Annotated in this window: 57 protein-coding genes (1 of these 57 running past the window's edge); 18 read left to right on the top strand and 39 right to left on the bottom strand. The window is 64.5% G+C overall.

Annotated elements, in window-relative coordinates:
• Positions 1 to 1,402, bottom strand: partial view of a DNA primase gene (gene dnaG, locus ASILVAE211_RS06425; protein ID WP_227320470.1) — the 5' portion only. The gene continues 458 nt to the left of window position 1, outside the view; only the first 1,402 of its 1,860 coding nucleotides appear in the window; the start codon lies at positions 1,400 to 1,402; its stop codon lies off the left edge, out of view.
• Between the two features lie 9 nt (positions 1,403 to 1,411).
• Positions 1,412 to 1,870: a GatB/YqeY domain-containing protein gene (locus ASILVAE211_RS06420; RefSeq protein ID WP_227320469.1), complete on the bottom strand. Its 459-nt coding sequence runs from the start codon at positions 1,868 to 1,870 to the stop codon at positions 1,412 to 1,414.
• Positions 1,871 to 1,981: 111 nt separating this feature from the next.
• Here ASILVAE211_RS06420 and carA point away from each other — a divergent pair, with 111 nt between their 5' ends.
• From carA to ASILVAE211_RS06400, 4 genes are all read left to right on the top strand, one after another.
• On the top strand, positions 1,982 to 3,409 hold the full coding sequence (gene carA, locus ASILVAE211_RS06415) for a glutamine-hydrolyzing carbamoyl-phosphate synthase small subunit (protein WP_227320468.1): 1,428 nt from the start codon (positions 1,982 to 1,984) through the stop codon (positions 3,407 to 3,409).
• A 4-nt stretch (positions 3,410 to 3,413) separates the two neighbouring features.
• The gene (gene carB / locus ASILVAE211_RS06410; RefSeq protein ID WP_227320467.1) at positions 3,414 to 6,656 is read left to right on the top strand and encodes a carbamoyl-phosphate synthase large subunit; all 3,243 of its coding nucleotides are present in this window, start codon (positions 3,414 to 3,416) and stop codon (positions 6,654 to 6,656) included.
• 125 nt (positions 6,657 to 6,781) lie between these two features.
• Entirely contained in the window at positions 6,782 to 7,255 is a 474-nt protein-coding gene (greA, locus tag ASILVAE211_RS06405) for a transcription elongation factor GreA (protein WP_227320466.1), read from the top strand.
• Between the two features lie 12 nt (positions 7,256 to 7,267).
• Positions 7,268 to 8,470 (top strand): threonine ammonia-lyase, encoded by a 1,203-nt coding sequence (locus ASILVAE211_RS06400; RefSeq protein ID WP_227320465.1) that lies wholly within the window; start codon positions 7,268 to 7,270, stop codon positions 8,468 to 8,470.
• A 36-nt stretch (positions 8,471 to 8,506) separates the two neighbouring features.
• On the opposite strand, the gene ASILVAE211_RS06395 is transcribed toward ASILVAE211_RS06400, so the two are convergent.
• Positions 8,507 to 9,214 carry a M24 family metallopeptidase gene (locus ASILVAE211_RS06395; RefSeq protein WP_227320464.1) on the bottom strand — a complete coding sequence of 236 codons (708 nt, stop codon included), beginning with the start codon at positions 9,212 to 9,214 and terminating at the stop codon, positions 8,507 to 8,509.
• Between the two features lie 10 nt (positions 9,215 to 9,224).
• On the bottom strand, positions 9,225 to 10,217 hold the full coding sequence (locus ASILVAE211_RS06390; protein WP_227320463.1) for an ABC transporter substrate-binding protein: 993 nt from the start codon (positions 10,215 to 10,217) through the stop codon (positions 9,225 to 9,227).
• 255 nt (positions 10,218 to 10,472) lie between these two features.
• On the opposite strand from ASILVAE211_RS06390, the gene ASILVAE211_RS06385 reads away from it, so the two are divergent.
• The 4 genes from ASILVAE211_RS06385 (at position 10,473) to ASILVAE211_RS06370 (ending at position 15,247) form a co-directional block, all read left to right on the top strand.
• On the top strand, positions 10,473 to 11,561 hold the full coding sequence (locus ASILVAE211_RS06385) for a LacI family DNA-binding transcriptional regulator (protein WP_227320462.1): 1,089 nt from the start codon (positions 10,473 to 10,475) through the stop codon (positions 11,559 to 11,561).
• Between the two features lie 98 nt (positions 11,562 to 11,659).
• Positions 11,660 to 13,345: a YbaL family putative K(+) efflux transporter gene (ybaL, locus tag ASILVAE211_RS06380; protein WP_227320461.1), complete on the top strand. Its 1,686-nt coding sequence runs from the start codon at positions 11,660 to 11,662 to the stop codon at positions 13,343 to 13,345.
• Positions 13,346 to 13,378: 33 nt separating this feature from the next.
• Positions 13,379 to 14,569 (top strand): benzoate/H(+) symporter BenE family transporter, encoded by a 1,191-nt coding sequence (locus ASILVAE211_RS06375; RefSeq protein ID WP_227320460.1) that lies wholly within the window; start codon positions 13,379 to 13,381, stop codon positions 14,567 to 14,569.
• Between the two features lie 66 nt (positions 14,570 to 14,635).
• Complete coding sequence (locus tag ASILVAE211_RS06370; protein WP_227320459.1) at positions 14,636 to 15,247, top strand: PadR family transcriptional regulator; 612 nt, start codon at positions 14,636 to 14,638, stop codon at positions 15,245 to 15,247.
• A 36-nt stretch (positions 15,248 to 15,283) separates the two neighbouring features.
• Here the strand turns inward: ASILVAE211_RS06370 and ASILVAE211_RS06365 are convergent, their stop codons facing one another.
• Together ASILVAE211_RS06365 and ASILVAE211_RS06360 are read right to left on the bottom strand one after the other, a co-directional pair.
• The gene (locus ASILVAE211_RS06365) at positions 15,284 to 16,081 is read right to left on the bottom strand and encodes an exodeoxyribonuclease III (RefSeq protein WP_227320458.1); all 798 of its coding nucleotides are present in this window, start codon (positions 16,079 to 16,081) and stop codon (positions 15,284 to 15,286) included.
• Positions 16,082 to 16,105: 24 nt separating this feature from the next.
• Entirely contained in the window at positions 16,106 to 16,450 is a 345-nt protein-coding gene (locus ASILVAE211_RS06360; RefSeq protein ID WP_227320457.1) for a HesB/IscA family protein, read from the bottom strand.
• Between the two features lie 51 nt (positions 16,451 to 16,501).
• On the opposite strand from ASILVAE211_RS06360, the gene ASILVAE211_RS06355 reads away from it, so the two are divergent.
• The 6 genes from ASILVAE211_RS06355 (at position 16,502) to ASILVAE211_RS06330 (ending at position 22,804) form a co-directional block, all read left to right on the top strand.
• Positions 16,502 to 17,650: a deoxyguanosinetriphosphate triphosphohydrolase gene (locus tag ASILVAE211_RS06355; RefSeq protein ID WP_227320456.1), complete on the top strand. Its 1,149-nt coding sequence runs from the start codon at positions 16,502 to 16,504 to the stop codon at positions 17,648 to 17,650.
• An 8-nt stretch (positions 17,651 to 17,658) separates the two neighbouring features.
• A complete protein-coding gene (gene argS, locus ASILVAE211_RS06350; RefSeq protein WP_227320455.1) occupies positions 17,659 to 19,446 on the top strand; it encodes an arginine--tRNA ligase in 1,788 nt (595 codons plus the stop codon).
• Positions 19,446 to 20,264, top strand: a complete 819-nt coding sequence (locus ASILVAE211_RS06345; RefSeq protein ID WP_227320454.1) for an SPOR domain-containing protein — start codon at positions 19,446 to 19,448, stop codon at positions 20,262 to 20,264. The genes argS and ASILVAE211_RS06345 overlap by 1 nt, the downstream gene beginning before the upstream one ends.
• An 8-nt stretch (positions 20,265 to 20,272) precedes the next feature.
• A complete protein-coding gene (gene nagZ / locus ASILVAE211_RS06340; RefSeq protein ID WP_227320453.1) occupies positions 20,273 to 21,271 on the top strand; it encodes a beta-N-acetylhexosaminidase in 999 nt (332 codons plus the stop codon).
• Entirely contained in the window at positions 21,271 to 21,972 is a 702-nt protein-coding gene (locus ASILVAE211_RS06335) for a site-2 protease family protein (RefSeq protein WP_227320452.1), read from the top strand. Before nagZ ends, ASILVAE211_RS06335 begins: the two co-directional genes overlap by 1 nt.
• 64 nt (positions 21,973 to 22,036) lie before the next feature.
• Positions 22,037 to 22,804 (top strand): segregation and condensation protein A, encoded by a 768-nt coding sequence (locus tag ASILVAE211_RS06330; protein WP_227320757.1) that lies wholly within the window; start codon positions 22,037 to 22,039, stop codon positions 22,802 to 22,804.
• On the opposite strand, the gene ASILVAE211_RS06325 is transcribed toward ASILVAE211_RS06330, so the two are convergent.
• From ASILVAE211_RS06325 to ASILVAE211_RS06310, 4 genes are read right to left on the bottom strand one after another with little or no spacing between them, the layout of a single operon-like run.
• Positions 22,731 to 23,162 carry a hypothetical protein gene (locus ASILVAE211_RS06325; protein WP_227320451.1) on the bottom strand — a complete coding sequence of 144 codons (432 nt, stop codon included), beginning with the start codon at positions 23,160 to 23,162 and terminating at the stop codon, positions 22,731 to 22,733. The two genes, ASILVAE211_RS06330 and ASILVAE211_RS06325, sit on opposite strands and share 74 nt — an antisense overlap.
• A 48-nt stretch (positions 23,163 to 23,210) precedes the next feature.
• The gene (locus ASILVAE211_RS06320) at positions 23,211 to 23,603 is read right to left on the bottom strand and encodes a hypothetical protein (RefSeq protein ID WP_227320450.1); all 393 of its coding nucleotides are present in this window, start codon (positions 23,601 to 23,603) and stop codon (positions 23,211 to 23,213) included.
• 10 nt (positions 23,604 to 23,613) lie between these two features.
• A complete protein-coding gene (locus tag ASILVAE211_RS06315; RefSeq protein WP_227320449.1) occupies positions 23,614 to 25,689 on the bottom strand; it encodes a hypothetical protein in 2,076 nt (691 codons plus the stop codon).
• Positions 25,689 to 27,578: a phage tail protein gene (locus ASILVAE211_RS06310; RefSeq protein WP_319799539.1), complete on the bottom strand. Its 1,890-nt coding sequence runs from the start codon at positions 27,576 to 27,578 to the stop codon at positions 25,689 to 25,691. Before ASILVAE211_RS06310 ends, ASILVAE211_RS06315 begins: the two co-directional genes overlap by 1 nt.
• A 103-nt stretch (positions 27,579 to 27,681) precedes the next feature.
• Here ASILVAE211_RS06310 and ASILVAE211_RS06305 point away from each other — a divergent pair, with 103 nt between their 5' ends.
• Complete coding sequence (locus ASILVAE211_RS06305; RefSeq protein WP_227320448.1) at positions 27,682 to 28,476, top strand: phosphodiesterase; 795 nt, start codon at positions 27,682 to 27,684, stop codon at positions 28,474 to 28,476.
• On the opposite strand, the gene ASILVAE211_RS06300 is transcribed toward ASILVAE211_RS06305, so the two are convergent.
• From ASILVAE211_RS06300 to ASILVAE211_RS06240, 13 genes are all read right to left on the bottom strand, one after another.
• Positions 28,477 to 29,520: a hypothetical protein gene (locus tag ASILVAE211_RS06300; RefSeq protein WP_227320447.1), complete on the bottom strand. Its 1,044-nt coding sequence runs from the start codon at positions 29,518 to 29,520 to the stop codon at positions 28,477 to 28,479. It lies immediately after the preceding gene.
• 24 nt (positions 29,521 to 29,544) lie between these two features.
• Entirely contained in the window at positions 29,545 to 32,100 is a 2,556-nt protein-coding gene (locus ASILVAE211_RS06295) for a right-handed parallel beta-helix repeat-containing protein (protein ID WP_227320446.1), read from the bottom strand.
• Positions 32,101 to 32,103: 3 nt separating this feature from the next.
• Entirely contained in the window at positions 32,104 to 32,586 is a 483-nt protein-coding gene (locus tag ASILVAE211_RS06290; RefSeq protein ID WP_227320445.1) for a phage fiber-tail adaptor protein, read from the bottom strand.
• 1 nt (position 32,587) lies between these two features.
• Positions 32,588 to 33,829, bottom strand: a complete 1,242-nt coding sequence (locus ASILVAE211_RS06285) for a glycine-rich domain-containing protein (protein WP_227320444.1) — start codon at positions 33,827 to 33,829, stop codon at positions 32,588 to 32,590.
• Positions 33,830 to 33,838: 9 nt separating this feature from the next.
• On the bottom strand, positions 33,839 to 34,513 hold the full coding sequence (locus ASILVAE211_RS06280; protein WP_227320443.1) for a hypothetical protein: 675 nt from the start codon (positions 34,511 to 34,513) through the stop codon (positions 33,839 to 33,841).
• Between the two features lie 11 nt (positions 34,514 to 34,524).
• Positions 34,525 to 35,649, bottom strand: a complete 1,125-nt coding sequence (locus ASILVAE211_RS06275) for a baseplate J/gp47 family protein (protein ID WP_227320442.1) — start codon at positions 35,647 to 35,649, stop codon at positions 34,525 to 34,527.
• Between the two features lie 11 nt (positions 35,650 to 35,660).
• Positions 35,661 to 36,026 carry a hypothetical protein gene (locus ASILVAE211_RS06270; protein ID WP_227320441.1) on the bottom strand — a complete coding sequence of 122 codons (366 nt, stop codon included), beginning with the start codon at positions 36,024 to 36,026 and terminating at the stop codon, positions 35,661 to 35,663.
• Between the two features lie 3 nt (positions 36,027 to 36,029).
• Positions 36,030 to 36,602 carry a phage baseplate assembly protein V gene (locus ASILVAE211_RS06265; protein ID WP_227320440.1) on the bottom strand — a complete coding sequence of 191 codons (573 nt, stop codon included), beginning with the start codon at positions 36,600 to 36,602 and terminating at the stop codon, positions 36,030 to 36,032.
• Positions 36,599 to 37,708, bottom strand: coding sequence for a hypothetical protein (locus ASILVAE211_RS06260; RefSeq protein ID WP_227320439.1), 1,110 nt, complete (start codon positions 37,706 to 37,708; stop codon positions 36,599 to 36,601). Before ASILVAE211_RS06260 ends, ASILVAE211_RS06265 begins: the two co-directional genes overlap by 4 nt.
• Positions 37,695 to 37,880, bottom strand: a complete 186-nt coding sequence (locus ASILVAE211_RS06255) for a hypothetical protein (RefSeq protein ID WP_227320438.1) — start codon at positions 37,878 to 37,880, stop codon at positions 37,695 to 37,697. The genes ASILVAE211_RS06260 and ASILVAE211_RS06255 overlap by 14 nt, the downstream gene beginning before the upstream one ends.
• 6 nt (positions 37,881 to 37,886) lie before the next feature.
• Entirely contained in the window at positions 37,887 to 38,291 is a 405-nt protein-coding gene (locus ASILVAE211_RS06250; RefSeq protein ID WP_227320437.1) for a hypothetical protein, read from the bottom strand.
• Positions 38,292 to 38,378: 87 nt separating this feature from the next.
• On the bottom strand, positions 38,379 to 38,627 hold the full coding sequence (locus ASILVAE211_RS06245) for a hypothetical protein (protein ID WP_227320436.1): 249 nt from the start codon (positions 38,625 to 38,627) through the stop codon (positions 38,379 to 38,381).
• A 19-nt stretch (positions 38,628 to 38,646) separates the two neighbouring features.
• Positions 38,647 to 38,931, bottom strand: coding sequence for a hypothetical protein (locus tag ASILVAE211_RS06240; protein ID WP_227320435.1), 285 nt, complete (start codon positions 38,929 to 38,931; stop codon positions 38,647 to 38,649).
• Between the two features lie 217 nt (positions 38,932 to 39,148).
• Here ASILVAE211_RS06240 and ASILVAE211_RS06235 point away from each other — a divergent pair, with 217 nt between their 5' ends.
• The gene (locus ASILVAE211_RS06235) at positions 39,149 to 39,685 is read left to right on the top strand and encodes a hypothetical protein (protein ID WP_227320434.1); all 537 of its coding nucleotides are present in this window, start codon (positions 39,149 to 39,151) and stop codon (positions 39,683 to 39,685) included.
• Positions 39,686 to 39,836: 151 nt separating this feature from the next.
• Here the strand turns inward: ASILVAE211_RS06235 and ASILVAE211_RS06230 are convergent, their stop codons facing one another.
• From ASILVAE211_RS06230 to ASILVAE211_RS06160, 15 genes are all read right to left on the bottom strand, one after another.
• Positions 39,837 to 40,139 carry a hypothetical protein gene (locus ASILVAE211_RS06230; RefSeq protein WP_227320433.1) on the bottom strand — a complete coding sequence of 101 codons (303 nt, stop codon included), beginning with the start codon at positions 40,137 to 40,139 and terminating at the stop codon, positions 39,837 to 39,839.
• Positions 40,140 to 40,306: 167 nt separating this feature from the next.
• The gene (locus ASILVAE211_RS06225; RefSeq protein ID WP_227320432.1) at positions 40,307 to 40,606 is read right to left on the bottom strand and encodes a hypothetical protein; all 300 of its coding nucleotides are present in this window, start codon (positions 40,604 to 40,606) and stop codon (positions 40,307 to 40,309) included.
• 8 nt (positions 40,607 to 40,614) lie between these two features.
• Positions 40,615 to 41,046, bottom strand: a complete 432-nt coding sequence (locus tag ASILVAE211_RS06220) for a hypothetical protein (RefSeq protein WP_227320431.1) — start codon at positions 41,044 to 41,046, stop codon at positions 40,615 to 40,617.
• Between the two features lie 15 nt (positions 41,047 to 41,061).
• Positions 41,062 to 42,621, bottom strand: coding sequence for a phage tail protein (locus ASILVAE211_RS06215; RefSeq protein WP_227320430.1), 1,560 nt, complete (start codon positions 42,619 to 42,621; stop codon positions 41,062 to 41,064).
• Positions 42,622 to 42,636: 15 nt separating this feature from the next.
• Complete coding sequence (locus tag ASILVAE211_RS06210; RefSeq protein ID WP_227320429.1) at positions 42,637 to 43,473, bottom strand: hypothetical protein; 837 nt, start codon at positions 43,471 to 43,473, stop codon at positions 42,637 to 42,639.
• Position 43,474: 1 nt separating this feature from the next.
• On the bottom strand, positions 43,475 to 44,128 hold the full coding sequence (locus ASILVAE211_RS06205) for a hypothetical protein (RefSeq protein ID WP_227320428.1): 654 nt from the start codon (positions 44,126 to 44,128) through the stop codon (positions 43,475 to 43,477).
• Complete coding sequence (locus ASILVAE211_RS06200; protein WP_227320427.1) at positions 44,128 to 44,505, bottom strand: hypothetical protein; 378 nt, start codon at positions 44,503 to 44,505, stop codon at positions 44,128 to 44,130. Before ASILVAE211_RS06200 ends, ASILVAE211_RS06205 begins: the two co-directional genes overlap by 1 nt.
• Before the next feature lie 12 nt (positions 44,506 to 44,517).
• Positions 44,518 to 44,826 (bottom strand): hypothetical protein, encoded by a 309-nt coding sequence (locus ASILVAE211_RS06195; RefSeq protein ID WP_227320426.1) that lies wholly within the window; start codon positions 44,824 to 44,826, stop codon positions 44,518 to 44,520.
• Positions 44,827 to 44,831: 5 nt separating this feature from the next.
• Entirely contained in the window at positions 44,832 to 46,154 is a 1,323-nt protein-coding gene (locus ASILVAE211_RS06190) for a DUF4043 domain-containing protein (protein WP_227320425.1), read from the bottom strand.
• A 35-nt stretch (positions 46,155 to 46,189) separates the two neighbouring features.
• Positions 46,190 to 46,603: a phage scaffolding protein gene (locus ASILVAE211_RS06185; protein WP_227320424.1), complete on the bottom strand. Its 414-nt coding sequence runs from the start codon at positions 46,601 to 46,603 to the stop codon at positions 46,190 to 46,192.
• Positions 46,590 to 47,204, bottom strand: a complete 615-nt coding sequence (locus ASILVAE211_RS06180; protein WP_227320423.1) for a phage portal protein — start codon at positions 47,202 to 47,204, stop codon at positions 46,590 to 46,592. Before ASILVAE211_RS06180 ends, ASILVAE211_RS06185 begins: the two co-directional genes overlap by 14 nt.
• Before the next feature lie 29 nt (positions 47,205 to 47,233).
• Positions 47,234 to 47,998: a hypothetical protein gene (locus tag ASILVAE211_RS06175; protein WP_227320422.1), complete on the bottom strand. Its 765-nt coding sequence runs from the start codon at positions 47,996 to 47,998 to the stop codon at positions 47,234 to 47,236.
• A 20-nt stretch (positions 47,999 to 48,018) separates the two neighbouring features.
• Complete coding sequence (gene terL, locus ASILVAE211_RS06170; protein ID WP_227320421.1) at positions 48,019 to 49,374, bottom strand: phage terminase large subunit; 1,356 nt, start codon at positions 49,372 to 49,374, stop codon at positions 48,019 to 48,021.
• A gap of 167 nt (positions 49,375 to 49,541) precedes the next feature.
• Complete coding sequence (locus ASILVAE211_RS06165; protein ID WP_227320420.1) at positions 49,542 to 50,792, bottom strand: sulfotransferase family protein; 1,251 nt, start codon at positions 50,790 to 50,792, stop codon at positions 49,542 to 49,544.
• A gap of 118 nt (positions 50,793 to 50,910) precedes the next feature.
• Positions 50,911 to 51,405, bottom strand: coding sequence for a DUF6362 family protein (locus tag ASILVAE211_RS06160; protein WP_227320419.1), 495 nt, complete (start codon positions 51,403 to 51,405; stop codon positions 50,911 to 50,913).
• Between the two features lie 186 nt (positions 51,406 to 51,591).
• On the opposite strand from ASILVAE211_RS06160, the gene ASILVAE211_RS06155 reads away from it, so the two are divergent.
• Positions 51,592 to 52,032 (top strand): helix-turn-helix domain-containing protein, encoded by a 441-nt coding sequence (locus ASILVAE211_RS06155; RefSeq protein WP_227320418.1) that lies wholly within the window; start codon positions 51,592 to 51,594, stop codon positions 52,030 to 52,032.
• A 16-nt stretch (positions 52,033 to 52,048) separates the two neighbouring features.
• Here the strand turns inward: ASILVAE211_RS06155 and ASILVAE211_RS06150 are convergent, their stop codons facing one another.
• A complete protein-coding gene (locus ASILVAE211_RS06150) occupies positions 52,049 to 54,115 on the bottom strand; it encodes a hypothetical protein (RefSeq protein ID WP_227320417.1) in 2,067 nt (688 codons plus the stop codon).
• Positions 54,116 to 54,492: 377 nt separating this feature from the next.
• Between ASILVAE211_RS06150 and pstS the strand changes: the two genes are divergently transcribed.
• Positions 54,493 to 55,593 (top strand): phosphate ABC transporter substrate-binding protein PstS, encoded by a 1,101-nt coding sequence (pstS, locus tag ASILVAE211_RS06145; protein ID WP_227320416.1) that lies wholly within the window; start codon positions 54,493 to 54,495, stop codon positions 55,591 to 55,593.
• Positions 55,594 to 55,603 lie beyond the last annotated feature (10 nt).

The following is a 55,603-nucleotide window of genomic DNA, read 5'->3' as shown; positions in this document are numbered from 1 at the left end:
CATCGGTCTGGATCAGCGGCCGGGGCGGAATCGGAACGGGCGGCGGTGCATTTTTCCAGTCGCCGCGACGGCCGCCCGGCGTGAAGGGGCGATTGGCACGCGCCTGCGGGGCCGGGCGATTGCCCTGGCGGACGGCATACCATTCGTTTTTCCAGCGGTCCCGCAGCACGCCCCAATAGGTGCTTGAGATGGCCTTCTGCGTAATGGCGTTGGCGGCCGCATCCAGTTCGGTCTGAAACCGCGCCCAATCATCCGGCGACTTGGGCTGGATCTCGTCCTTCAGCAGATCGTAAATGGCGACCGTCAGATCGTCCTGACCCAAGGCATCGGCCATGCCCTGGCGGCCGCGCTTGGTGACGATACTGTCCGGGTCTTCGCCCTGGGGCAGGATGGCGATCCCGATCCCGTGCTCGGGCGTCAGCAGCGGCAGCGCGAGGTCGATCGCCTTCCGTCCGGCGCGCCGGCCGGCGGCGTCGCCGTCGAAGCAGAAGACCGGCCGGTCGTGATATTGCCAGATCGCTTCTACCTGCTCGGGCGTGATGGCGGTGCCGAGCGGGGCCACGGCCGGGAAACCCGCCTGTGACAATGCGATGACATCCATATAGCCTTCCACGACCAGCAGGCTCTGCCGCTCGCCCTGCCGCCTGGTATTGGCGAGATCGGCACGGGCGAGGTCCAGCCCATACAGCGTGCGACGCTTGGAAAAGACCGCCGTTTCCGGCCCGTTGAGGTATTTGGGCTGACCGTCGCCCATGATGCGCCCGCCGAAGCTGATAGGCCGGCCGCGCGCGTCGCGGATGGGGAACATCACGCGGTTGAAGAAGAAATCGACCATACGGCCGTCTTCCGTCTGCTTCATCAGCCCGGCCTCGACCAGCCGGTTCATCTCGATGCCGGCGCGAGCGAAGTCACTGGCCAGCGCGCCACGGCCGGGGCCGGAAAAACCCAGGCCGAAGCGGCGGACGGTCTCGGCGCTCAGGCCGCGCCGGTCCAGATAGTCCCGCGCCTCGCGGCCATTGGGGCCGGCCAGTTGATCCTCAAAAAAACGGCCGGCCGCTGCCAGAATATCATTCAAATCGGCGCGCTGCTTTTCTGCCGCTGCTGCCTCCGGGCTCGCCTTCGGCACTTCCATGCCGGCTTCGGAGGCAAGCTGCTCGATCGCCTCCATGAAGCCCGCGTTCTGGGTCTGCATGACGAAGCTGATGGCATCGCCATGCACGCCACAGCCGAAGCAGTGATAATGGTCGTTATAGACGTAGAAGGACGGCGACTTCTCGTTATGGAAAGGGCAGCAGCCCTTCCAGTCCCGGCTGGAGCGGGTGAGCTTCACCCGCCGCCCGATGAGCGGCGCGAGCGGCGTCCGCGCCCTGAGCTCATCGAGGAAGGAGGGGGGAAGCGCCATGCCCTGTGGTTAACCCGCGAGGGCCGTTTTCACAATCGCGCCGATGCGCGCCATGTCCAGCGCGGCGCCGTGCTTGGTCTTCAGAACGGCCATGACTTTACCCATGTCCTTGACACCGGTAGCACCCGTCTCTGCCACGGCGTCCGCCACGGCCGCCTGCATTTCCTCTTCGTTTAGGGCGCGGGGCAGGAAGCTTTCGATGACCACGATCTCGGACTGTTCCTTGGCGGCCAGTTCCGGACGGTTGCCTTTTTCATACAGCTCGATGGCTTCCCGGCGCGGCTTGATCATGCCGCGCAGCATGGTCAGAACCTCGTCATCGGAAATACGCTCGACACCTTTGGGCCGTGCGGCAATATCGGCATCCTTGAGCTTGGCCATGATCAGGCGCACGGCGGAAAGCCTTTCGCTGTCGCCGGCCTTCATGGCGGTCTTCATGGAAGCTGTGATGTCGTCGCGAATGCTCATGCTCTGCTCTCCAGTCAAGCCCAGCCAAGTGACGCCACATGCGCTGGGAAGATTTTTCCCATGCGGTGTTTCAGCGTTGAACTGGGAAATAATTTCCCGTATCTGGACGTCATGCCCCTAGCAGTCAATGATATCGTACAGCGCCTCGGCGGTCCCGATGCTGCCGCGCGGCTGACCAATGTAAGCCCGGAAGCCCTGCGAAAGTGGAAGCAATCCGGGGTAATCCCGTCGAAACATTGGCGCACCATTATTGCCGCCACGGGCCTGACGCTCAATGACATGCCCGGTGCCGCTGCGCCCGACAGCGCTATCGAACCAGCCGTGAAGGACGATCCGATCATGCCGGATGCCAACCATTCTGCAACAGCGTCTGTGGTGCCCGAAGGGGCGACCGCCGTTCTTGTGCTGGCCGATGGCAGCCTGTGGTGGGGGCGCGGCTTCGGCGCTCATACGCTGGGCAACGGCGCCCGCGTCGGTGAAGTCTGCTTCAATACCGCGCTGACCGGCTATCAGGAGACCATGACCGATCCGTCCTTCGCCGGGCAGATCGTCACCTTTACCTTTCCCCATATCGGCAATGTCGGCGCCAATGCGCAGGATGACGAAGCCGCGACGCCTTTCGCGCTCGGCCTGGTGACGGCGCAGGACATCACCGCGCCCAGCAATTGGCGTGCGACCCGCAGCTTCACCGCCTGGCTGGAAGCGATGGACCTGCCGGGCATCGGCGGCATCGATACGCGGGCGCTGACCATGCGCATTCGCGACGGCGGCGCGCCGACCGGCGTGCTCTGCTATCCGGCTGACGGACAATTCGACATCGCCGCTTTGCAGGCCCAGGCCTCCGTCTGGCCCGGCCTTGAAGGCATGGACCTCGCGAAGGACGTCTCCTGCACCCAGACCTACGAATGGGACGAGACGGTCTGGGCCTGGGGCGAGGCGCAAGGCCGCCAGACAGCGCCGCGCCATCATGTCGTCGCCGTCGATTACGGCGCCAAGCGCAATATCCTGCGTTCCCTCGCCTCGGCCGGCTGCCGCGTGACGGTGGTGCCGGCGACCGCGACGGCGGAGGAGATCCTGCGCCATCAGCCGGACGGCCTCTTTCTCTCCAACGGTCCGGGTGACCCGGCGGCGACGGCGACCTATGCCGTGCCGGCGATCCAGGGCGTGATGGCGGCCGATATTCCGGTCTTCGGCATCTGCCTCGGTCACCAATTGCTGGCGACCGCCCTGGGGGCCAAGACCTATAAGCTCGATCGCGGCCATCGCGGCGCCAATCAGCCCGTGAAAGACCTCGAAACCGGCAAGGTTGAAATCACCAGCCAGAACCACGGTTTCGCGGTTGACGAGGCCTCTCTGCCGGCCGGCGTCGCGGTTAGCCATATCAGCCTCTTCGACGGCAGCAACGAAGGCATCCGCGCGCCGGGCAAGAAGGCCTTTTCCGTGCAGTATCATCCCGAGGCGAGCCCCGGGCCGAGCGACAGCCACCACTTGTTCCATCGCTTTGTCGCGATGATGGACGCCGAGAAGGCGAAGGGTTGAGTCCATGCCGAAACGTACAGACATCCGTTCGATCCTGATCATCGGCGCCGGCCCCATCGTCATCGGTCAGGCCTGCGAATTCGACTATTCCGGCGCCCAGGCCTGTAAGGCGCTGCGCGAGGAAGGCTATCGCGTCATCCTCATCAATTCGAACCCGGCGACGATCATGACCGATCCGTCGCTGGCGGACGCCACCTATATCGAACCCATTACGCCCGAAATGGTCGAGCGGATCATCATCCGTGAAAAGCCGGACGCACTGCTGCCGACCATGGGCGGGCAGACGGCGCTGAATACGGCGCTGACGCTGGACCGCGCTGGCATCCTGGCCAAGCACGGTGTCGAACTGATCGGCGCCAAGGCCGATGTCATCGACCGCGCCGAGGATCGTTTGAAGTTCCGCGACGCGATGACCGAAATCGGCATCGAAAGCCCGAAAAGCGCTATCGCGCATACGATGGACGAAGCCCGCGAGGCGCTGGCCCTGGTGGGCCTGCCCGCGGTCATCCGCCCCAGCTTCACGCTGGGCGGCACCGGCGGCGGCATTGCCTATAACAAGGCGGAGTTCGAACGCATCGTCAGCGGCGGTCTGGATGCCAGCCCGACGACCGAAGTGCTGATCGAAGAAAGCGTCCTCGGCTGGAAGGAATATGAGATGGAAGTCGTGCGCGACAGCGCCGACAACTGCATCATCATCTGCTCCATCGAGAACGTGGACCCGATGGGCGTCCATACCGGCGATAGCGTGACGGTGGCCCCGGCGCTGACGCTGACCGATAAAGAATACCAGCGCATGCGCGATGCTTCCATCGCCTGCCTGCGCAAGATCGGGGTCGATACCGGCGGGTCGAACGTGCAGTTCGGCCTCAACCCGGCCGACGGCCGCATGGTCGTGATCGAAATGAATCCCCGCGTCTCGCGCTCCTCGGCGCTGGCCTCCAAGGCGACCGGTTTCCCCATTGCCAAGATCGCGGCCAAGCTTGCGGTCGGCTATACGCTGGACGAGCTGAAGAACGACATCACCCGCACCACGCCCGCCAGTTTCGAGCCGACGATCGACTATGTCGTCGTCAAGATTCCGCGCTTCACCTTCGAGAAATTCCCCGGCACGCCGGCGCTGCTCTCCACCAGCATGAAGTCGGTGGGCGAGGCGATGGCCATCGGCCGGTCCTTCGCGGAAGCGCTGCAAAAGGGTCTGCGCAGCATGGAGACCGGCTTCTCCGGTCTCGATCCGATCGAAGCGCCGGGCGACGGCACGGCGGAAGCCTTCCGTGCCGCTTTGTCCCAGCCCACGCCCGACCGCCTGATCATGGCGGCGCAGGCGATCCGTGCCGGGCTGAGCCTGGAAGAGATTCACGACTGCTGCAAGTTCGACCCGTGGATACTGGCCGAGCTGAAGCGCATCGTCGATGCGGAAGCCGAAGTGCAGGCGCATGGCCTGCCGCAGACCACGCTGGGCCTGCGGCGCGTCAAGGCGCTGGGCTTTTCCGACCGGCAGCTGGCCAAGCTCACCGGCCAGACGGAAGCGGCGATCGGCGTGGCGCGCGAAAAGCTCGGCGTGCGTCCGGTCTATAAGCGCATCGATACCTGCGCGGCCGAATTCACCTCCGCCACACCTTATATGTACTCGACCTATGAGACGGGCTTCGGCGAGCCGGTTTGCGAAAGCGATCCGACAGGCCGCAAGAAGGTCATCATCCTCGGTGGCGGTCCCAACCGCATCGGCCAGGGCATCGAATTCGACTATTGTTGCGTCCACGCGGCCTATGCGCTGAAGGATGCCGGGTTCGAGACCATCATGGTCAACTGCAATCCGGAAACCGTCAGCACCGATTACGACACCTCCGACCGGCTCTATTTTGAGCCGCTGACGGCGGAAGACGTGATTTCGCTCATCCGTCGCGAACAGCAGAACGGCGAAGTGCTTGGCTGCATCGTGCAATATGGCGGGCAGACACCGCTGAAACTGTCCCAGGCGCTGTCGGCCGCCGGCATTCCGGTGCTCGGCACCAGCGCGGATGCCATCGACATCGCGGAAGATCGCGAGCGCTTCCAGGAACTGCTGCACAAATTGGGTTTGCGCCAGCCGGAAAACGGCATTGCGCGGTCCACGGATGAGGCCGAGGCGATTACCGAGCGCATCGGCTATCCGGTCGTCATCCGCCCGAGCTATGTGCTGGGCGGCCGCGCGATGGAAATCGTGCATGACCGCACGCAGCTTGCCCGCTACATGCGGGAAGCGGTGCGCGTCTCGGGCGATAATCCCGTCCTCATCGACCGCTATCTGAATGACGCCATCGAAGTCGATGTCGACTGCATCGCCGACGGCGAACAGGTCTTTGTCGCCGGCGTGATGGAGCATATCGAGGAAGCCGGCATCCATTCCGGGGACAGCGCCTGCTCGCTGCCGCCCTATTCGCTGTCGCCCGCGATTGTGGAAGAGCTGAAGGCCGAGACCGTCGCCATGGCCCGCGCGCTCAACGTCATCGGCCTGATGAACGTGCAGTATGCGATCAAGGACGAGACGATCTACGTGCTGGAGGTCAATCCCCGTGCGGCCCGCACCGTGCCCTTCGTCGCCAAGGCAACGGGCGTGCCGATCGCCAAGATCGGGGCGCAGGTCATGGCCGGCGCCAAGCTATCCAGCTTCAGCCTGGACGGGCATGCCGAGCGGCCGCATGTGGCCGTGAAGGAATCGGTCTTCCCCTTCGCGCGCTTTCCAGAGGTCGATACCATCCTGGGGCCGGAGATGAAGTCGACCGGCGAGGTTATGGGCCTCGACACCAATTTCGCCCGCGCCTTCGCCAAGGCGCAGCTGGGGGCGGGCGTGCGCCTGCCGATGGAAGGCGCGGTCTTCCTCTCGGTCAAAGACGGCGACAAGGCGGCACTGGTGCCGCTGGCCCGTCGCCTGACCGAGATGGGTTTCCAGATCGTCGCGACCAAGGGTTCGGCCGCGCGCATCCGCGAGGCCGGGATCGAGGTGAAGGCGGTTGCCAAGGTGATGGAAGGCCGCCCGCATTGTGTGGACGCCATTCAGTCGGGCGAGATTCAGATGGTGATCAACACCGCCTCCACGCCGCAGTCGGTCCGGGACAGTTTTGATATCCGGCGCAGTGCCCTCACGCTCGGCATTCCGCATTTCACCACCATTGCGGGGGCGCGGGCCGCCGTTCACGCGGTAGCGGCTATGAAAACTGGGCCGCTTGAAGTTGCGCCGCTACAGTCGTACTTTCGATCCCCGTTTTAACCGCCAGCCCTAGCTTCGCTGGCAACTCCCGGATCCTTCGGGAGGCTGGGGCCGGGTCACGCCGTGATCCGGCCTCATTGCTTTGTTAACCAGTCCTAGTTGACTGATGACTGCGAGGACGTTGCGTGCAGAAATTTCCGATGACCGGGCCCGGCCTGGTCCGCCTGGAGACCGAGTTACGGCAGCTGCGCAGCGAAGAGCGGCCTGCCGTTATTCGCGCCATCGCGGAAGCGCGTAGCCATGGCGATCTCAGCGAGAATGCCGAATATCATGCGGCGCGCGAGCGCCAGTCCTTCATTGAAGGGCGTATTCAGGAGCTTGAGGAGATCATCTCGGCGGCCGAGGTGATCGATCCGGCGACACTCTCTGGCGAGAATGTGAAGTTCGGCGCCCATGTCCAGCTGGTGGACGAGGAAACCGAGAAGGAAGCGACCTATCAGATCGTCGGCGTGCATGAGGCCGACATCAAGCAGGGCCTGCTTTCGGTGTCGTCTCCGCTCGCCAAGTCCCTTATCGGCAAGAAAAAAGGCGATACCGTCTCGGTGCCCGCGCCGGGTGGAGACCGATCCTACGAGATTATTACGGTCCGCTTCGGCTAAGCGGAGGGTAGCATGACCCTCCCCAATTTCGCGGATATCGAGGCCGCGTCCGGCCGTATTGCCGGCCGTGTGCTGCGCACGCCCGCCGTGCGGAGTGACGGGCTGAGTCGGGCGACCGGCGCGGATATCGTCCTCAAGCTCGAAAACCTTCAGGCGACCGGCGCCTTCAAGGAACGGGGTGCCGCCAACCGGCTGGCGCTGCTGACCCCTGAGGAAGCGGCGCGCGGTGTCATCGCCATGTCCGCCGGCAATCACGCCCAGGCGGTCGCACGCCATGCGCATCTGCTGGGCGTTTCGGCTACCATCGTGATGCCGAAATTCACGCCGAGCACCAAAGTGACGCGTACGGCGTCCTGGGGGGCGCGCGTGGTGCTGCATGGCGAAAGCCTGGCGGAAGCCGCCGCGCATGCGCATCATCTGGCGGAGACGGAGGGGTTGGTCTTCATCCATCCCTATGACGATGCGGGCATTATCGCTGGCCAAGGCACCATGGCCTTGGAATTGTTGCAGGATTTTCCGGACCTCGATGTCCTGGTAATTCCGATCGGTGGTGGCGGCCTTCTCGCGGGCTGTGCGACCGCCGCGCGGGCGATGAAGCCCGGCATCGAAATCCTGGGTGTCGAGGTCGAAGCCTATAGTGCCATGGTGCAGCGCATGGCGGGCCAGCCGGTTTCGGTCGGCGGCCAGACCATTGCCGAGGGCATCGCCGTCCGCGATGTCGGCGAAATGCCGCTCGAAATCCTGAAGACGCTCGGGATCGAAATCCTCATCGTCTCGGAAGCCTCGGTCGAGCGCGGCGTGGGCATGCTGGCCGAAGGTGCCAAGATGGTGACGGAAGGTGCGGGGGCGGCAGCTTTGGCGGCCGTGCTGCAATATCCGGATCGGTTTGCCGGCAAGCGGGTCGGCTTGCCGGTCTCTGGCGGCAATATCGACGCCCGCATTCTGGCCAATACCCTACAGCGCAATCTTCTGCGCGACGGGCGGATGCTGCGCCTGGTCCTGGAAATGCCGGACCGGCCCGGCATGCTGGGCGATATCGCGACGCGCATCGGCGACGAGGGCGGGAATATTCTGGAAGTCGCTCATCATCGTTTGTTCAGCTCGCCCACCGTGCAGGCGGCGCAGCTGGAAGTGATGATCGAAGCGCGTGACGCGGCGCATGGCTCGTTCATCGAGTCGAAACTGCGCGAAGCCTATATCGTCCGCAGGCTGTAAAAAAGAGATGGGCGCCGCGAGGCGCCCATCTCTTATCTATAACAGAACTAATTTTCCGTCTTCGAAGCGATAGACTTCCTCGTATTTGAAGGCGAGGGGGCTGCCTTTCTTCGCGATATGCGGCTCGAAGGTGAACATCGGCACGCTGTCCAGCCGCACGGTGCAATTGGCATCCATATAGGCGCGGCCATGCAGGTCATCGCCGATATTGTGGCCGAAATTGCCGAGGAAATCCAAGTTCGTGAAGCCGAGTTCGGCGAGCCGCGCGGCCATGGCGCCGTGCAGCTGTTGGAAGGTCATGTCCGGCCGCGCGACCGCCAGCAGATGGGCATGGAGCGCCGCTTCCGCCGCCATGCCTTCCGCCTGCGCCGCGCCCGCGACCTCGGGCGGCACGATTGCGCCGTCCTTGAGAAAGAAGCTGCGGGCGCAATCCCCCCAGATGCCGTCGATTTCCGGCGCGACATCGATCGTCACCATGTCGTCCGGGGCGATCGGAATCGTCGCCGGCTGATAGACATCGCCTTCTTCGGACACATGCAGGCGCGGTCCGGCGAGGATGACGGCCGGTATCCCGTACCACCAATAGCCGGTGGCACCATGCGCATCCATGATGCGCCGGCAATCCTCCATCAGGCTCGCCTCGGTCGCGCCGGGGCGGATGCAGGATGCGATTTCGTCCAGGCTATCGCGCGCCAGCGCCTGCGCCGTCTGGTAGCGGGCGAGGTCCGTGCCGGTGAGTGCCAAGCCAGCCACCTTACGGCAGATAATCGTTAGTGTAATAGAACGAAGGTGCCTTGACCTCGGAAATCTGCCCGATATCTTTCAGGGCCTGGGCCAGAACAGTCCATTGCTGGTCGTTCTGCTTGAAATACCCATCCGGTCCCATCATCAGCGCGGCCGTATAGGTCCAGCCGATGACATTGTAATTCTCGCTGCCGGCGGCGGGATAGGCTTTGGTGAAGATCTTCGCGGCCTCCGTCGGGTGGGCGATGCTCCAGTCGATCGCTTCGGCGGTCGCGGCCAGCCAGGTCTTGGTTGTCTGAGCATTTGCCTTCAGCCAATCCGGAGAACCGGTGAAGACCCAAACCGGAATATTGGGCACGCCGATCGCATCATTGCAGGCCATGACCGGTTTTTCATGGGCGCCGTCTTCCACTTCCGCGAGACCATAGGCGGCTGCATTCGTCGCGATATCGATCTTTTTGGACAGCAGCATCGGCATGTCATCATCGGTCGCGATGATTTCCTTGACGTCGCTTTCCTGCAGCCCGGCCTTTTTGAGCACGAAGCCCATCATGGCTTTGGTCCAGGAATCCGTGAAGACGCCGATGGATTTGCCCTTGAGCTTGGTGACGTCGATGGTATCGCCGGGGCGGGCGATCAGGCACCAGCTATTCGTTTGGGTGAAATTGGCGATGGCGGTGACAGGAATGCCCTGATTGGCGGCGAAGACCAGATCGGTCGTCGCTTCGAATCCGATATCGGCGCGGTTGGTTGCTAACATGCGGGCGGTTGTCTGAGCATCAGGCGGAAACAAGACAGATACATCTAGACCATGCTTCGCGTAGATGCCTTGCTCTTGCCCGACAACAATAGGTACCATGTCGAAATCAGCCACAGGCCAGTCATAGACGAATTTGAGCGGCGTCAGGCTGGCGGCCTGGGCAAGCGATGCATGTGCCCCCAGCGAGACAGCTAAACCGATCGCGAGGCTGGCGAAGGACTTGAGCGCAACGGCGGACCGCATGGGAGGGCCTTTCGACGAGATATCATGATGAGGGGCGGCGACGATAATACCAAGGCTAGCGTATTGTCGAAGATGTGAAACGGTTCATGTCGAAAGTTCAAGTAAAAAAGCCATTTGGGACGAAAAACATATGGGCGGGGGGTGTGGCGCGGCTTAACTACTGAATACAGTCGGTGCAGAGTGTAATTTGTTTTGCGCGATGCTGGCTGGCCCTCGGCTTCGCCATCTGCCTTATATTGCAAAGGGGAATGAAGAATGAAACGCAGGCTGCCTACCGCCGTTTCAATTCCTGACCCGGCGCACCGGGACGATCCAGCGCGCCGGCCGACGATCCGGGATGTCGCGCGCATGGCTGGCGTCGCCGTCAGTACCGTGAGTTACGTCATCAATCGCAGCGGTCAGGTTTCCGAGGAAACACGATTACGCGTCAACAGCGCGATCAATGCTCTTCGTTACGAACCCAATCTTCTGGCCCGTAATCTGAAAGCGGGCCGCGCCGGTTCCATCGGTCTCATCGCGCCGGATCTGCGAAATCCCTATTTCGCAGCCGTCGCCTCCGGCGTGCAGGACATCGCCCAATCCCGCGACATGCTTCTGGTATTGTGCACGACGCAATCGGCCCAGCATTGGGAGAATTATTACAGCCAGGTGCTGCGCGCGCGGCGGCTGGACGGCCTGTTGTTTCTCAGTGGCAGCGGCATGCTGACACCCTCGCTGATGGAACTGGTGCAAAGCGACAGTCTGGTGCTGGTCGATGAGCGGCTGCCGGGCCTGGACGTGCCTTCGGTAGTGTCCACCAATCGGCGTGGCGCCCGCGCGGTCGCCGACCATGTGCTGAGCCAGGGGCATCAGCGCGTCGGCATCATCTCGGGCCCACCCAATCTCTGGACGGCCGGGCAGCGCATGGCGGGCTACCGGGAGGCTTTGGCGGCGGCGCGGATCGATCCGGACGCCGTACCGGTCGTGGCCGGCGACTACCAGCAGGAATCAGGCTATGCCGCCGCGCGGATTCTGCTGAGTGGCGCGCCTGCCGCACGCCCGACGGCGCTGATCTGTGCCAATGACCTGATGGCCATCGGCGCCATGGTCTATTGCCGCGAAATCGGTCTCGACGTACCGCGTGACATCAGCCTCTGCGGCTTCGACGACATTCCGCTCGCCAGCCTGGTTCAGCCGGGGCTGACCTCTGTCGATCAATGCGGCGAGACGCTCGGCCGCTCGGCCTGCCGCCTGCTGTTGCGACTTATCGCGCAGCCAAGCGCCGAGGATCAGGACCCGATCGAGACAGATCATCCCACCAAGCTGGTCATCCGTGGCTCTGTCGTGCCGCCTGTGGCGGCTTGACCGGACGATCATCCAGAAAGTTCCGGCCGACCGCCCTGGATGCATAGGCACCGGTGGCAATCATTGTTAGACCCGGCTGAGCTTCGAGGGGTCAGTCTATGCCGCACGACAATCCGCTGATCGCCTTGCTTGTCGTGGGGCTGGGTCTCGCCTTCATCTTCGGCACCATCGCCAACCGGCTCAAAACCTCGCTTCTGGTTGGCTATCTGGTCGCCGGTATCGTCGTCGGTCCCTTCACACCCGGCTTCGCCGCCGATCAGGCTCTCGCTCTGCAATTGGCCGAGGTCGGCGTCATTCTGCTGATGTTCGGCGTCGGGCTGCATTTCTCGGTCAAGGACCTGATGGCCGTGCGTGCCATCGCCGTGCCCGGTGCCATTCTGCAGATGGCGGCGTCCATCCTGCTGGGCGAGGGGCTGGGCTGGCTGATGGGCCTGTCAGCCGGTGGCGGCCTTGTTCTTGGTTGCGCGCTCAGCATTGCCAGCACCGTCGTGCTCATGCGCGGCTTGCAGGAACGCCGGCTGGTGGACAGCGATGCCGGGCGCATCGCCGTCGGCTGGCTGGTCATTCAGGATCTGGTCACGGTGCTGATCCTGGTGCTGCTGCCGATCATCGGACCGCTCTTGAGCCATACTGGCGCCGCCCATTTGGGCCTGCGCGCCATTTTGCTGATGGTGGGGGAAACGCTGGCCAAGGTCGCAGCCTTTGTCCTCGTTATGCTGCTGATCGGGCGGCGGCTGATCCCGGCGCTTCTGCATTTCATCGCCCATACCGGATCGCGCGAATTGTTCCGGCTTTCGGTGCTGGCCGTGGCCCTCGGCGTCGCCTTCTTCGCAGCCGAACTGTTCGGCGTCTCCTTCGCGCTGGGCGCCTTCGTCGCCGGCATGGTGCTGAGCGAATCCCAGCTCAGCCTGCGCGCCGCCGAGGAAACCCTGCCGCTGCGCGATGCTTTCGCGGTTCTCTTCTTCATCTCGGTGGGCATGCTGTTCGACCCCAGGGCCGTGATGCATGAGCCGCTGAAACTGCTTGGCGTGCTTCTTGTTGTGCTGATCGGCACGCCTGGCATCGCCTTTCTGCTGCTGCGGCTGTTCCGCCGATCCTGGGCGGTATCGCTGACGATTGCCTTCGGCCTTGCCCAGATCGGCGAATTCTCCTTTATCCTGGCAGGTCTTGGCCTCGGTCTCGGCCTTATCGACAATCATGTCCGCGACCTCATTCTCGGCGCGTCCATTCTGTCGATCATCATCAACCCGCTGCTGTTTCATCTGCTGAAGCGTTACCGCCCCTGGATCGAACAGCGCGACGGCGTCGTGCCGGCGGTGGTCGCGGCCGAGGCCGAAGTCCGGGCTCCGCTGCCGCGAACGGAACTGACCCAGCACGCCGTATTGATCGGCTATGGCCGCGTCGGGCGCCGTGTCGCCGATGGTCTGCGCGCCGACGGCTGGCCCTTGCTGGTGATCGAAGCGGGCGAGGGCACGGCCCGCAGTCTGGAGGATTCGGATGTCGAGGTCATGACCGGTAATGCCGCCGATCCGGCCGTGCTGGCCGCTGCCAATATCGCGGGAGCGAAGCTGGTCGTCGTCGCCATTCCGGATATTTTTGAGGCCGGGCAGATCGTGGATCAGGCGCGCACCGCCAATCCTCATGTCCGCATCATCGCGCGCGCGCATTTCGATGCCGAGGTGCCGCATCTGACGCGCCTTGGCGCCAATCTGGTCGTCATGGGCGAAGAGGAAATCGCGCGCAGCATGCTGGCGCAGACCGAGGCGCTGACGGTCAGGGTCTGACCGCGCCGCAGAACGCAAAGCCTGGAGTGATTAATGGCAGGTGAAAGCCTTTGGACCGCGATCAGGCGGGACAGTTCCTGGCAGGCTGCCTCCAGCGGTGGCCTGGCGGCCTTCGTGGGGTTTGGCTCGTCCTTCGCCATCATTCTGCACGGTGTGACTGCGGCAGGGGCCAGCCCGGTCCAGGCTGCGTCGGGTCTTTTCGCGCTGCTGGTCATGACCGGTCTGTTCAGCATCGGCGTCAGTCTGGCGCTGCGCATTCCGCTCATCGTCGCCTGGAGCACACCGGGCGCGGCTTTGCTGGTGACCAGTCCGGCCTTGCATGGGGGCTTTTCCTATACGGTGGGCGCCTTCGTCATTTGCGGCCTGCTGATCATGGTCACGGGCTTCTGGCCGGTGATGGGGCGCGTGGTCGGCGCGATCCCGCGCTCGCTGGCCAGCGCCATGCTGGGCGGCATCGTCTTTTCGCTCTGCCTCGCGCCTGTTCTGGGCCTGCGGCACAAGCCGGCCTTCATTATCCTGATTCTGCTGACCTGGGTGATCGTCGGGCGCGTGAAGCGGACGCTGGCCGTGCCGGCGGCCGTCGTCATGGCGGTCGTGCTGGCATCATTCGATCTGCATGATGCGGCGGCGCTGTCCTTCTCGTTGCCGCTGACCTGGATCACGCCGCATTTCTCCGCATCGGCGCTGATCAGCGTCGCGGTGCCACTGTTTGTCGTCACCATGGCGGGCCAGAATATCCCCGGTTTCGCCGTGCTGAATATCCACGGCTACCGGCCGAAACATGGCTTCATTCTGATCTCGACCGGCTTGGCCAGCGTGCTGGTGGCGCCTTTCGGCGGTATCCCCATCAATCTCGCCGCCATTACGGCCGCCATGTGCGCCGATGCGGAAGCGCATCCCGATACCGGCCGCCGCTGGTGGGCCAGTGCTGTGGCGGGGGGGACCTATCTGGTCATCGGTCTCTTCTCCGGCCTCATCACCACCTTCATCGCGCTATCCTCTCCGATCCTCATCGCCGCCGTCGCCGGCATCGCGCTGTTCGGCGCTTTGGCGAGCAGTCTGGCCGGCGCGGTGGCGGAACCCAGCGAGCGCGACGCCGCTATGGTGACCTTTCTGATGGCGGCGTCCGGACTCAATATTTTTGGGATCGGCGGTGCTTTCTGGGGACTTCTAGCGGGTGGGGCGATCCTCGCTTTCCAACGGGTTCGACATAAAATGAGCTAGCTAAGATATATCTTGACTCAGACTAAATTAGATATATCTTAGGCATGTCGATAACAAGGAGACGACATGTTTAAGCATTTCAAACACCCCCATGGGGATCGCGACGGTCGGCATTTCGCGCGGGACGAGTCCTGGGGACCGGAACGCGGTGGCCGTGGCCGCTTCGGCCGCCACGGTGGCCCGCATGAGGGCGGTATGCGCGAGGGCGGCGGCCGTGGTGGCCGTTTCTTCGAACAGGGCCAGCTGCGCCTTGTCCTGCTCGGGATGATCGCGGAAGCCCCGCGTCACGGCTATGAGCTCATCAAGGCGATCGAGGATCGTCTGGGCGGTGGCTACAGCCCCAGCCCCGGCGTCATCTACCCGACGCTGACTCTGCTCAGCGAGCTGGGCTACGCGACCGTCAGCGAAACCGAGGGCGGCCGTAAGCTCTATACGATTACGGATCTGGGTCGGGCGCATCTCGCCGAAAACCAGACAGTCGTGGATATGATCTTCGCGCGCATTGATCGTGCCTCGGCGGCGGCACCTGGCCGGCGCTCACCGCAGATCGTGCGGGCCATCGAGAATATGAAGACGGCCCTGCGGCTGAAGATGGAAGGCGGCCAGCTCACCGACATTCAGGTTCAGACGATTGCCGAAGCGCTGGATACCGCTGCGCGGACCATCGAAAACGCCTGACCGGCCGGACCGGCCAGACTAAAATGGGCCTGAGCGTCAGGCGGCGACGGCCGCCTTGTCGCCCCAGGCGAGGTCTATGACCAACGGCACATGATCCGACGGTTGGGTGAGGCCTCGCTCAGCCTTGTCGGGGGCCGCCGCGATGAGCGTTTCGGCCAGACGTGGGGAAAGCAGCGCGAAATCGATACGCAAGCCCCGGTCACGCTCCCAGCATCCGGCCTGGTAATCCCAGAATGTATAAGCTGGCGCGGTCGGATGCAGCGCGCGCACGGCATCCGTCAGTCCGGCATAGATCAGTCGGCGATAGCGGGCGATGCTTTCGGGGCGCAGCAGCGCGTCCGTCGGGGATAAAGCGCCAGGCGCGAAATCCTGCGCCGTGGGGCAGACGTTGAAATCCCCGGTGATGAGGAAATCCCTGTCCTCGCGCAGCAGCGTTTCCGCCCGCTCGCATAGCTTGTCCATCCAGTCGATCTTGTATTGAAATCCGGCTTCGCCGCCGGAATTGCCGTTCGGCAGATAGATGCCGATGACGGTGATGCCATCGGTCTCGACTTCGATATAGCGCGCCTGACTATCGTCGGCCGGTAGGCCCGGCAGGGCGCGGTGACGGATGGTGATGTCGCGGTGGGACAAGGCGGCGACGCCATTATAGGCTTTCTGGCCCACGACCTCGGACTTGTAGCCCAGTTCCGCGAAAACGGCGCGGGGGAACTGGGGCGCCTCGCATTTGATTTCCTGCAACACGACAATGTCGGGCCGCACACGGGCCAGCCAATCTTTCACATGCGTCTGCCGCACGCGGACGGAATTGACGTTCCAGGTGGCGATGCGCATGGGCGGTGATCCGCGAGCTTGAGATCAATCGACCGAAAAGCTGGAGCCGCAGCCGCAGGCGGATGTCGCATTCGGGTTCTTGATCGCGAAATGCGCGCCCATCAGCGCGTCCGAATAGTCGAGCTGCGCACCGCCCAGCAGATCCAGGCTGCCCTGGTCCACCAGCACGCGCGCGCCGGACTGTTCGATCACCAGATCATCCTCGGCGGGCGGGGTCTCATCCAGGTCGAATTTATATTGAAAGCCGCTGCACCCCCCGGCCAGCACCGCAACCCGCAGCGCGGAGGGGGCGGCTTGGCTGCCGAGGATCTCGGCAATGCGCGCGGCGGCGCGATCGGTCAGGCCAAAATTCGACGTGTGCGTGCTCATGCGGCTAATATAGCCGGTAGCAGCATCGGGTTGAAGGGCTACGTCACGTTCATGGAGCTTGCCCCTTATGCCGTCCGAGCAGAGACCTCGCGCGGCCGGTTGGTGTCGGAACCGTCCAGCGGTATGCGCGGTCCGTTCCAGCGTGACCGCGACCGCGTCATCCATTCCACGGCCTTTCGGAAGCTGCAGTATAAGACGCAGGTTTTCGTCAATCACGAGGGCGATTTCTACCGCACCCGGCTGACCCATAGTCTGGAAGTGGCGCAGATCGCGCGGGCCATCGCGCGCGCCTTGCGGCTGGATGACGATCTGACGGAAGCGCTGGCTTTGGCCCATGACCTGGGCCATCCGCCCTTCGGCCATGCCGGGGAGACAGGGCTGAATACGGCTTTGGCCGCTTTCGGCGGTTTCGACCATAACGCGCAGTCCCTGCGCGTGGTGACGGTGCTGGAAGCGCGCTATGCCGGGTTCGACGGCCTCAACCTGACCTGGGAAACGCTCGAAGGGCTGGTGAAGCATAACGGCCCGATCGCCACCCCGGCCGGTTATCTCGCGGCCTATGACGCCATCCATCCGCTGGATTTGCACACCTTCGCCAGCGCCGAAGCGCAGGTCGCGGCACTAGCGGACGATATTGCCTATCACAGCCATGATCTGGATGACGGGCTGCGGGCGAACCTTTTTTCGCTGAGCGATATCGAATCGCTGCCCGTGGTCGGCGCCTGCCTGGCCGAGGTGCGAACGCTTTACGGTCCGCTGCCGGAGTCCCGCACGCGGCATGAGACGATCCGCCGCGTGCTGGACCGGCTGATCCGTGACGTGGTGGAGGAAAGCCGGGCGCGTCTGGCGCGCATGGACCCGGATTCGGTCGAGGCTGTGCGTCACGCGCCTGAGGCGGTGATCGCCTTCAGCCCGGCACTGGCCGAGGCCAATCGGGAGATCAAGGCTTTTCTCTTCTCCCATATGTATCGGCACTGGCGGGTGAACCGCACGACCGCCAAGGCCCGCAAGGTGACGGCGGCACTGGCAACGCTGTTCCTGGAAGATACCAGCCTGCTGCCGGACGAATGGGGCCCGCGCGCCGGGGCGCCCAATTGCGCCGCCGCGGCCGAGACGGTGCGCGACTACATAGCGGGCATGACCGATCGCTATGCACGGGATGAGTTTCGCCGGTTGACCGACCTCGGCGTTCAAGGCTGATACGCGTCATGAGCCAGAATCTGTTTTCCGACTTGCGCGACCATGTGGTGGCGGCCCTGACCGCCATCGTTCCTGATCTGCCACCTGAGCTGCTGGCGCGCGTCGAGGTATCGCCGACGCGCGACCCGGCGCATGGCGATATGGCGACGAATGCGGCCATGGTCGCGGCCAAGCCGGCCGGGCAGAACCCCCGTGCGCTCGCCCAGGCGCTGGCTGAGAAGCTCGCTGGCCTGCCGCTGCTGGCCTCGGCCGAGCCCGCTGGCCCCGGCTTCGTCAATCTGCGCCTCAGCACGGACGCGTTGCTTGGGCTGGTGCCCGTTATCCTGGCGGCCGGCGAAAGCTATGGGGACAGCCGTTTTGGCGGCGGCACGCGCGTCAATGTCGAATATGTTTCCGCCAACCCGACCGGGCCGATGCATATCGGCCATTGCCGTGGGGCCGTGGTGGGTGATGCGCTGGCGGCCGTGATGGCCAAGGCCGGGTTTGACGTCACGACCGAATATTACATCAACGATGCCGGCGGTCAGGTTCAGGCGCTCGCCTGGGCATCCTATTGGCGCTACCTGCAGGCGGCCGGCAGCACCATCACGCCGGAAGAATTCGAAACCCAGACGCCGAACGGCCTGCAATATCGCGGCGAATATCTGATCCCCGTCGGCGAAGCACTGTTCCGCGATTTCGGTGCCTCACTCGCGACGCCCGATCTGGGCGTGGCGCCGGCCGATCTGTGGTTCGAGACGGTGCGCGACCGCGCCCTGGCCATGATGCTGGCCGAAATCCGCGAGGATCTGGCGTTGCTCGGCGTGCAGCAGAAAGTCTTTTCATCCGAAGCCGCCTTGCTGGCCAGTGGCGCCACCAATCGCGTCATCGCCGAGCTGGAAGCCAAGGGCCTGATCTATGAGGGCGTGCTGGAGCCGCCCAAGGGCAAGACCCCGGATGATTGGGAGCCGCGTCCGCAGACGCTGTTCCGTGCCACCGATTTCGGCGACGACGTCGATCGGCCGCTGCGCAAATCCGATGGGTCCAACACCTATTTCGCGAATGACATCGCCTATCACGCCGACAAGATCGCGCGTGGCGCGGATATCCTGATCGACATTCTGGGCGCCGATCACGGCGGCTATGTCTCCCGCATGAAGGCCGTGGTGAAGGCGGTGTCGGACGGGCGCGTGCCGCTGGAAGTGGTGCTGTGCCAGATCGTCCATGTCATGCGGAACGGCGAACCTGTCCGCATGTCGAAACGCGCCGGCACTTTCGTGACCTTGCGTGACCTGCTGGACGAAGTCGGGCGCGATGCCGTGCGCTTCACCATGCTGATGCGCAAATCCGATGCCCAAATGGAATTCGATCTCGATCAGGCCGTGGCGCAGACCCGCGAAAACCCGGTCTTCTACGTCCAATACGGCCATGCCCGTTGCCGCAGCGTGCTGCGCGCGGCCGTGGAACAGCTGGGCGCGGCGGCGATGACGCCGCAAGCGCTGGCCGGCGCCGATCTGTCGGCGCTGGACGACGCGCAGGAAATCGCGCTCATCCGCGCCTTGATGAACTGGCCACGCCTGATCGAAGGGGCGGCGGCGGCGCGAGAGCCGCATCGCGTCGCCTTCTATCTTTATGATCTGGCTAGCGAGTTTCACATGCTGTGGAACAAGGGGCGTGATGACGCAACGCTGCGCTTCTTGCAGGCGGATGACCCTGCCGGCACGCGCGCCCGTCTGGCTCTGGTGGCCGCGACCGCGACTGTCATTCGCTCGGGGCTTCAGGTCTTGGGTGTGACGCCGGTGGAGGAGATGCGCTGATGCGGGACGACGATCTGCGCATTCCGCCGCCGGGCTATCGCTCGGCCCCGCAGCGCCGCGCCGAAGAAATGCGCCGGATGCTCTATATCGGCGGTGGTGCCGGCGTCGTCATCCTGATCGCGGTGATCGCCTTTTTCGCGGCGACGGGCAGCGGCGGGTCTGGCGGCGTTGCCGTCATCCAGCCGCCGGCGACCCCGGTGAAGGAAAAGCCGGCCGATCCGGGTGGCCTCGCCGTGACGAGCCAAAGCAGCGGCCTGCTGACCAATGGCAGCAGCAGTGCTGTGGCACCCGCGCCGGAAACGCCGGACCCGGCGGCGCTGGCCGCTGCCGCCCAGCAGGAACAGCAGGCATCGGCGCCGCCCGTGAAACCGGCTCCGGCTGTGACGCTGCCTTCGGCTCCGCCGCCCGCCGCACAGGCCCAGGCACCTGCCGTCTCTATCCCATCCGTGCCGGAAACCCCGGCGGCGGGCGGCGGCAAGCAGACGGCCATGGCCGTGCGCCCGCCCTCGCGCGAGGCCGCGAAGACGCATGATCTGGCGCAGGAATATCGCCCGCCGGCCGAGGCCCACCATGGACCCATTCGCGTGCAACTGGCAGCGCTGGACAGCCGCGAAGCCGCGATGCGCGAATGGGATCACCTGTCCCACCGCATGCCCGCACTCTTCGGAGGCCGAAGCCCGATCTTCGCGAGCGCCGAGGTCAACGGTCATACCTGGTGGCGCGTGCGCACCGCTGGTTTCAGCTCGGTCGCTGAAGCCACGAAATTCTGCCAGGACGTGCGCGCCCATGGCAATGCCTGCACCGTGGCCTCGTTCTGAGCCAGTCCTTGAAACCGGCGATCCTCGGGATTTCAGGCCTTGCACTGACGGAAGCGGAGGCGGCCCTGTTCCGCCAGTTTCCGCCGGCCGGCGTCATCCTGTTCGGCCGCAATGTGCAAAACCCGGAGCAGCTTACGAAGCTGACTGCCGATCTGCGCGCCGCGCTCGGTCCTGACGCGGTCATCATGATCGATCAGGAAGGCGGGCGCGTGGCACGGCTGCGGCCGCCGCATTGGGCCGGTCATCCGGCTTGCGGTGTCATCGGCACGCTTTACCTGTCCGCACCGGCCGCGGCCGAGCGGGCGGCCTGGTTGCAGGGCGCCGCAATCGGCGCCGAATGCCGCGCCCATGGCTTCACCATGGTGGCGGCACCGGTGCTCGATCTCGCCTTTCCCGGTCAGAATCAGCAGGTCGTCGGCGACCGCAGTTTTGGCGCCGCGCCGCAGGCGGTCGCGGTACTGGGCCGGGCCATGGGGCAGGGCTTGCTGGCGGCCGGCGTTATTCCGGTCGCGAAGCATGTGCCCGGTCATGGCAGGGCGACCGTCGACAGCCATCACCATCTGCCGGTGGTGGACGCGCAGGGACCGGATTGGGCGCGGGATCGTGAACCGTTTCGGATTCTGGCCAAAGAATTTGCCTGCATGATGACAGCGCATATCCTGTTCGCGGGCATTGACGACCACCGGCCGGCGACGCTGTCGGATACCGTGATCGGCACAATCATCCGGCAGGATATAGGCTTCCCTGGATTGCTGCTGTCGGATGACCTGGCCATGCACGCGCTGACGGGCTCGCCTTTGGAACGAGCGGAAGCCTCGCTGGCCGCCGGCTGCGATATCGCCCTGTTCTGTCCGGGTGACGCAGATGGCAACCGCGCCATTCTGGAAGCGCTGCCGGATGTGGCCGGTCTCGGCCCGCGTCTGGCGGCGATGAAGCCTGCAACAGCGCCGCTCGATCTCACAGCGCTTCTGGCCGAACGGCAAAGCATTCTTGAAGGCGCGGCATGATGAACGGCGTCATTCTTGAAATTGTCCTGGCCGCCGTCGCGGCCATTCTGGCGATTACATTGCACGAGGCGGCGCATGGTTTCGCGGCCTGGGGTCTGGGCGATGACACGGCAAAGCTGCAAGGGCGGCTGTCGCTCAATCCGCTGCGCCATGTCGATCGGGTCGGCACCATCATCCTGCCCGGTATTCTGCTGATCGGGCAATTGGTGGCACTCGGCCATATCGGTTTCATGTTCGGCTGGGCGAAGCCCGTGCCGGTGGCGGCCTGGCGCTTTCGCCATCCGCGTCAGGGCATGGCCCTGGTCGCCGCCGCCGGACCTGCCATGAACTTTTTCCTCGCCTGGATCGGTGCGCTATGCGGCTGGCTGCTGCCCTATGTCTCACCGCAGATGATGGCGCCCAGCGCCAGTTTCATTCAGGATTTCATTCTCGCCAATATCGTGCTGGGGCTTTTTAATCTTCTGCCGATTCCGCCGCTGGACGGCGGGCGCATCATGGTAGGGATTCTGCCCTTGCCCCTGGCCGCCGCCTGGGCGCGGATGGAGCGCGCGGGCATTGCGGTCGTGCTGTTGCTGCTGTTCATCCTGCCTTTGGCCGCGCGGCAGGCCGGCTATAATTTCGACCCAATTCACGAAATTCTGAGCCGTATCCTGCCCTGGGCCATGCGCCTGGTCTTCAATCTGGCTGGCCAAAGTGTCTGACGCCGCCAAGCAATCCGGCCCCGATCTGTTCGGGGAGGACGCAAACCACAGCACGCATAGTCTGATGCTGCGGCTGGAAGGGTTCGAAGGGCCGCTGGACCTTCTGCTTGATCTGGCGCGCGCGCAGAAAGTCGACCTCGGCAATATCTCCATTCTCGCGCTGGTCGACCAATATCTGGTCATCATCGAAGGCGCGCGGCGCATCCGGCTGGAACTGGCCGCCGATTGGCTGGTCATGGCGGCCTGGCTCGCCTGGCTGAAATCCCGCCTGCTGGTGCCGCAAGGCGTGGAGGAGGCCGAGGATACGGAGCAGCTGGCCGGCAATCTGGCCGAGCGTCTGGTGGAATTGCAGGCCGTGCGTCGGGCCGCGCAATGGCTGGGCAATCGCCCGCAGCTTGGTTTCGATGTCTTTGCGCGGGGCGCGCCGGAAGACCTGACCGAGACCGACCGGTCGGGCCTCAGGCTCGATCTGCCGGGACTGCTGCGCGGCTATATCAGCGCGCTGCGCCGGGGCGTCTCCCAACGCCATTACACGCCGCGCCCGATGATCTTCTGGAGCGTGCAGGACGCGCTGAAGCGGCTGGGCCGGCTCATGGGCCAAATGCCCGACTGGACGGAACTGTCCAGCTTCCTGCCGGATGATCCGGCCGCCGAGCCGCTGGGCCGCCGCGCGGCGCTCGCGAGCACCTTGCTGGCGGGGCTCGAAATGGCGCGGGGCGGCGCCATTGCGCTGCGCCAGGAAGAGCTGTTCGGGCCGATTATGGTGAAGCGGGGGGCGGAGACGCCTGAGGCTGACCAGCCGCCGCCGGAAGAAGTCCCGCCAGAGCATTGACGGCGGCGCTCGCCGCCGTCGTGGTATGCAACGTGGTCGCGAGCCTGGCGGCGGCCTTCTGCGCAATGGCATCATCGGTCAGGCCGAAATGGCTGATCGCGTCGGGCACGACCTGTTTCACATAGCCGACCATGGCGGCCAGCGCCGCGCTCTTCACATTGACATTGGCGAGATGCGTGTCACCCGCTTCCTTGGCCAGTTGCAGGCCAAGGCCGAGCGCGGTTTCCAGCGCCGAGGTCAGCGCGCCGCGATGCGTCTGGTCCAGATTGAGTTTCAGGAAAGCGCTGAGCTTCACGACAAGAATAGGGCTCAGGGCGGCAATGCCGGCGGAGGCAAGCGTGACGGCGCCATCCGTCAAAGGCGAGATCCATTTTTCTTTCCTCATGTCGCTATATTGACTGAACATCTACCCGCGCACGCTGAGGCTGACCCCAATCTTCTCGATCATGCTGCTGACGGAGGCGAGATGCGCCTCGATCGCCGGCAGCCGGTCCACCTTCTGGCTGATTTTCGCGAAGTCGCTTCGGGCTTCGGCCTTGAATTCGTTCAGCGTCGCGGCAAGCCTTTGCTCGACGGCGGCCAGTTCCGGCTTGGTGGCGCTGCCGTCCCGCAATTGATTCACCTGCGTCTGGGTCTTGTCCAATCCACGCTCCATCAGGGCTTCCAGGGATTCCAGCTCGCGCCGCGTCTCGGCGCGCAGCCGGCTGTTCTGGCCGACCAGCCAGGCGAGGCCCGATGAATAAAGCGCAAACAGCGTCAGCGTGACGGTCGCAACCCCGATCCAGTCATTGGTCGTCATAAGGGTCTCGCTAACTGGCGGCGGCGAGGGGAATGCCGTAGCTCGTGGCCTGAAGCGGAAAGTTGATGCCCCAGGCACTGCCGAGTTGGTCTGTCATCTCCCACCCCGCCGGCCAGCCGATGCTGGCAAAATTATCGGTCACGGCATCGCCACGGCCGATCTGCGTCGAGCCATAGGGGTAGAACAGCAGGCAATCGGAGGCAGGGTTTGTAGGCGCGCTGGCCAGCGTGATTTGCAGATGCGTGGCGTCGATGCGCGCCGCAGCATTGGCCGTAATGATCGGGCCGGGGGATGCCACCGATCCGCCATCCATCACCGCCCAGCCCATGCCGGCCGCTGCTTGCAGGGGCAGCAGGATATTATTGCCCTGATCATGCTGGAGGGTGACGACAAGCGTCGCGCCGCCAAGCTGCGCGCTGAGAATTTTCGGTCCCAGAAAGGGCATCGTGTCAGGAATGGTCGGCAGCGTATCCGCAAATCCGGCGGCCGCCAGGCTGCGGGCCGCGCCATGGGCGCCGCGCAGGCCGAAAGTGATCTCATCCGTCTCGTCCCGATGCGTGGCATCCCCGCCAGTCCAAAGGCCCGTGGTCGCGTCATAGCTGGCGCCGAGCGGAATGCTGTCGGCCGTTTGGGCCAGAAATAGGTTCAGATTGTCGCTGCCAACTGCGGCTATGTCGCTGATCGCCTCGCGCACCATCTGCAAACCGGCATCGCTTTCATAGGGAATAGCGTTCCACATCAGCAGCGGCAGGTTTGCCGCTGTTCGCCCCAGCATGGCGCGGGTGAGCGCGGCCAGGCGTCTGATCGTGCCGGCATAGAGCGCCTTCTGCGTATAGGTGGCCGTGCTGTCCTGTTCGGTCCAGGGCCACAGGATGGCCCCGATATCCGCCAGGTCTTCGCCCGTCGGGATCGCGGATGCGCCGGTCAGATAGGCTTCCGTCGCCAATCCATCCGGACCCAGCGCCCAGGTGGACGGGTCGGACCCATCACCGGGATTGGTGAGAAATGTGCCGCTCCCTGCGCCGGGCGGAAACAGCGGCGCGGTGGAATTGGAAATGGGATGGCCGTTGACCTGCGTATAGCGATCGGGACCGAAATAGGTGCCGGAAGGCTGAAAGACGATATTGCCGGCCAGCGCGCCCAGATACCATGCAAGCCCATTCGCCATCAGTTGCGCGCCGCCCGAGGCCACGAAGTAACTCGCATTCGACTGGCCCATGATCAGCAGGCTGACACCACGCCGCGCACCCAGAAACCAGCGCGTGAAATAGGTGGTCAGCGTGTCGATTTCGGCATTCGCCAGGGCGCGCGCCCAGGTGACGAACTCATGAAACCAGAGCTGGGCTGCGCCTTGCAGCGTCATGTCATGCAGCAGGGTGACGGCGCCAGTGACGCCGGCGGCCAAGGGATTGGCGATGGTGCTGACAACCAGAACGCCGTCGAGCCAGACATCGACACCCGCCCCCGGCACATTGCGTAGAATAATCGCGTGGCTATGTCGCCGCGCCATGCTGGCCGAGAGCGTGACATTGGCGCCGGTCGGAAACAGGGTCAGCGTCGTACCGGTGGAAGAGAGTGACAGCACAACCGTGCCGTTCACGGTAATCAGCGCTACCGGATTGGCATCGACGTCATAAGTGCCCTGCCGGCGGTTCGGCCGGCTCCAGACCAGCCCGTGGGTCCAGGCGATATCGGGGGAAAGGCTGATGGCGCTGATGGCAAGGCCGGTATCGGGGTCGAGCGTCGGCGCATAGGTGGCCTGGGGGATCGGCGCGCCCAAGCCGCCCAGCAAGCCGTTCAGTCGTGGTGTCGCCAGCAGGGAGGCCGGCGTCATGCCGCTGCCGCTGTAATAGTGATAGGGCGTGATGGGCTGGCCGCGGCCGGACAGGTCGGCCAGCGCAGTGACAGGCGCGTTCCAGGCCGTCGCCGTGCCGGCATCCCACCAGCCGGACAGGCTAGCGATATCAGCCGGTGTCGCGCCAGGGGCCGACCCGCCGCCCGGTGGTCCGCTGGCTTCCGCGCCAGTGGTGAGCAGGGACAGGCCCGTCGCCACCAGCAGCGGCGTATTGGGGGCAGCGAGTAGCATTAGCTGACCGTGACGAGAGCGGAGACGGCATGAACGCTGCCGTCGGCCATCGCTGCCCAGGCGTAATAGCTGCCGGCCGTGGCGGGTGCGGTCAGATAGGCGCCATACAGCGCGTCGCCATTGCTTTGGCTATTGACATAGAGTCCGGCCGTCCAGCCCGTCGGTGCCGTGGTGGCGGAAGTTGACCAGCCAAACTGGACGCTCGCGCTCGTGCTGCCGGGGGCAAGCACGGCATTGACGCCGATATTGGTCTGACCGGCCGTATAGGGGCCGATGGGCGGCGTCTGGAAACTGAGCGTGGTTGTGCCTGTTCCGCCATTGCCTGAGCCGCCGCTGCCGCCCGATCCCGAACCGCCGCTACCTCCGGACCCGCTGCTACTGCCGGCATTGGTGGATGAGACAAGAACGCCGGTACCGCCGTCCAGATTGACGATGAAGGTTTCGTTGATGCCCTGATACCGGATCTGCACATCCGCCTGGACAAAGCCGAGCGCCGTGCGGTTGGCGGGGTTGTTGACGCTGTCGCACAGAACGGCGAAGGGCGCCGACCCATCCGTGCTGCCCAGCAGGCCCTGGCTTTGCAGATTGGCCAGAAAGCCGAGCAATGTGCTGCGGATGCGGCGCAGCAAAGCGGCGTTGATGACCTGTCCGACGAAAATTCCCATGCCGGCTGACAAGGTCGCGGCGATGTAGTGTGTCAGGCGCGTATAGCTGTCGCCATGGATCGCCGGATTGCTGGCGCTGTTATGGCCTAGCCGCAGACTCCAGACCGGCTGTCCGCCGGCGCTGGGTGTGGTGATGAGATCGATGCCGGCGCTGAACAGGGCCTCCAACTCGGCCAGACTATAGGCGCGCGTCAATCCGCTGCCGGGCAGGCCCACGCCTTCGCTGCCGCCGATGGCGTAAAGCGGCTTGTTAAGGCCCGATTGTTCGGGCGAGAGATTGGTCAGCCGCCCGGCCGCGAAGGCTTGTGGGCTTACCAGCCGCTGGGTCTCGTTCGCCGCATCCCACCAGGACAGCCAGTCTCCGAACAGAAGTTTCACGGCCGAGCTGTCGATACCCGCAGCGGTCTTGGTGGCGACGGCATGGGTTATGGTGTCATTGGCCGGCCCGGCCAGCATGGCGTAAAGCCCTTCCGATTCCGCGAAGACTGCGACATCCGGCCAATGGGCCGCATCCGTGCCGTCGCAGAGGTCGAGAATGGCGCAGCCTTGGCCGGTCAGCGCATACATGCCGCGCAGCGGCGCCATGCTGCCGATCAGCGTGGCGGTGGTGACGCCGCCTGCGCCATCCGTGCCGCCGGCAAGCGGATAGCTTGCGGCCTGTGGTGCCGTGGTGCCGCCTTGCGTGCCAGCCGTCACCAACCGCGAGGCGCGGGCCATGCGCTGACCGGCGCCGGTATTGATGGCCGTTGCCAGCGCGGTCCAGAAAGCTGCACCCGTTCCGGTGATATTGTCGAACCGCTCCGGCGGCTGGCCGGGCAGGCCGATGATGGCGGCCCAACTGCCGGCCAGACTGCCCGCCGCCAGCGTCACGGTGATGAGATTTCCGACCGAACCGGAATGGAGGGCCGTGAAACTGACGCAGCCGGCCGGGCCGGGGCCAGCGGCTGCGGCCTCCGTTCCATCCGTCACCCGTACGCAGCGGAACGCAGTGGCACCCTGCTGCATGGCAATGGCGACATGCGTGCCCATGTCGAAGCCTCTCGCCATCACGGCGCCGAAGGCTTGTGCGTAATCCGCCATGCTGCCGATGACGACCGGCGGCCCCACCGGCCCCCAGCCGGCGGTGCCGACCATGCCGATGACGTTGCTCGGCACGCCGTTCAGCAGCGTGGCGGCCGGCGGCACCAGCTGTACATACAGATCTGGCACGACCAGTGCGGTCATGTTCAGGGCGCCTTGCTGGGTGATCATGCTTGCTCGATTTGCGTATGGTGGCACAGCCGCTGCTATGGTCCCGTGACAGTGAACAGGACGGAGCAGGCAGCCAGTGTTGATTGCGCAGATTTCAGACCCGCATCTGCGGCCAGGCGGGGCGCTGTATCAGGAGACGGTGGATTCGAACGCCGACCTTGTCCGCGCCATCGACCAACTCAATCGGTTTTCACCGCAGCCGGATCTAGTCGTGCTCACCGGCGATGTCGTCGATAACGGCTCGCCTGAGGAATATGCCGTCGCGCGTGATTTGCTCCGTGACCTGAAGGCACCGCTGCTCGTCATTCCCGGCAATCACGATGAGCGGGATGCGTTCCGGGCGGCCTTCCACGACCATGCCTATCTGCCGCCCGACGGCCCTTTGCATTACGTGGTGGAATTTGGAGAGCGCCGGGTGATCGCGCTGGATGTGACGATACCGGCTGAGCATCACGGGTTTTTCGATGATGCGGCGGAAGCCTGGCTGCAAGCGGCGCTGATGGCAGAGCCTGACCGGCCGACCATCATCATGATGCATCAGCCGCCCATCACGACGGGCGTGCCTTATCTGGATGACTATCGCTGCCTTGGTGCCACGCGCCTGGCCGCCTGTATCGCGAAGGCGCCTGGGGTGGAGCGTGTGCTGTGCGGCCATGTCCATCGTCTGATGCAGATGCGGTTCGGCGGCACGCTGCTTTGCACGGCCCCCAGCACCACCACGGCTATCGCTCTCCGGATAGACCCGGCGGCCGAGCCCGCCTCCTTCATCGAAACGCCCGGTTTTCTGCTGCATGACTGGCGGAATGCAAAGGGGCTGCTGACGCATTACCTGCCGATCGGAACCTTTCCCGGTCCTTACGATTTTGCGTGATCAGCCGACGCTGAAGGCGGGGCTGACGGCGGTGGTGGCGCCGTCAGCCGTCTCCACCCAGCCGTAATAGGTGCCGGCGACGGCCGGCATGGTCAGATAGGCGCCCCAGAAGGTGTCGCCATTGCTTTGCGTATTGACCAGCAGGCCGGCGGTCCAACTGGTCGGTGCTGTGGTGGCGGAACCTGAAATGCCGAATTGCACGGCCGTTGCGGCCGTGCCGGGGTCCAGCGTGGCGTTGACGCCGACGCCCGTTTGCCCAAGCGCATAGCTGCCGGATGGCATGGCGGCGAAGGTCAGCGTCGCCGTGCTGGCGGGCGGCGGGGTTGACCCGCCATCGCCGCTGCCTCCCGACGCAGCCGTGGTTCCGGCCCAGAAGACCAGATTGCCACCGGAATAGGTGACGGCGCTGAGATGCGCGGAGGTTTGCGCGGGCAAAGTGCCGTCCCCAGACCCCACGGTGATGCCGGTGCCCATGGTCACGCTGCCGGTGGAGAGGTTCAGCACGTCGCAGGCGAAGCCCGATCCCATATTCGCGAAATTGGCCGTCAGCGTCATCGGCTGGCTGCAAACCAGAATGGCGGCGTTATGCGCCGTCGCGTCCAGCACCGTATTCGTCGTCAGCTCGACGACGCGTTTCTGCGCGATAGGCAGTTTGGCGGCGATATAGGTCCAGACCGCTGCCATGCTTTGCTGCACCAGCGCGGTGCCGCCCTGATCGAGCGGAAAGCGGTCGGTGTCATGAATGATGCCGGCTGCCTGCAATTCCTCCACAGTCTGGCCATTGAGCAGGCCGGTCAGGGAACCGCCGAGGGCGATGGTGCTGCCTGCCATCACCAGGCCGCTGCCGAGCGTCACTGGCTCCGGCCCGCCCGCACCAGCCGATATGCGGCCCAGCAGCGTTCCGGTCGGCGTGACGATCGCAGGCTGCTGGCCGGCGAGCAGGGTTGCCAGCGTCACACGATTGGTGCCGTTGCCCTGGTCGATCGGCATGGTATCGGTGGGTGAAATCGCCTGCGCCGCAGGCAGGTTGGCGATTGTGGGCATCCTGAATTCCTTCCCGACGCAGCTTCAGGCGATGGCAACCCAGCCGGTATTGCCGGTACCCGACTGCTTGACCCAGAAGACGGAGCCTGCGCCGCCAGCGAGATTGCGATAGTCCGAGCCTGGAGGCGCGCTCATCGTGCCATTGGGCGACCCGTTACCGATGGTCGTCATGCAGCCGGTTGCCTGCGCATCATTGGCCCAGCGCACCGCACCCGCGCCCGCAGGGTGCAGGCGCAGATCGCCGCTGCGGGATCGCAGCGACAGGCTGCCGTCACTGGACGGCGCCACGTAATCCGTCTGCTGATAGCGGTTGGCGAACCATCCGCCGTTCAGGCCGACCCATTCGATCTCGGAATTGGCCGGCACCGTGATGGTGGTGCCAGACCCGGTCATCTGGCTGGGATTGCTTCCCGAGACCGCCCAGCCTGCCGCGACGCCGCAATAGATCGTCAGCCGCCGCCCGGTTGAGACCGGAATGCCGATCACGGCCGTGGCACTGGCCCCGCTGCCGCCACCACCGCTCAGCGTGACGGTCGGGGCCGATGTATAGCCGGTGCCGAGCGATGTCATGCGGAAGCCGATGACCGTGCCGTTGATGACGAAAGCGGTGGCGGCAGCGCCATTGCCGCCACCGCCGCTGAAGGTGACGCTGGGCGCCGCCGTATAGCCGCTGCCGGCCGCCGCCAGTTTCAGAAAGGTGACGTAGCTGGCGTAATTTCCGGCATTGAGCGACCGCAGCGACTGCACGGTTTGGGAAATATTGAGGATGCCGACGCCATCAACGACGTCGGGATAGAGCATGGAATAGAGCCCGGCATAGCGACCGCTTGTCGTTGTGCTGGGGTCGTAAAGATAGACGGAGGGCGCGCCATTCAGAAGATTGTCGTTAATCGCCACGCTATCGGTCAGCGGCAATAGGCACAGGCTGAGATCGGCACCGCTTGTGGTGATGAAATTGTTGCGCGCCACCTGCACGCTTTGCGGCCCGTCGATCAGCAGGATGCCGCCGCCGCCGGCCGGCATGTCGATGACATTCTCGGTGATGGAGACGCCGGTGGAGGCAACGCCGATCGGCGCGCCATCGGCCGTCGTCTCGTTATTGTAGATGACGACGCCGTAATAGCTGGCGGCGGCGATGGCATTGCCGGTGATGCGCGGTTCCCTGGCACCGCCGGCATTGATGGCGATGCGCGAGGTCGACACGATGTTGTCGGCGATCATCGTGAAATTGGCGGCGCCGGCATCGATGCCGAAACCGGCATGGTTGGAGACGACATTGCCCGTCACCGCGGAGACCCAGCAATTGGCAAGAATGCCGCCGCCATTCACATTGGCGCCGCCGTTATTGTAGACGACATTACCTTGAATATTCAGGTTATAGCCCTGCCCGACAATGCCGTATTCCGTATTGTCATGGACGACATTGGCGGCGATGACGCATAGCATGGCCTCTGCGCTGGTATTGGCTATCGTCGCGGGTGCCGCATCGGCATTGGCATAGTCACCGACCAGAATGCCGATCTGGTTGCCATAGCATTGATTGCCGCTGATGACGGCCAGGCGTGACTTGATTGTGCTGGCCGCGCCGGCAAGATCGACCGAAATCCCGGCAATGCTATTATTGTGGAGATGGCAGGCGGTCACGGTCAGACCGTCCACCGCCTGGGCGCTGATGCCGTTGACATTGCCGTAAGCCTCGCAAGCCGTCACCGTATGGCGCGCCGCCGCTGGGTCGGACGGGTTGAACAACAGGCCAGACCCGGCGACGGCATTTGAGAAGGTGCAGCGCAGGAAGGTCGAGCGCAGGCATGACGCAGCAACCGAAACCGCCGTCACGCTGCTCGCCAGACTGGTATTCGCGTCAAAGATGACGCCTTCGACATGCACGGCGGGTGCCGTGAGCGTCATCCAGGCCGTGGCCGCGCCCTGCGTCAACCGTCGGATCACCGTTTGGCCGGGGACGCCCAGAAGGGTCAGGGCAGCGGCATTGCTGAGCGAGAGGGCGCCATTGACGATATAGGTTTTGGGGCCGAGCCGGATCGGCCGCAATGTCGCGGCGGCGGCGGTGAAGGCGGCGCTGTCATCGGTCGTGCCATTGCCGAGCGCGCCGAAATCCTCCAGCGCTATCGCGTCGGCGGCATGGCTGCCCAGGCTGCGGGCGACGCGGCCACCCGTGGCGGTCATCTGCATGGGGGAAGCATCGAAACCGGGCAGCGTGGCGAGGCTGGACAGAAAGCTGCTGTAGCCGACCGATTTAGCGGTTCCGTTCTGCGACAGGGGGATCAGATCGGTGGCGGCGGGTGCGGCGCCGCCCGGCAGGCCGCCGATGACGAAAGGCGCGGGCGCCGACAGTGTGCCGTTCGCGAGCGTCAGATTGCTGCCGACCGTGATGGCCAGTGGAGCGCTGGCGGTAGCACCGCTATTGCCCAGAATGGCGCCCGGCGGCACAGAAATGACGGGCTGAAGCCCGGCCAGCAACTGCGCCCGCGTCACCTTGCGCGCACTGCCGCTTTGCGTCGTCATCAGTTCGTCGGTATCGGCACTCGCGACCGCAGCCTGCAACTGGTCGATCGTGGGCATCGGCTAACTTTCAATAAAGATGGGATTGCCGGAATTGTCCAGGATCGGCGCGCCGGTTTCGGTCATCAATTCCATGCCCAAAGGCGGCTCGCTGGAAAGCGCCAGACAGGGCAGATAGACCGTGCGCTGAAATCCCCGGCCGGCGACGGTCTCTATCGCCAGCGTGACCGCATAGGTGGTGCCGCTTTGCCCCGCCCCGAACCACAGGACCGCGCAACGACCGTCGGCAGAAGAACTGTTGAGCGTCAGATCGCCGGCCGCCGCCGGCACGATGGTGACATCGAGGAAAGCAATACTGTCACCGTCATCGCCCCACAGGGCCGGGGAAATGTCATAGGCATAGTCAAGCACATCGGCAGGGTCTTTGGCGGGCCAGGCATTGGCGCGATGCGCGGGCCAGGCGCCGCGTGGCCTGGGGCCGAAGCCGGTAATGCTCAACAGCCGGGCGGCGCTCGGCTTCCAGCTATGGTTCGCTTGCGTTGCCATTTCAATATTCCAGGATCACGACGCCGCCGGCGCCCTGTCCGCCATTGCCGGCGGTATTGTAGGTGCCGCCGCCGCCCGACCCCGGCGCACGGCCGTTGACGGCGGTATTGCCGGCGGTCGATGCGCGGCCGCCACCGCCATAGAGGCTGGCGCCGCCCTGGCCGCCGATGACGGTGGTGCTGTTCTGCCCGTCCGACCCGTAGCCGCCATAGCCGTTGAACTCGCCGCCGCTGCCCTGGCCGCCGGTGCCGCCGGGCGTGGAGCCGCTGTCCTGAAACTGGCCACCCTGGCCGCCCGTGGCGCTGAGCAGTGCGCCGAAACTGGAGGTGCCGCCGGTGCCGCCCGAGGCGCCGGTCGCACTGCCTGTGCCGCCGCTGCCGATGGTGACGGCGATGGTCGCACCGGGCGTCACGCTGAAAGTGCCGCTGGCAAACCCGCCCGCGCCGCCGCCGGCCCCGGCGTAAGTGCCGTCGGTGCCACCGCCGCCACCGCCGCCGCCCACCACGGTTGCGCGGATCAGCCGCACGCCCAGCGGCACCGTAAAGGTCGTTGACGCGGCATAGGCGACGCGGCGTGAAAATCCCGGTGTCAATGATGGCAGCTTGAAATTCAGGAAGGGCGCGGCTGGATGTGTCACGATATTGGCAGCAATGGCGGTGCTCTGGCCGTTATTGACGGTGATCAGATAAAGACCGGACCAGCCGGAATCGACCGCAGGCGCGGTCTGCGTGCCGGTATTGGCCGCAGCCCCTGCCTTCAATTGCAGTTGCACGCGTTCGATGCGTTGGGTGTTCTGCGCCGTGCCCGAATTGGCCGGACCCGAATAGGGTTGAGACGGGTCGGCCGCGTTCACATAGGGCAGCACGACCGGTGTGGTATCGCTTTCCGCGAAACTCGCCTCGATCAGATAAATCACGCTTTGGCCGGGTGTCGCGGGCGGCGTCAGCGCGAAGCTGACGGGTGCGAGATTGATGCCCATTTTGACGGTCTGGTCGGTCGCATCCGCTGACAATGACCCATAGCTCAGCGTATCCAGCGCACCGAATTGCGTGATCGACCCGGCGCCGACCGTCACGGTCAGAGACGCCGGCGTCGTCGGCTGACAGGCTAATCCATCGGCGACGATACTGGTTCCCAGAACGGCTTGCAGCGCGCTGCCGATCGCCACCATCGTATTGCGGTTGAGCGACAGAAAATCTGTGTCCAGTGGAATGGAGGCGGGATAGACGATTTGCCGGTCCATATGCGGTCCTCAATTGGAAAGGGCGGTCCAGGCAAGGCTCGCCGCCGGCAGGGATTCCACGACGGCGGCCAAAATCTGAGCATCCGTCACGGTGCCGCTGATCAGGCTGGCATTGCCCCAGGCCAGCGCGCCGCTGTTCCAGCCGCCAAGGGCGAAATCCGTATCGGCCTTGCCCCAGCCGCCGACATTGGCGATACCGCCGCCCTTCGGCCGATAGGCCGTGACGAAGCATTGATAGGGAAGATTGAGCGATCCCCAGCCGCCAGCCGCATTCCAGGCGAGACCTGCACTGCCATAGCCGCCTGTATCGGCGGCATTGGCGGGCTCAAAGACGAGCGGCGCGCGGCCGGTCAGCTCCGTCATATTGGCGATCAACGCGCCGCGCGTGCCACGCAGCCGGCGCAGGTTATGCAGAATGCGTGTTCTGAAGGCGGTATCGGTCTCGCCACTCTGCCTTGCCCAGCGAGTGCCGCCATAGTCCCGTGCAATCAGATCGAGCCAGCCGGCGGATGCCGTGGCAATCCTCGTCTGTCCGCGCACGAAGACAACAAGCGCGTAGAGCGATGCCCAGACGCTGGCCAGACCGTTGAGCAATCCGGCGAGAATTGGCGCATCATCGGTGAACCAGCCTTGCGGCAAAGCTGCGCGCAGCCTGGCGACACAATCCGCCTGATCACCAGTCATTCCATGGGCTTTCAGCTAATGGCAAGCGTGCCGAGTTTGATGACCGCGCCGGGGGCCGCCGTCAGGTCCGCAGTGCTCCCTTGCAGGGTCAGACCGGTCAGGTTCAGCACGTTCGGGCTGGCGTCATAGGCAAGCTGCGCGATGCGCGTATAGGGAAGGGGGGTGCCGACACCGAGCGCATCGACATAGGTTGTGATGGCAGCGTTGACGGCGGCAATGACGGTTGCGCTGTCGGCGCCTGCCGCCAAGGTGAGGGCGAGCGAGATATCGGCGGCGATGCGGGCCGGTGCTTGAATGGCAAAGGTCGAGCCGATAGGCCGCACGGCGTCGACGGCGCGCTGTACGCCGGCCAGCAGGCTGGCAGCAGGATTGCCGGACCCGTCATCCACCGTCACCACGAAATGGCCGGGCAGATAGTTGCCGGCGGCATCGGTATTTTCCTGCACCGTGCAGGAAAGGCCCTGCCGCAGGCTGAGAACGGCAAAGGTCACAGCTTGCAGGGTGGCGCGCGTCCGGCTGTCGATGAAGCCCTGAAAACGCAGGCGAAAGGCGTTGTCCGATTCCGCATCCAGCCCGCCGGTCAGCGCATTGGCGTTGCTGACCGTGTCGATCCCCGGAATGGCGCTGGCGATCATCGTGATCGTGCCGGGCTGGACATTGCCGATGGCGCCCGCAACGGCCGCCGTCACCGGCACGGTTACGGAGGCCAAGCCCGCACCGATGACATAGCCGGACAAGCTTGCTGACCAGGCCGCATTGCCCGTGTCTATTGTCACCGCAAACTGGCTTGCATTGTCGCCAGTCGTGACGGTAACGCCGACGGGAACAAAAGCGGTTTGCGTCGCGGTATAGCGGCTGAAGGTCACGCTGCCCTGTGCCGCGACGGCGGCCAGCCGGGTAAAGCCGAAATCGGCGCCGAAACTGTCGGCATCCGCGCCGCTGCTGGTCGCCAGCCGCGTCGTCTGCAACGTCAATAGAATCAGCCATTGCAGCCACAAGGCCAGAGAGGCATTCGCCTCCAAAATTGCGCGCAATACCGACCCGACGCTGAAATCCAGCAGCCGGGATGCGCTGGCTTGCACGGCGGCGGCGGCCTGTTCGACAAGCGTCGTGAAATTCTGAAGCGATAGCTGCATGATGGCGCCCTTCAAGCCGATACTGTGACGCCGACCGCCTGGGCGCTCGCGTCATTGGCATCGCTGTAGCTGACGGTGAGAGAGACGATGCTGCCATCGGCTTCGACGGTCACGGATGGGGCTGGGCTGCGCGCGACGGCGCTTTCAAGAAAGATCTGGCTTTTGACCAATCCGGCAATGCCGGTAGCCTGTGCCGGCTGTCCGATCATCGCCGGCAGGCCGGCGCCGTAGGTCAATTGCCAGATATAGTCTCCGGCATTGGTCAGTAGCCGGCGCAACACGCGCTGCTGCCCGAGGGCGCTGCCGCCGGCCGCAGCCAGATCGCCATGCGCCGCGACCGCGAGGTCACCGCCAAAGACAAGATCGAGGTCTGACATGCTTTAAGCCTGTGGGTTGGGTAGACCGGTATTGCCGGATCCGTTCTGCACGTCTGGATGGGTGTGCTCGTCATAGATCTGCCGCAACTGCTGCAGTGACCCGTGCGCGCCGCTCTTGTCCGTGATATCGCCGCTGACGGTGACATCGCCCTGAATATTCACCGGACCAAGCAGGTTCCAGACGGTCGCCTTGCCCTCGATGCTGCCGTCATTAAGCAGCTTCAGATAGGAGCCGGTGGCGTGGACAAGCCAAAACTCGCCCACCGGCGCGTTCGGTGGCATGGCCTGTAATGAGAACAGAGTCCCGAGCACGATGCCATGCTCGGCATGTCCCTCCTGCGCCAGAACAACCACCTGTTGGCCGGGCGATGGCAAGGCCACAATACCCCAACCGCCGCCGGCCCATTGGCTGCAGACCGGCAGCCAGCCGGTCAAAACGCCTTCCGGCTGCAATGTCACTTTCACGCAATAGCTTGTGGGATCGACCGATTGCACCAGCCCACAGCGCAACTGACCCGCCGCACCGCTGATGGCACTGGCCTGGGCGCGCATTGCATTCGTCCAGAGTTCCATCATGGATTTTGCACCAGCGGCGTATTCACGGCACGCACGGTTTGTACAAAGCCGTCCTGTAGCGAGACGCGGCGCAGGACTTCATCCACCACATAGGTCTGATCGAAAGCGGTGCCGGTGCCTTGTAGCGTCACGAGCGCCCGGGGGCTGAGTGACAGATCACCCGGCATGGTGGCGGTTACCACGCGTTCATGCCGGCTGAGATCGGCCAGCGTCAGCGCTGCCAGGTTCATCGCCTGCTCGGCGGTCAGATTGGGCCGCAGCAGCACATAGGTCGATGCGGTTGCATTGGTCGAGGTTCTGGCATTTCGCACGGTGCTGGACGCCGAAGCATGTACGGTTTGCGTGATCATTGTCTGCTGCCGGCTATTCCAGCTTTGCACGGTGACAAGGATATCGCGGGCAAGGGCCAGGCTGCGCTCCATCCGCAAGGCGGTCATCGTGCTGCAGCCGGTGCCGCCCGGCATCCATTGCCAGACCGCCGGCAGCTGTGCGGTGAGGGGCGGCGCGAAGGTCAGGCTTTGGCCTTGCACGAAAAGATCATAGCCTTCTGCTTCGGCCAGCGCGCAGAGCAAGTCCCATTCCGTGACAGTCTTGCTGGACTGATAGAGCGACAGGATGCTGTGGCCGTCCTGGTAATAGCGGCCGACCGGGGTTACGGTTGCAGTCACCTTGGGGTTCAGGCCATGACGCATGGCCAATGTCTGCGCTATTTCGCTGGCGGTCTGGTTGACGAAACTCTCCGCCGATAGCGTGTCGATCAGCAATGCGCTGAAATCCCGCCCTGTCAGTTGCACGGTGCCAGCCACCATGTCGATCGCGATTTCGTCGATCGGGCCCGTGATCAGGTTTTGCCAGATGGCTGCGACAGGCGGCATGCCGGCTGGTGCCAAGCCAACACGAATATCGGCCTGCGCATCCGTCAGCGTGCTGAAACGGGCGGCGGGGAAGGATGCGTCGCGCCCGAGTGCCAGAAGCAGGCGGAACCAGCCGGATATCTGGTGATTGCTGGTGCAGATTTCGGCTTCCTCAACGCCCGCCACAGCCTCTCCGTTGATCAGCAGCTGAATATGGACCGAGCGGGATTGCGCGCCGCTATTGATCGGCAATGCCGCCTCCAGCGGAAGGGTTCATCGGCGGCAGCATCAGCACCGTGACACCGCTCAGCATCGGGTCTTCCAGCCTGTTCAATTGCGCGATGCGAATCCATTGCGTCGCATCGCCCAATCTTGAGGCGGCAATATGAAAGAGGTCGCCGCCCGCGACCGTGATCGTGGTCATGCTGTGTCAGCTCCCGATTGCGGTCAGTGTGCTTAACCCGCGGCCGAGATAGGATTGCGCGGCGGTCAGCGATGCCAGCTGGCCTGCACTGGCCGTTATTGCGGTGACGGAGGCCGGGGCAGCGGTCGGTTCCGTGCCTGCCAAGCTGAGGTCGAAATCCGGCAAGGCTGCGCCCGTCGTGGCAACCTGCCCGGCCAGATCGGTCTGTGCGGCCGTCACGGCCGCAACATTCTGCCCATAGGCGCTGCTGCCGAGGGTGGTGCCGCCGGCTGTCGCTGTGGTAGATTGCGCAAGCCCCAGACTTGCGACAGGCGAGGGCAGAAGGCTCGCCGCAGTCGTCAGATCGGCAGCCACACTTGCTGCGATGGAGACTGCCTTGGCCGCCACGCCATAGACAAGATTGCTCTGCACCGAACAGCGCAGCTGATAGGGAATCCACCAGGGCTTGCGATAGTCGAAGTTCGCTTCAGCCAGAATGACGATGAAATACTGTTCCGATCAAAATAGCGGTACGGTCAGGCCCGAGATGCGCAGCGCGTCCAGAAGCTGGGCTTTGGTATCGGCATCCTGGCCGGAGATGATGCCGCTGAAGGTGATGTCGCTGTCGCTGCCGCCCAGCACATCGGTCACCCGGCCCCCGCCCGGCAGGTCATGCACGGCCAGGCGCTGGCGGCCGCCATAATGAATGGCAGTCGGAATTTCGAAGGCGCTCAGCGTATAGGGGCCGAGCGTGACGGTCGTTGTCATGGCAAAAATTCTCGAAAGGTCAGCCGGCTAGTCCGGGCCAGATGGGCGCCATGCGGCTATTGAAACGGCGTGCGCTTGTGGGCGGTCTGGCCGCCTGCCGGCCCATGGCGTCGGCAAGCCAGCGGCCCATCTGCGCGCCGTCGATGACCAGATCACCTTGCAGGCTTGCCGTTTGCGGCGCTTCCGGCTCGGGCGGCGGCCGGGTGTGCTCCGGCGGATGTGGCGGAGGCGGGGTGATGGCCGGTCGTGGCGTCGTTGGCGGGCGCTCAGCGGCAATCCTGATGGGTGTGGCGGCCTGCGACATCAAGGGCGGGGGCGCTGCCGGCCGGATGGGCGCGGCACTGACAACGGGCGCGATCCTTGGTCGTGGCGAGGGCGTCGCCGCGGCTTCCTGTTGTCTTGCCTCCGGACGTTCTTGATCAGCGGACGCGAACACCTTTGGCTTCAGCGGTTGTGGTGCCGATGGTGCGGCGGGTGCTTGCGGTGTCAGCGTCACCGTAGGCGACGGCTCTTTGGGTCGCATGATGGACAAGGCGACGCGCTGCGCCGGCAACGGCGGTGTCGGCGCCGGACGTTGGATGACGGGGGCGGCCGGCGCTGTCGCGCGACTGGGTGCTGCGATAGCGGGTATTGGAGGTGTATCGGGTGGCTTGGGAGTGGCGACGGTCGGCGGTGAAACGCGGGCCGGCTGGGACGGCGGGACAGACGGCTCACTCTGTGGCGCAGGCTTAGGCGGCATAGCGGGCGTCAGGCTAATGGCTAATTTCGGTCTTGGCGGTGCCCCCGAAGACGGGGGAGTGACCAGCGGCGACGGCGTTAAAGGGGCAATCTGCGAACGCGGCGCGGACTGTCTCACAACCTCGGCCGCGCGCGGCGCGGGCAACGCGGCAACCGGCCTGCTTTGCCACATCGGCGGCGCTGGGACGGCCGGCCTGATCACCGGCGGCAGCCATGCCGGCCCCGCGACAGGGGCGGCAAGCGCTGCGGTTTCGATGGCGGCAGCTGGCGGCGCCGCAGGCCGTTCGGCCGACGCCTTATTTACGGATGGTGCGTGGTAGCGCGGCAGATGAGTGGTTGCCAGTTTTTGCATCTGCGCCGCGCGATCACCGGTCGCCCGATCAAAGGCGGCCAGATCCTGTTGCAACCTGCGCAGCCCTTCCGCCACGCCATTGTCCAGCACCAGGGACAGGCCGATGCTCTCGATATCGCTCAACCGACGTCCCTTTCCAGTTGCGCGGTCAGCGCGTCACGAAGCTGTCCGCGATCCTGCGCGGTGGGGTCCAGAAAAGGCTGCGGTGCGTGCGCGGCATCCCCCTGTTCCCGACGGATGAGTTCCCGCGCCGTGATGGAGAGGCGCAGCCGGTCTGGCGCTGTCTGTGTTATGGCGATGGCGTCATCCGGCGCATCCGCGCGCTGCAATGCGGCTTCCCTCAGATGCTGCACGGCGGTTCGCAAAAGGCTCTGGCCGATCTCATCCCAGTCCAGCCTCAGCAGGCGGCGCAGGTCGTGCATCTTTCAAGCCTCCCAACCCAGCCTGTCCCAGTCGTAGCGGCCGCCGTCCATCTCTCCCAAGGCGACGGTAAAGGCGCGCCGGTCGATCAGCGGCAGCGAAAAGGCGATGTCGAAGGGCACCCCGCTCTTCACGAGAAAAAGGCACTCGATCAGATCGCGGTGCCGGCTCAGTTTCCCGCTTGCTCTCGCACCTCGTCATCGCTCGGCGAAGGGTCCAGAACGGCGCCGGCAGCGCGCAGCCCGGCATCGCCCAGCCTCTGAATCAGGCTTTCGATCTGGTATTCGTTGGCCGGTGTCGGCACCGGCACGCCGTCAATGGCGGTGACGGCGCAAGCGACCATGGCCATCCCGAGATAAGGCTGGTTTTGCGCCAGAACGGGCCCTACGGATTTGAACAGGCGCAACTGGTCCAGCACCTGGGGCTGGCGCACCGTCAACACACGCCCGGTCACGTCGATCGTGTCCATCTGCGTGTTCATGATACGCGGCTGCGGCTGGTGGCAAAAAATTCCAGCCGCTGCTTCACGCTGGCATCGCCCTTATACAGACCGGACGAGGCGAGCTTGAAAACGACCGTGCTGAACTGATAGGTGGACGTCGATCCGTCCACCTCGTCGATATATTGATACAGCGTGCCGGCGGCCGGCGTGGTCCCGGCCAGATAGCTCTGCTCGATCTGCGCCAGCATGTCGTCGGCGGCAGAAGACCCGCGCTCCAGATCGAAAGCACCTTCCCAGCCCTTGGGTAGTTCCGCGCCCAGCATGGTGCCGTCCATCCTGTCGACCCGAATGGCCGCCGTCATCTGCCGGCTTTCGAAACCGGTGACATGGTCCAGGTCGACGCGACCGAAAGGCCCCAGAACGACAACCTGGCAGTCCTTGCCTGTGGAAAAGCTGTTGAGAGCCATGGTGCCTATGCTCCGTTACAAATTGGGGCGGCTCGCCAAAGTCTGGCTGGTGATCTGCACCGTCTGACCGCCTTCGACATTGACGATGAATTTCTCATTGATGCCCTGGTACTGAACCTGGACATCGGCCTGCACATAGCCGAGCGCCGTGCGGCTGGCGGGGTTGTTGGACAGATCGCAGACAACAGAGAAGGGCTGGCTGCCGTCGATGCTGCCCAGCAATCCCTCCGTCAGCATGGCTTGCAGGAAAGACAGTAGCGTCGCGCGGACGTTCTGGAACAGCGTGCTGTTGATGACCTGCCCGACGTAAAGCCCCATGCCGGCAGAGAGCGTAGCGGCGATGTAATTCGTCATCCGCGTATAATTGTCGCCATTCACGGCGGCGTTCGACGAGGAATTATGGCCGCAGCGCACGCCCCAATAGCTGCCGCCCGGCTGCGGATTGCAGATGACGTCGATGCCGTTCTGAAACAGCAGCTGAAGCTCGGCGCTGGAATAGGTGCTGGCCTGGCCGGAACTGACGGTGCCGCTGCGCTGGCTGCCGGCAATGCTGTACAGCGCCTTGTTGAGGCTGGATTGCTCGGGGGAGAGATTGATCAGCCGCCCGGCCGCGAAGCCTTGCGGTGACACCAGGCGCAGTTGCGCGTTGACCTGATCATTCCAATACAGCCAGTCGCCGAACATCAGCTTGGCGGCATAGCTATCCAGGCCGGCGGCCGCCTTGATGCTGACGGCATTCTCTGTCGTATCGCCGGAAGGGCCGGTCAGGATCATATAGATCCCTTCCGACAGGCCGAACTCCGCCTGCACCGTATATTGGCTGCTGTCGCTGGCATCCGCCAGCAGGGCGACGGAACAGCCTTGGCCGCGCAGGGCATACATGCCGGTGCGAGGCACGCTGTCCTGTCCGATCAGATTGGCGGCGGTTACAGCGCTCGCGCCGTCAGTGCCCGGCGTTCCGGTCACGAAACTGATGCTGCCGGTAACGGGCGCGGCCGTCCCACCGGCATAGATGGCCGTCACAATCTGGGATGCGCCGCGCAACGGCCCGTTACCGGTATTGATGGCGAGAACCATGGCCTGCCACAAAGCAGCGCCCGTGCCGGTGATATTGTCGAAGACCTCCGGCGTATTGCCGGGCAGGGCGATGGTAATGCGCGTGCTGCCGGCCTGCGATCCGGCCGAGAGCGAGACGCCAATGCCATTGCCGTAACTGCCGGTGTGCAGCGCCGTCAGCGTGATGGCGCTTTGCACGGTCAGCACCGCTGGCGTATCCGTGCCGTCCGTCACCCGCACGCAGCGGAAATTCTGCGCGCCCTGCTGCACGGCTGTGGCCAGTTGCGTGCCCATATCAAAAAGGCGCGGCATGACAGGGCCGAAGCCGGTCGCATATTGCGCCATGCTGCCGATGATCACGGGCTGGCCGACCGGGCCCCAACTGGCGCTGCCGACGATGCCCAGAACATCCGTCGGCACACCGTTCAGCAGCAGCGTCTGCGGCGGCACGATCTGCACGTAAAGATCAGGCACCACCAGAGCCGTCGTGTTGATGGCGCCCTGTTGCACGATGGGCATGGGACTTCCTTGAAACTAGCCGAGAAGCGGCGCGAGGGGGCCAGCAGGCGAGGACAAAGTCCCGCTGCCGAAAACCATGGCCGGTTGCAGGGCGGTGAGGATGGTGGCGTAGTCGGCGGCATAGATCAGGTCGCGGCGGTAAAGATGCGCTGCCTCCATCTGGTCGATGGTCGCGCCGCCTTCGAGGGTGATGCGTGCGGAGGTACCGTCCGCGAGTGTCAGAAAACGGCTATCCGCCATGGCCGTGTCGATCCGGCCTGCGGTCTCATCCCGCAGCAGCGGATCAGGGCACCAGCAGCTGACGCGAAAGCTCTGTATCTGGCGCCGGGTTTCCCGAAAGGCGCTCTGTGCTTGTTCGACGCGGGCCAATAAAGAGGCCGCACCTGGCACGACCAGAATGGCATTGGCATTCTGCACGAAATAGCCGGCAGCGGTGACCTGCGCAGCAAGGGCGGCGGCAATCAGGGCTGTCGTATCGCCCGCCTGCACCAGATAGACGAAGCTTGTGCCGTCTACCGCGATACCGGCCATTTGCCCCGCGGCCGGCGTTCCGGTGAAGGTGACGATGTTCTGCCGCACTACCACGGTCAGCGTCGGCCTGCTGGCGGTCGTCACGGTCCAGCCTGCGGGATAGCGCGTGGTATCGCGCGGCGATCCGCTCGGAAAAATGCTGACATTGACGATGCCGGCGGCAAGATCGGCCTGCAATGCGGCGGTCGTCGGCCAGCCGCGATAGATGCGGCACAGGGCGGGTGGCGTGCCGATGGTGGAATCGCCGTCACTGCCGTCCGGATAGATCGTGCCGGCAATCACGCGAACCAAAGCGGTTTCGACGTCCGATTGATCCGCCATGTCACGTCGCCGCCTGAATGGCCGTCAGGCGCCAGCCGAGCGCGCTGCGTTCGACGGCGGAGATGATGGCCGTGAGGCCCGTCTCATTCTGCACGAGATCGTCACAGCGCAGATCGGCCAATTCAGAGGGCGGCAAAGCAGGCAGCAGAATTGCCCAGCTTGGCGGTCCAGGCTCGCCCGGCAGGGTGCCACCATTGCGGCTGCCGCTTGCGGCCGTCAGCATGCTGGCAGGCCAATCGACCAGAACGGGCACCTGCCTCTGTGGCGCGACACCGCCATAGGCATTGATGCCGATGGCGTCTGCCCCTTCCGCCCGGCTGAGGCTGACGGTGCGATTGGTCTGCACGCAGACGGTGGGCAGAAGCGGCGGCTGGCTGGCAATGAAGAAGGTGCCGCCCGCGCCCACCAGATAATCGCCGGGCTGCGTATAGCTCGTGTCGTGAACGGCAAACCACAGCGGCTGGCCATAGCGCGCGCCGCGATGCCAGTCGCGATCTTCGCCATGCAATGCCACCGGCAGGCGCAGAATACGATTGCCGGGTGCAAGCGGCATGAAGGCGGAGCGCGGGCGAAAGACATCGTAATCGTCACCCATGCGCAGCGCCGCGAGGCCCTGTCCGCGCGCGACCCGGTCTTGCAATTGTGTCGGGGTCATCACACCACCAGGGTCATACCGGGATCGGTCAAGGCAGGCCCAGGCGGCAGGCCCAGAAAACTGCATAGCCGGCGCCGCCATTCGTCAAGCAGGGTCAGGCGATCCCGCAACTCATCCTTGTTGCGCGTCCAGACGGCGGCCTGGTCGGTATCCAGGCTCTGGCCGGTATGCGGCACCGCCGCTTCCAATCCGCGCAAAGTGCCCAGATAGGTGCGGCAGACGGTTTCCTCGGCGCCGGAGAGATTGTTCAACCGGAATTCCATCAGTCCATAGGCCTGAAAGAAGCGCCAGCCCTGAAAGCCGCTGGCACCCGTGCCATAGGCCGGGTATCCGCAGAACCGTCTAAGGTCGGTCTTCTCGGCGTCGGTAAAGGCCATGGCTTTGTGCTCTCAATATGCCGAGCCGGACCCACGGGTGAGATAGACCGTGCCGCTGCCGCTGCTGAGCAGAACGGCGGCCGCCGTCACCGTGGCGCCCACCGTCAGCAGCAATTGCACGCCGGCAGGCACAGGCAGATCACCGCTGGTCGCGGTCAGGCTGGTGCTGGCGCCCAGGCGCAGAAAGGCGATGCTGCTTGTGCTGTTGAAGACGAGCAGGGACGGGCCGCTACCGCCCAAAGCCACCGCATTGCTGGCGATGCCGGCCGCAACGCTGACGGTTGCTTCCGGACTGAAGGCGGCGATGCTGCCGCTGGCCATGACCGTTACCCCACATGCTCGACCATCACCGCGCGCTTGAACGCGGCATTGGTCGCGGTCGGCACGGTCAGCGGCGTCGTGGTGGTGTCGGACGGCGCGCAGAAGCCGCCGATCCAATACCAGCTTTGGGCAATGATCTGCTGCAGTCGGTCGATCGGCTCGCGCGTTACCATGGCGACGCCATCGACAATGGTGACGATGGAGTCCTTCGGCGCCACATCATCCGCGCCGATGCCGGCGAAATCGCCCTCGATCAGCGCGCCTTGTCCGCAGATGATGGGGCGGCGGATATGCAGGTTCGCCAGCGTCGGATGCTGCTGCACGAAGGCTTCCGTGGTCGGGATGAAGCGCAGGCCCAGGAAGTCGTTGACCATGCCATCCTGGAAGACGGCATTGCTGGAGGTTGCCCCGGTGAACAGAGTCTTGAAATCGGGGTCGGCAAATAGCTGCCGGGCCGAGACCGGATCCAGATAGCAGTTATAGACGCCGTCGATTTCCGGCACCGCGTTCTTGCGCAAGGTCGCGACGGCATCGAGCAGATTGCCCATGGCCAGCGTATCGGTCGCTTGCAGCAGCGTGGTATTGGTGCGGCCGCCCGGCCGCAGAATGGCGCTGGCCGTGGCCGCTTGAACACTATTGCCGCCGGTGCCATCCGCCACCGTGACATTGCTGCCAAAGGTCAATTCGCCGGAAATGCCGTAAGGCGTGGTGGAGGTATTCACGCTGTCGGCCGCCGCGCCGATCAGCGTATAGCTGTCGCTGCCGATCGTGACGGCCAGCGGATTGCCGGACGAGACCGCTGCCTGCACGCCATTCACGAAGATCGTCTGAAAGCCGCGAATGTCATCCACGGCGATCGTCGGGCCGGCGCTGGCAAGTGTCGCGCTTACGCGGGTATTGCCGCCGAAATAGGCGTTGAACAGGGCGTTGCGCGCCAGTTCATCCAGGCTGCGGGCAGCCTGTTCGCCATTGGTATAGGCGTTTTGCAGAAACTGGCTGGCAATGCCGACGCGGCTGGTGACCATATTGAGGTCGGCCGTCGCGGCATAAAAATTCAAGGTCAGCGTATATTGCTCAACGCCCCAGCTCGACGGCGTCAGGCCATTGTCGAGATTGGTGTTGAGCGCGGGCGATAGCGGGGTTGTGACACTCGGCTTCAGCCCGGCGCGGGTCTTGGTCAACGTCTCACCGATGCCGACCGCAATCTCGTCCCGGTCCGCAACCGCGCGATAGCCGAGGCGCGATCGCAAGGCTTGCTGAAACTCGCGTTCCAGAAAGCCCTGCTGGATGATCGGCTGCAAGGCTGCCGGAAAATTCTGGATGCCCATGGCGATCCTCTCGATGCTGATTGGGGGGATGAAGATCAGGTGCGGCGGAGGATCGCGGCGCGCGCCGCGCGGTATTCATCCTTCGTCATCTCGGTCGCCGGCTTCATGCGCGGCGGCTGTGGCGAAGGCGGGGCGGCGGTCGTGCTGGTGGTGGACGCCTGGCCAAACAGCCAGGGTTTCAGGCGCCGGAAGCGATCCATCAGCGCCGTCGCGCCCGTCACCTCGCCTTGCTCGCCGATAGTGAGGGTGGATGTGTCCAGCAGCTTCAAGCCATCGAGATCGACCATTCCGGCGCGTAGCGCCTCGGTCTTCAGTTCCGCCGTCAGAAGATTGGCGCGGGCCTGTTCGGACAAGCTGCGTATCTGCTCTTCCAGCGCGGCGGCGCGCGCCTTCAGCGCTTCCACGCTGTCGGGTTCGGTTTCCGGTGTAATAGTTTCAGCAGTCGTCATCCATTCTGTCCTTGGCAATGCGCGCCAGCTCGGCGGCGACATCGGTGACGCCATAGGCATCACTGATGCTGCGCACGGCGGTTTCGCGGCTGATCTGTCCGGCGGTGGCGAGGGTGGAAAGGCTTTGGGCTGCGGCCAACTGGTCTGCCGCTGTGGGCGGATACCAATTTGGCCAATCAAGCGTCAGGCGCGTGTCGACGGGCGCTTTCGGCGCCTGCCGGCCAAGAACCGTAATCGGATAGCGTTCGGCGGCGCGCAGAACCATCCGCAGCAACGGCAGAATGCCGTTTGTTCCATAGGAAATAAGGAGATTATCGGCGAGCCAGATGAGACCCTGGTTCATCAATTCCAGCGCACGGCCGGATTGCGCGGCGGCGATGCGGTCGGCGGAAGACCGGTTGCCATGCACGCTTTCCAGTGCCAACTCGCGCAGCACGCGCACGTAGTCGATCACCGCATTGGCGGCTGTGCCGCCAATCTCCAGCAGCTTGGCGTCGCCGTCCTTGCTGACCACCAGGGCATTGCCGGCGCCTTTGATAATTTCGCGATCGGCGGTCGCCGGTTCCTTGATGAGAAGCGTGGGGTCGGAACTATAGGTCAAGCCACGTCCGGCCTGGGACAATTGGTAGTCTATTTCGATGCTTGTCTCGATAGCGGCGCGGAAGGTGCAGCCGCCATCGACGCTGTCACCCCCGGGTAGGTTGCGGATCCACACCAGGGGTATGAAGCCCAGGCGATGATGGATCGACCGGCTGTCGTCGATGGCGGGCGCGACGACAGCGGGCAGGCCGACGGGCCAGGGCTGGTACCAGGTCTCGCACTCGCTGTCCCAGACGCGGCGGAACAATAATCGATGTCAGGGTCCGCAATCTCATAGCCTTGTGCCCGCAACATCGTGCCGCGCACCTTGTATTGCTCGGTCACGCTCAGCAGCACATCCGGCGCATCCAGCCGCCAGCAGGGCGTCAGATACAGACTGTCGAGGGCAGAGACATAGACACGGCCTTTCAGGATCCGCAGAAGAATCGCGACCGAGCCGACGGAGCCACGCAGCGCCGCATCCGTCATTACCGCATTCAGCCCGCAATCCTGCATCAGGTCGGACAGGAAACTGCGCAACGTCAGATCGTCACACAGGATGCGTGGAAAATGCCCTTCGCTGAACAGCAGGGCGACGCTGTCTTCCACCACCGTGCGGCACAGCGCATAGCGGATCGAGGGGCGCCGCTGGCGGATGGGAATATACTCGCCACCCGCGCCGCGCTCCTCATGGAACTGATAGGGCAGGCTGTCATACAGCGTGCCGTTCAGCACGCGGCACAATAGGTCAAGCTCGGCGACGCGCGGCGGATAGTCCGCATCGCGCGGCAGCAGGGCACGCAATGTGTCGAACATGGCAATCCGTGTTTACAGGATCATCGGCCCAGCAAGGGCACTTGCAAGCGGCGGGCGGGTTTTGTGGGTGTCGCGAGCGTCATGAAGGCGCGCGACAGTGCATCGACCTGATCGTCCTTCGCGCCATGCGGAAAATCCCTTAGCTCTTCGGCGAAGCTTCGATTCCATGGGGCCTGGATCAGGCTGACATTGCCGGCTTCCACCTGCGCCGCAATCGGACTGGCGCGGGTCAGTTTCGATCCGGTTTCGGGTGATGACCGCACAGTATATCCGGCCAGTTTCCGGGTCAGATAGGCGATCTGCGCCAGGCCAGCCTGGCCTGGGTCTTGCGGCAGAGCGATCACCACGGCGGTGCCGTCCTGCACGGCGGCCGACAGGATCGCAGCCTCGACCTCGCCGGGCGTGCCGCGCAGGCGGCGAATGTCCTGCACGATGAAGCGGTCCTCTGTGTCACGATCCAGCCGCAGTCCCACCGTCCAGTCCGGGTCGCGGCCCGGCGCCGGCACGGCAGCGGCAAGATCCCAGGCGCGGACCCCTGCCAGGGTTTGAAACTGGCCGCCATCGGTCAGGCGCAGGCGCTCGGTCAGAAACAGGCCGCCGGCCGGGGGGCGCGGGTCCTGCTGAAACAAAGCGGCGAAGGCGCGTTCGCCCATGGCCACCTTCTTGCGCAGCAGGGCCGCCGCATCCTCCCAGTCCGGCCAAAGCGCCTCGCCGGGCGCACGGCCCAGCGGGTCGGCGGCGACAGCCAGCGCCGGCAGTTTCACGGACGTCCAGCCGGTCTCCATCTCCAGAATGCGTCCGCCCAGATCATCCTGATGCCAGCGCGTCATGACGAGGATGATGCGGCCACGCGGCTTTAGCCGCGGCAGCAGGTCTGACCGGTACCAGTTCCAGGCATGTTCGCGGGCCAGCGGCGAATCCGCTTCCGCCCAGGATTTGACAGGATCATCGATGATGACAAGGTCAGCGCGGCGTCCGGTGATGGGTCCACGCAGGCCCGTCGCGAAATACTCTCCGCCACGGCTGGTGCGCCAGCGATGGGCGGCACGTTCGTCCCCGGCGATCTTATAGCCCAGAATCTCGGCCTGTTCCTGCACCAGAGCCCGCGTGCGGCGGCCGAAATGGCTGGCCAGACTGTCAGTATGGCAGCAGGTCATCAGCGCGGCGCGCGGATGCTGCGCCAGATACCAGGCCGGAAACAGGATCGAGACATAGGTCGATTTGGCCGAGCCCGGGGGCATCAGCACCATCAGCCGGTCCATCTCGCCGGTGCTGACGGCCTCCAGCCGCTCCATCAGGTAGCGGTGGTGGCGGGCCGGGCTTTGCTCTGCCGATGCCAGGACTTCGTCCGCAAAAGCCGCAAGCCCCAAATCCATGCGGAAATCGGGGCCTCTCAGGTCGGATTGGGTGGAGAAAGCGGCTGATCGTCTGATCAACCTAGAAGCGGTTGATCACGTCAACGACGCAAACAACCATCATGTATATTTATGTGGGAAATTCTGGGGTATTTGTCCAGATAAAATTTACGATATCAAAATAAAAATCAAACCTGCACTTCTTCGATGATGCCGAAGCGCTGCATATAGCTTTTAAAGAAGGTTCGTTCTCGCTTCGCGTCCAGGCCGTGTTCCGCGAAATGATAGACGTTCTGGCCGTAGCCACCACGCTTTCTGCGGTTGATTTCGGTCTCCATGGCCGTGCGCGCATCGGCATGCAGATCCTTGCCGAAATGGCCGTAAAGACGGTCGATGGTGCCGATCGGGTCAGCGATCAATTCGCGATACTGGATATGGCAGATGCCCGGCTCATTGCTCTGCGCCGCATCGTCCCTGTCGGCGACCTCCATCATCTCTTCCACACCCTGATGCCAGCGCCCGGTCACCTGGTCGCCGATATCCGTCTTGTTTTGCACGCCCGTGAAGGGCTGGCGCAGGATTTCCGTCAGCTTCGCGACGGAGGGCAGCACCTTCAGCGGATCGCGATGCACGAAGACGATGCGCGCATCGGGATAGACTTGGCGCACCGCATCAAGGGCAAAGACGTGATCGGGGCATTTCAATACCCATTGCACAGCTTCCGGTGCGTCGCCGCTTTGATATTGCAGATGCTGGAGGAAGCGTTTGTGAAAGCGATAGGCCAGGCTATGGCCCTGGGCATCCTGCCAGGCCAGATAGCTGGGAATGCGAAAGGTCGTATCGAACCGCAGCGACTGAAAGATCTGAGCGGTGATCTCCGTACATTCCTGCGGCATATCGGCGGTCAGCGGATGCACGTCCCGGAAGCCGGGGGCGATCTGGCCGAAATAGCGCAGGTCGCGATCCGTCTGCGCGCGCCGCTTGTCCGGCCCGTGCAGGGGCGGGTAGGGCGCCATGGTTTGCCAGCAACTGGGGCTGCGGGTCATGGGGTCGCAGTCCAGCAGGCGATGCAAGAAGGTCGTGCCGCTACGCGGAAGGCCGGTAATGATCAGCGGGCGGTGGATGGGCGTGCTGACGATGGCAGGCGCGCTTTCCTCCTCGCGCCACATCCGCATCAGGTTGCGCAGGCAGCGGATGGTGTCCCAGCGGACGGCAAATCGTCCGAACAGCGACAGATCGGCCTCGCGCTCCAGCGCGTTGAACAGCACCGTCAGGCCCTCGGCGAATTGCGCCATGCCGAATTCCGGGCCGAAAGCGCTGGCCGGTGCGCCGTTTAGGGCTGTCTTGATCGTCGCTTCGGCATTGAGCGGGCGACGCCCGAGGCCGGTCACGCGTGACATGCGATCAGCAATGGAAAGGGCTGAGGAGGCGATTGTCACGGGCGAGGCGTTTCCTTCACGATCCTCGCGGGGTAGCGGCCTGCTCATAGACGGTCAAGCGACGGCGGCCCCCGGGCAGGCATAACGGTCATTCCGGCAAGGTTCCGGAGTCATGATCCTAGTCAATGCCGGCAGCCTGACGCCGCAAACCATCGAGAATGATGCGGATACCGTCGGCGTGCCAGCGCTGCACGGCTTTGTGATCGGCACCCAGCGCCTCCCCCAGACGGCGCCAGGAAAACAGATGGCGTCCATGAATTGGGTGAACCAGCGCGCGGCAGCCCACGATCCGGCGGAGCAGATAGCGGTCCTGCGGGATCAGCGCGAGATAGCCCATGGCCTTGTCCATGCGGCTGATGCGGGCGGCTGATGGCATCGGCGCCCGCAATTCCGTGAGCGACCAGCCATAGGATTCGGCCGCCTCCCGCAGAACCGGCAGCGCCGTGGTGCGCAGATGCGGTGAAAAGCCGGTGGGCGGCAGAGACAGCAGGGTGGCTCCGGCTTCCTCCAGACAGGCGATCAGCGCCTGCGCTTCGGGAGAGGCATCCGGCCGTCCGGCTGCGGCGCGCCGTTGCGTTTTCTGTGGCCAGGCCGTCGGCTGTGGCGTCGTCATGCGCGAAACTCCTGACGGAAGATCGAGCGGTCGCTCACCTTGGCGATCACACATTGGCGGGGCGCGGCTGATCTGTGTTGAGGGGGAGATAAAGGCTCAGCTAGGGTCACCGGAGATGCGGGCCGAGCGGTGGTTTGTTATCTATCAGAAACGTTAGATTAACTAACATATTTGGGCAAGAGGAAATTGACACGCAAACCAGCAGCCAGCGCCGCGCCGGGCCGGACCGGTTTGGGCCAGGCCGAGACGACAGGGCTGGCCTCCGGCGTGGCCGCCCGCATTCGGCAGCGCCGTCAGGCGCTACGGCTGACGCAGGATGATCTGGCGCGCCGCATCGGCGTCTCCCGCAGCGCCGTGGCGCAATGGGAAACCGACCGCACCGGTCAGGTTCGCGCCAATCTCACGCGGGTGGCCGCCGTTCTCGGCGTCTCCGTCGGCTATCTTCTGGACGGGGGGCATGACGCTGCCTTTTTGACCGCAGAGGGATCGGACGAGCGCGCTTTGCTCAATCTCTACCGGGATCTGCAGGAGGACGGACGGGCCGAACTTTTGCGGATTGCCCGCGCCATGGCGGCGTCGCTCGTCATCCAGCACAACGGCGACAATACCGAGCCCTTGGGAACCTAAGCCTGGGACTGTGCCGTCAATCGTAGCTCGGTCGCGGATTCGTCGCCGAAAGCCGATCGAAATGCCGCAGGATGAGTGCGATCTTGCGAAACAGCAGGCTCACATCGGCCAGTTCGCGCTCCAGCCGTTCGTCTGGTGCCAGCTGCGCCAGCGACGGTTCGCCGGAAATCAGCCGCGCGCCGGCCGATACGCGCAGCGCGGCGGCCGCTTCTCCGTCGACGGTCACGGCGACGGGCTGGCCGATATGGCAGCGGCGGCGCAGGGTCTCATGCTCGGCTTCCGGCACCCGGTCAGCGAGCGCCTCGGTCAGATCGGCATTGAGCCAGAAATAGACCTTCCGTGCGGCAACCAAGTCCAGAAAGCGCGCCTCATCGGCACCGGTTTTGACAGCTTCCCCGGCTGGCAGGGTCAGCGCGAAGCAGCGAATGGTCTCCGTCAGATCCCAGTCGGCCGGGTTGTCGCCGGGCGGGTTATCATTGACCGCTGTCAGGCCGTCAGTCGCCGCAATGCAGCGCTCCACATGACCGACGAAGCGATGCAGTGTCGCGCGCCGCCTGTCGCCCGGAACTTCCGCGAAAGCCTGCATTTCGGCTAGCGCCGCCTGCCAACGCAGGATCAGGCCGTAATTGCCGCCGAGCGCGCTGGGGCCGCTGTCCAGGCAGTCGAGTCCCGCCTGGGCGCGCGGCCACTCGGCCCGCCCGCAGTAAAGCGACAGGCCCGAGGGCAGCGGGTTCCGCGCCAGGCGCGCGGTGACCTCGGCTGGGGCCAGCAGGGCACCCGAGAAGGGCGGGCCCGTGAAGAATTTCGAGCCGGTGATCAGCACCATCCAGCCGCGTGCCAGATAATCGCGGATCGTGCCGGGATGCAGCCGCGTCTGGCAGGCGTCGACGATCACATCCATCGCGCCCGCAAAGCGCTGCCACAGCGCCATGACGGAATCGATGCGCGGCGCCCGCAACCCCGTTTTCGAGACATTCAGAAGATGCAGAATCGGCCGCTGCCCGGCGGCAATCGCGCTTTCCACCGCCGCCACACAATCGGCTTCGATGGCAGACGCACTTCGCACAGCGCCATCGGCGCCGCGCACGGCGACCGAGACAAGGACGGTATCGGGGCGGAAGCCGTCGATGAGCGTGGCTTTCGTCACCGCCACGCCCAGCGCGGTATCGGCGGCAAAATGCTGGCCGCGCGCGGCCAAAGGCACACCGCTGCCGGTTTCTTCCGGTGCGAGAAGAATATTGGTGATCGGGCGGTCGGCACCGGCGCTGGCGAGTGCCAGGGAAATCAGCTCGGCATCCGTGCCGGACGGCGCCAGAACGATGCCGGTGCCGGTCACCAGATCGAAATGATAGGCGAGCGCCGCGCGCACGCGGTCGGCTTCCGTGAAGACGGCTGCCGCAGCCGAGCCGCCGAAGCTGGCCGTGATCATGCGGCGCCGTGCGGCTTCCGCGCCCAGATAGCCGCGCTCCGAGACCGACGAGGCGGTGGAGGAGGCGAAGGTCACCGCCCAGGGGCGGGGCCGGTGGCTGCAACCGTAGCCGTTCAGGCCAGTAAAGGGATCGACGCCCAGGCGCGCATCGCCGCCCTGCTCCATCAGCCATTCGCTAGGCCCGAGGATGGACCAGGCATCGATGAGTTTCGCGTGCGATGCGGGGCTCAGATCCTGGCCCGGTCCGGCCTGCTGATAGATGCTCAGCTTGGCCCATAGACGCCGGGCCGTGGTCAGGTCCGGAGCGGCATAGCCCGTCAGGGGCGCGATCCAGCCGGGCAGGGTGGCCCCGGCAGACCCATAGGTCTCCAGCGCCACGGCCAGAGCGGCGCAGCGGGCAGCGGCAAGGCCCGCGAGGGCCGGGTCGGCAATACCGCTCAGCCAGGCCAGTTCCATGGCGTGGCGCATATGAAACAGGCTTTCGGCCGATGGCGACAGCAGCGGGGCGCCGAGCAGAATTCGCGGCTCGGTGGTCAGCAGGAAAGGTTCGGTCAGGCTCTCATCGACGCCGATCGCGACATCGGCGAGCAGCAGCCGCAATTCGGGGTGGCGCAGGTGGTCGGTGACGGCGCGTGGCATAACGTCGGGCGGCATGACGCTCCCCTTATCCTCTGGCGCATGCCGCTGAATCGCGTCACGCAACGGCCATGTCGCGCTCGCGCACGATGGGCCTATGCTATGACATGGTGGGGCGGCAGGCCCGGTTACTGACGCTCACAGACTGGCAGCCCACCCACGCGGGCAAAGAAACGCGGTCCATGTCGCTCAAGGCAAAATATTATCGCGCCATGGCGTGCAAGGCCATGCGTTTCTTCCTCCCGCCTTCAAGGCGAAAGCTGGGGCAATTTTTACAAAAGGTAAGGATGTCACAGAACTGCAACGCGACTGTCATCCCAGTCCCGGTTATCCCCTCGTAAACGCCTCGCACCGCGGTCACTCGGATCGTTGTTAATCAGGCTTTGGAGAATGTCATGTCGGACGGCACGCTGCTTCCGCGCGTTACGCGCGCTCAATTTCTGAAATCCGTCAGCCTCGCGGCTGTTGGCCTCACCATTCCTGGCATCGTCGGCGCTGCCCACGCGGCCGAAGATGTGACGATCCTCGAGACGGGCTCCAGCCTGCTCTATCCGCTCTTCAACCTCTGGGTTCAGGGCTATAGCAAGATCGCGCCGACGCTCCGCATCACGACACAGAGCACGGGTTCCGGCACCGGCATCGCCCAGGCGATCAAGGGCATCGCGCAGATCGGCGCGTCCGACGCCTATATGGCCGGCCCGCAGGTCAAGAAGAACCCGACCATGCTGAACATCCCGCTGGCGATTTCGGCTCAGAACATCATCTACAACCTGCCCGGCCTGAACGGCAGCGCGCTGAACATGAGCGGCCCGGTTCTCGCGGGCATCTACAGCGGCAAGATCACCAACTGGAACGACAAGGCGATCGCCGCCCTCAATCCGGGCGTTGCTCTGCCGAACCACGCCATCCTCCCGATCCATCGCACCGATGGCAGCGGCGACACCTTCATCTTCACGCAGTATCTGTCCAAGTCGACCCCGGAATGGGCCTCGAGCGTTGCCTTCGGCACCACGGTCAGCTGGCCGGCGGTTCAGGGTGGAATCGGCGCCATCGGCAACCCGGGCATGGTGCAGACTGCGGCCCAGAACCCCTACTCGATCGCTTATGTCGGCGTGAGCTTCCTGGCGCAGATCCAGGCCGCTGGCCTCGGCGTCTCCCCGCTGCAGAACAAGGCCGGCAAGTTCGTCCTGCCGAACCCGCAGACCATCGTGGCCGCCGCTTCCGGCCTCATCGACTCCACCCCGGCCGATCAGCGCATCAGCCTGATCTTCGCTGACGGTGAGATGGCCTACCCGATCATCAACTACGAATACGCGATCGTCGACTCGAAGCAGCCGAGCGCCGCGCTCGCCAAGGCGATCAAGGGTCTTCTGACCTGGGCGATCGATCCGACGGGCGGCAGCACCGGCGACTATCTCTCCAAGGTGCATTTCGTTGCCCTGCCGGACAAGATCCGCATGCAGAGCCACGCCCGCATCGCGACGATCGCCGCCTAATCGCATGAGC

This window comes from Acidisoma silvae, from assembly GCF_020618775.1.
In the GTDB taxonomy this organism is placed as follows: Bacteria; Pseudomonadota; Alphaproteobacteria; order Acetobacterales; family Acetobacteraceae; genus Acidisoma; species Acidisoma silvae.
Note: the sequence above shows the minus strand (reverse complement) of the source record. Positions and strands in the feature narration are given on the sequence as shown.

Excerpts from the sequence above, each read along its gene's own strand:
- ASILVAE211_RS06420 (WP_227320469.1), bottom strand. The coding sequence starts at position 1,870 with ATGAGCATTCGCGACGACATCACAGCTTCCATGAAGACCGCCATGAAG.
- carA (WP_227320468.1), top strand. The coding sequence starts at position 1,982 with ATGCCCCTAGCAGTCAATGATATCGTACAGCGCCTCGGCGGTCCCGAT.
- carB (WP_227320467.1), top strand. The coding sequence starts at position 3,414 with ATGCCGAAACGTACAGACATCCGTTCGATCCTGATCATCGGCGCCGGC.
- ASILVAE211_RS06400 (WP_227320465.1), top strand. The coding sequence starts at position 7,268 with ATGACCCTCCCCAATTTCGCGGATATCGAGGCCGCGTCCGGCCGTATT.
- ASILVAE211_RS06390 (WP_227320463.1), bottom strand. The coding sequence starts at position 10,217 with ATGCGGTCCGCCGTTGCGCTCAAGTCCTTCGCCAGCCTCGCGATCGGT.
- ASILVAE211_RS06385 (WP_227320462.1), top strand. The coding sequence starts at position 10,473 with ATGAAACGCAGGCTGCCTACCGCCGTTTCAATTCCTGACCCGGCGCAC.
- ybaL (WP_227320461.1), top strand. The coding sequence starts at position 11,660 with ATGCCGCACGACAATCCGCTGATCGCCTTGCTTGTCGTGGGGCTGGGT.
- ASILVAE211_RS06375 (WP_227320460.1), top strand. The coding sequence starts at position 13,379 with ATGGCAGGTGAAAGCCTTTGGACCGCGATCAGGCGGGACAGTTCCTGG.
- ASILVAE211_RS06370 (WP_227320459.1), top strand. The coding sequence starts at position 14,636 with ATGTTTAAGCATTTCAAACACCCCCATGGGGATCGCGACGGTCGGCAT.
- ASILVAE211_RS06365 (WP_227320458.1), bottom strand. The coding sequence starts at position 16,081 with ATGCGCATCGCCACCTGGAACGTCAATTCCGTCCGCGTGCGGCAGACG.
- ASILVAE211_RS06360 (WP_227320457.1), bottom strand. The coding sequence starts at position 16,450 with ATGAGCACGCACACGTCGAATTTTGGCCTGACCGATCGCGCCGCCGCG.
- ASILVAE211_RS06355 (WP_227320456.1), top strand. The coding sequence starts at position 16,502 with ATGGAGCTTGCCCCTTATGCCGTCCGAGCAGAGACCTCGCGCGGCCGG.
- argS (WP_227320455.1), top strand. The coding sequence starts at position 17,659 with ATGAGCCAGAATCTGTTTTCCGACTTGCGCGACCATGTGGTGGCGGCC.
- ASILVAE211_RS06345 (WP_227320454.1), top strand. The coding sequence starts at position 19,446 with ATGCGGGACGACGATCTGCGCATTCCGCCGCCGGGCTATCGCTCGGCC.
- ASILVAE211_RS06335 (WP_227320452.1), top strand. The coding sequence starts at position 21,271 with ATGAACGGCGTCATTCTTGAAATTGTCCTGGCCGCCGTCGCGGCCATT.
- ASILVAE211_RS06330 (WP_227320757.1), top strand. The coding sequence starts at position 22,037 with ATGCTGCGGCTGGAAGGGTTCGAAGGGCCGCTGGACCTTCTGCTTGAT.
- ASILVAE211_RS06320 (WP_227320450.1), bottom strand. The coding sequence starts at position 23,603 with ATGACGACCAATGACTGGATCGGGGTTGCGACCGTCACGCTGACGCTG.
- ASILVAE211_RS06315 (WP_227320449.1), bottom strand. The coding sequence starts at position 25,689 with ATGCTACTCGCTGCCCCCAATACGCCGCTGCTGGTGGCGACGGGCCTG.
- ASILVAE211_RS06310 (WP_319799539.1), bottom strand. The coding sequence starts at position 27,578 with ATGACCGCACTGGTCGTGCCAGATCTGTATGTACAGCTGGTGCCGCCG.
- ASILVAE211_RS06300 (WP_227320447.1), bottom strand. The coding sequence starts at position 29,520 with ATGCCCACAATCGCCAACCTGCCTGCGGCGCAGGCGATTTCACCCACC.
- ASILVAE211_RS06295 (WP_227320446.1), bottom strand. The coding sequence starts at position 32,100 with ATGCCCACGATCGACCAGTTGCAGGCTGCGGTCGCGAGTGCCGATACC.
- ASILVAE211_RS06290 (WP_227320445.1), bottom strand. The coding sequence starts at position 32,586 with ATGGCAACGCAAGCGAACCATAGCTGGAAGCCGAGCGCCGCCCGGCTG.
- ASILVAE211_RS06285 (WP_227320444.1), bottom strand. The coding sequence starts at position 33,829 with ATGGACCGGCAAATCGTCTATCCCGCCTCCATTCCACTGGACACAGAT.
- ASILVAE211_RS06280 (WP_227320443.1), bottom strand. The coding sequence starts at position 34,513 with ATGACTGGTGATCAGGCGGATTGTGTCGCCAGGCTGCGCGCAGCTTTG.
- ASILVAE211_RS06275 (WP_227320442.1), bottom strand. The coding sequence starts at position 35,649 with ATGCAGCTATCGCTTCAGAATTTCACGACGCTTGTCGAACAGGCCGCC.
- ASILVAE211_RS06270 (WP_227320441.1), bottom strand. The coding sequence starts at position 36,026 with ATGTCAGACCTCGATCTTGTCTTTGGCGGTGACCTCGCGGTCGCGGCG.
- ASILVAE211_RS06265 (WP_227320440.1), bottom strand. The coding sequence starts at position 36,602 with ATGATGGAACTCTGGACGAATGCAATGCGCGCCCAGGCCAGTGCCATC.
- ASILVAE211_RS06255 (WP_227320438.1), bottom strand. The coding sequence starts at position 37,880 with ATGACCACGATCACGGTCGCGGGCGGCGACCTCTTTCATATTGCCGCC.
- ASILVAE211_RS06245 (WP_227320436.1), bottom strand. The coding sequence starts at position 38,627 with ATGACAACGACCGTCACGCTCGGCCCCTATACGCTGAGCGCCTTCGAA.
- ASILVAE211_RS06240 (WP_227320435.1), bottom strand. The coding sequence starts at position 38,931 with ATGTCGCAGGCCGCCACACCCATCAGGATTGCCGCTGAGCGCCCGCCA.
- ASILVAE211_RS06235 (WP_227320434.1), top strand. The coding sequence starts at position 39,149 with ATGATGGACAAGGCGACGCGCTGCGCCGGCAACGGCGGTGTCGGCGCC.
- ASILVAE211_RS06230 (WP_227320433.1), bottom strand. The coding sequence starts at position 40,139 with ATGCACGACCTGCGCCGCCTGCTGAGGCTGGACTGGGATGAGATCGGC.
- ASILVAE211_RS06225 (WP_227320432.1), bottom strand. The coding sequence starts at position 40,606 with ATGGACACGATCGACGTGACCGGGCGTGTGTTGACGGTGCGCCAGCCC.
- ASILVAE211_RS06220 (WP_227320431.1), bottom strand. The coding sequence starts at position 41,046 with ATGGCTCTCAACAGCTTTTCCACAGGCAAGGACTGCCAGGTTGTCGTT.
- ASILVAE211_RS06215 (WP_227320430.1), bottom strand. The coding sequence starts at position 42,621 with ATGCCCATCGTGCAACAGGGCGCCATCAACACGACGGCTCTGGTGGTG.
- ASILVAE211_RS06210 (WP_227320429.1), bottom strand. The coding sequence starts at position 43,473 with ATGGCGGATCAATCGGACGTCGAAACCGCTTTGGTTCGCGTGATTGCC.
- ASILVAE211_RS06205 (WP_227320428.1), bottom strand. The coding sequence starts at position 44,128 with ATGACCCCGACACAATTGCAAGACCGGGTCGCGCGCGGACAGGGCCTC.
- ASILVAE211_RS06200 (WP_227320427.1), bottom strand. The coding sequence starts at position 44,505 with ATGGCCTTTACCGACGCCGAGAAGACCGACCTTAGACGGTTCTGCGGA.
- ASILVAE211_RS06195 (WP_227320426.1), bottom strand. The coding sequence starts at position 44,826 with ATGGCCAGCGGCAGCATCGCCGCCTTCAGTCCGGAAGCAACCGTCAGC.
- ASILVAE211_RS06190 (WP_227320425.1), bottom strand. The coding sequence starts at position 46,154 with ATGGGCATCCAGAATTTTCCGGCAGCCTTGCAGCCGATCATCCAGCAG.
- ASILVAE211_RS06185 (WP_227320424.1), bottom strand. The coding sequence starts at position 46,603 with ATGACGACTGCTGAAACTATTACACCGGAAACCGAACCCGACAGCGTG.
- ASILVAE211_RS06175 (WP_227320422.1), bottom strand. The coding sequence starts at position 47,998 with ATGTTCGACACATTGCGTGCCCTGCTGCCGCGCGATGCGGACTATCCG.
- terL (WP_227320421.1), bottom strand. The coding sequence starts at position 49,374 with ATGGATTTGGGGCTTGCGGCTTTTGCGGACGAAGTCCTGGCATCGGCA.
- ASILVAE211_RS06160 (WP_227320419.1), bottom strand. The coding sequence starts at position 51,405 with ATGACGACGCCACAGCCGACGGCCTGGCCACAGAAAACGCAACGGCGC.
- ASILVAE211_RS06150 (WP_227320417.1), bottom strand. The coding sequence starts at position 54,115 with ATGCCGCCCGACGTTATGCCACGCGCCGTCACCGACCACCTGCGCCAC.
- pstS (WP_227320416.1), top strand. The coding sequence starts at position 54,493 with ATGTCGGACGGCACGCTGCTTCCGCGCGTTACGCGCGCTCAATTTCTG.